The sequence below is a fragment of the Variovorax sp. Root473 genome, from assembly GCF_001426505.1.
GTDB lineage: Bacteria > Pseudomonadota > Gammaproteobacteria > Burkholderiales > Burkholderiaceae_C > Variovorax.
The window spans coordinates 563808-619651 of the sequence record NZ_LMEV01000017.1; the positions used below are offsets into that span (position 1 = coordinate 563808).

At 69.2% G+C, this 55844-nt stretch carries 48 protein-coding genes (1 of these 48 only partly in view); 27 read left to right on the forward strand and 21 right to left on the reverse strand.

Annotation, left to right across the window (positions count from 1 at the left end):
- Positions 1 to 25 precede the first annotated feature (25 nt).
- Both ASD34_RS15985 and ASD34_RS15990 read left to right on the forward strand, forming a co-directional pair.
- Entirely contained in the window at positions 26 to 3295 is a 3270-nt protein-coding gene (locus ASD34_RS15985; protein ID WP_056579391.1) for an efflux RND transporter permease subunit, read from the forward strand.
- A gap of 11 nt (positions 3296 to 3306) precedes the next feature.
- The gene (locus tag ASD34_RS15990; protein WP_056579393.1) at positions 3307 to 4806 is read left to right on the forward strand and encodes an efflux transporter outer membrane subunit; all 1500 of its coding nucleotides are present in this window, start codon (positions 3307 to 3309) and stop codon (positions 4804 to 4806) included.
- Positions 4807 to 4950: 144 nt separating this feature from the next.
- Here the strand turns inward: ASD34_RS15990 and ASD34_RS15995 are convergent, their stop codons facing one another.
- Entirely contained in the window at positions 4951 to 5316 is a 366-nt protein-coding gene (locus ASD34_RS15995) for an SPW repeat protein (RefSeq protein WP_056582408.1), read from the reverse strand.
- Positions 5317 to 5484: 168 nt separating this feature from the next.
- Here ASD34_RS15995 and ASD34_RS16000 point away from each other — a divergent pair, with 168 nt between their 5' ends.
- The 3 genes from ASD34_RS16000 to ASD34_RS16010 all read left to right on the forward strand — a co-directional run bounded on the left by ASD34_RS16000 (position 5485) and on the right by ASD34_RS16010 (position 9155).
- Positions 5485 to 7764 (forward strand): xanthine dehydrogenase family protein molybdopterin-binding subunit, encoded by a 2280-nt coding sequence (locus ASD34_RS16000; RefSeq protein WP_056579395.1) that lies wholly within the window; start codon positions 5485 to 5487, stop codon positions 7762 to 7764.
- Between the two features lie 24 nt (positions 7765 to 7788).
- The gene (locus ASD34_RS16005) at positions 7789 to 8259 is read left to right on the forward strand and encodes a (2Fe-2S)-binding protein (protein ID WP_056579398.1); all 471 of its coding nucleotides are present in this window, start codon (positions 7789 to 7791) and stop codon (positions 8257 to 8259) included.
- 164 nt (positions 8260 to 8423) lie between these two features.
- Positions 8424 to 9155, forward strand: coding sequence for a GntR family transcriptional regulator (locus ASD34_RS16010; RefSeq protein ID WP_082548736.1), 732 nt, complete (start codon positions 8424 to 8426; stop codon positions 9153 to 9155).
- Here ASD34_RS16010 and ASD34_RS16015 read toward each other — a convergent pair whose 3' ends face one another.
- Positions 9156 to 10022: a MurR/RpiR family transcriptional regulator gene (locus ASD34_RS16015; RefSeq protein ID WP_056579401.1), complete on the reverse strand. Its 867-nt coding sequence runs from the start codon at positions 10020 to 10022 to the stop codon at positions 9156 to 9158.
- 138 nt (positions 10023 to 10160) lie between these two features.
- Here ASD34_RS16015 and ASD34_RS16020 point away from each other — a divergent pair, with 138 nt between their 5' ends.
- The 3 genes from ASD34_RS16020 to ASD34_RS16030 are packed head-to-tail and all read left to right on the forward strand — an operon-like array spanning position 10161 to position 13136.
- On the forward strand, positions 10161 to 11495 hold the full coding sequence (locus tag ASD34_RS16020) for an aspartate aminotransferase family protein (protein WP_056579404.1): 1335 nt from the start codon (positions 10161 to 10163) through the stop codon (positions 11493 to 11495).
- Between the two features lie 54 nt (positions 11496 to 11549).
- Positions 11550 to 12464, forward strand: a complete 915-nt coding sequence (locus ASD34_RS16025; protein WP_056579406.1) for an amino acid ABC transporter substrate-binding protein — start codon at positions 11550 to 11552, stop codon at positions 12462 to 12464.
- 18 nt (positions 12465 to 12482) lie between these two features.
- Positions 12483 to 13136 (forward strand): aspartate/glutamate racemase family protein, encoded by a 654-nt coding sequence (locus tag ASD34_RS16030; RefSeq protein ID WP_056579408.1) that lies wholly within the window; start codon positions 12483 to 12485, stop codon positions 13134 to 13136.
- Here the strand turns inward: ASD34_RS16030 and ASD34_RS16035 are convergent.
- Entirely contained in the window at positions 13128 to 13985 is an 858-nt protein-coding gene (locus ASD34_RS16035) for a hypothetical protein (protein WP_056579410.1), read from the reverse strand. The genes ASD34_RS16030 and ASD34_RS16035 overlap by 9 nt on opposite strands.
- Before the next feature lie 182 nt (positions 13986 to 14167).
- Between ASD34_RS16035 and ASD34_RS16040 the strand changes: the two genes are divergently transcribed.
- On the forward strand, positions 14168 to 14992 hold the full coding sequence (locus tag ASD34_RS16040; protein WP_056579411.1) for an undecaprenyl-diphosphate phosphatase: 825 nt from the start codon (positions 14168 to 14170) through the stop codon (positions 14990 to 14992).
- Between the two features lie 10 nt (positions 14993 to 15002).
- Here ASD34_RS16040 and ASD34_RS16045 read toward each other — a convergent pair whose 3' ends face one another.
- Positions 15003 to 15812: an IclR family transcriptional regulator gene (locus ASD34_RS16045; protein ID WP_056579412.1), complete on the reverse strand. Its 810-nt coding sequence runs from the start codon at positions 15810 to 15812 to the stop codon at positions 15003 to 15005.
- Positions 15813 to 15925: 113 nt separating this feature from the next.
- Between ASD34_RS16045 and ASD34_RS16050 the strand changes: the two genes are divergently transcribed.
- Together ASD34_RS16050 and ASD34_RS16055 are read left to right on the forward strand one after the other, a co-directional pair.
- Entirely contained in the window at positions 15926 to 16900 is a 975-nt protein-coding gene (locus tag ASD34_RS16050; RefSeq protein ID WP_056579413.1) for a Bug family tripartite tricarboxylate transporter substrate binding protein, read from the forward strand.
- 10 nt (positions 16901 to 16910) lie between these two features.
- Positions 16911 to 19259: a cytochrome P450/oxidoreductase gene (locus tag ASD34_RS16055; RefSeq protein ID WP_056579414.1), complete on the forward strand. Its 2349-nt coding sequence runs from the start codon at positions 16911 to 16913 to the stop codon at positions 19257 to 19259.
- 6 nt (positions 19260 to 19265) lie between these two features.
- Here ASD34_RS16055 and ASD34_RS16060 read toward each other — a convergent pair whose 3' ends face one another.
- Both ASD34_RS16060 and ASD34_RS16065 read right to left on the reverse strand, forming a co-directional pair.
- Positions 19266 to 19952 (reverse strand): response regulator transcription factor, encoded by a 687-nt coding sequence (locus tag ASD34_RS16060; protein ID WP_056579415.1) that lies wholly within the window; start codon positions 19950 to 19952, stop codon positions 19266 to 19268.
- A gap of 151 nt (positions 19953 to 20103) precedes the next feature.
- A complete protein-coding gene (locus ASD34_RS16065) occupies positions 20104 to 21885 on the reverse strand; it encodes an ATP-binding protein (protein WP_235510090.1) in 1782 nt (593 codons plus the stop codon).
- An 865-nt stretch (positions 21886 to 22750) separates the two neighbouring features.
- Here ASD34_RS16065 and ASD34_RS16070 point away from each other — a divergent pair.
- Positions 22751 to 24274, forward strand: a complete 1524-nt coding sequence (locus ASD34_RS16070) for a YadA family autotransporter adhesin (protein WP_235510091.1) — start codon at positions 22751 to 22753, stop codon at positions 24272 to 24274.
- A gap of 31 nt (positions 24275 to 24305) precedes the next feature.
- Here ASD34_RS16070 and ASD34_RS16075 read toward each other — a convergent pair whose 3' ends face one another.
- The 4 genes from ASD34_RS16075 to mutS form a co-directional block, all read right to left on the reverse strand.
- Positions 24306 to 25013, reverse strand: a complete 708-nt coding sequence (locus ASD34_RS16075) for a response regulator transcription factor (protein WP_056579419.1) — start codon at positions 25011 to 25013, stop codon at positions 24306 to 24308.
- A gap of 82 nt (positions 25014 to 25095) precedes the next feature.
- Positions 25096 to 25899 (reverse strand): alpha/beta fold hydrolase, encoded by an 804-nt coding sequence (locus tag ASD34_RS16080; protein WP_056579421.1) that lies wholly within the window; start codon positions 25897 to 25899, stop codon positions 25096 to 25098.
- Between the two features lie 8 nt (positions 25900 to 25907).
- A complete protein-coding gene (locus ASD34_RS16085; protein WP_056579423.1) occupies positions 25908 to 26747 on the reverse strand; it encodes a proteasome-type protease in 840 nt (279 codons plus the stop codon).
- A 28-nt stretch (positions 26748 to 26775) separates the two neighbouring features.
- Entirely contained in the window at positions 26776 to 29373 is a 2598-nt protein-coding gene (mutS, locus tag ASD34_RS16090; protein WP_235510092.1) for a DNA mismatch repair protein MutS, read from the reverse strand.
- 217 nt (positions 29374 to 29590) lie between these two features.
- On the opposite strand from mutS, the gene ASD34_RS16095 reads away from it, so the two are divergent.
- Positions 29591 to 30142 (forward strand): hypothetical protein, encoded by a 552-nt coding sequence (locus ASD34_RS16095; RefSeq protein ID WP_235510093.1) that lies wholly within the window; start codon positions 29591 to 29593, stop codon positions 30140 to 30142.
- 33 nt (positions 30143 to 30175) lie between these two features.
- Positions 30176 to 31165 carry a magnesium and cobalt transport protein CorA gene (locus ASD34_RS16100; protein ID WP_056579431.1) on the forward strand — a complete coding sequence of 330 codons (990 nt, stop codon included), beginning with the start codon at positions 30176 to 30178 and terminating at the stop codon, positions 31163 to 31165.
- Between the two features lie 121 nt (positions 31166 to 31286).
- Here ASD34_RS16100 and ASD34_RS16105 read toward each other — a convergent pair whose 3' ends face one another.
- From ASD34_RS16105 to ASD34_RS16115, 3 genes are all read right to left on the reverse strand, one after another.
- On the reverse strand, positions 31287 to 32132 hold the full coding sequence (locus tag ASD34_RS16105) for a siderophore-interacting protein (protein ID WP_056579433.1): 846 nt from the start codon (positions 32130 to 32132) through the stop codon (positions 31287 to 31289).
- Positions 32133 to 32143: 11 nt separating this feature from the next.
- A complete protein-coding gene (locus ASD34_RS16110; RefSeq protein WP_056579436.1) occupies positions 32144 to 32731 on the reverse strand; it encodes a PadR family transcriptional regulator in 588 nt (195 codons plus the stop codon).
- Positions 32732 to 32858: 127 nt separating this feature from the next.
- On the reverse strand, positions 32859 to 33752 hold the full coding sequence (locus ASD34_RS16115; protein WP_056582410.1) for a LysR family transcriptional regulator: 894 nt from the start codon (positions 33750 to 33752) through the stop codon (positions 32859 to 32861).
- An 89-nt stretch (positions 33753 to 33841) separates the two neighbouring features.
- Here ASD34_RS16115 and ASD34_RS16120 point away from each other — a divergent pair, with 89 nt between their 5' ends.
- From ASD34_RS16120 to ASD34_RS16155, 8 genes are read left to right on the forward strand one after another with little or no spacing between them, the layout of a single operon-like run.
- Positions 33842 to 35020: a CaiB/BaiF CoA transferase family protein gene (locus ASD34_RS16120; RefSeq protein WP_056579438.1), complete on the forward strand. Its 1179-nt coding sequence runs from the start codon at positions 33842 to 33844 to the stop codon at positions 35018 to 35020.
- Positions 35017 to 35535, forward strand: a complete 519-nt coding sequence (locus ASD34_RS16125; protein WP_056579440.1) for a MaoC family dehydratase — start codon at positions 35017 to 35019, stop codon at positions 35533 to 35535. The genes ASD34_RS16120 and ASD34_RS16125 overlap by 4 nt, the downstream gene beginning before the upstream one ends.
- A 46-nt stretch (positions 35536 to 35581) precedes the next feature.
- Complete coding sequence (locus tag ASD34_RS16130) at positions 35582 to 36580, forward strand: tripartite tricarboxylate transporter substrate binding protein (protein WP_056579442.1); 999 nt, start codon at positions 35582 to 35584, stop codon at positions 36578 to 36580.
- A gap of 19 nt (positions 36581 to 36599) precedes the next feature.
- Positions 36600 to 37583, forward strand: a complete 984-nt coding sequence (locus tag ASD34_RS16135; protein ID WP_056579444.1) for a Bug family tripartite tricarboxylate transporter substrate binding protein — start codon at positions 36600 to 36602, stop codon at positions 37581 to 37583.
- A complete protein-coding gene (locus ASD34_RS16140) occupies positions 37567 to 38826 on the forward strand; it encodes a CaiB/BaiF CoA transferase family protein (protein ID WP_056579446.1) in 1260 nt (419 codons plus the stop codon). Before ASD34_RS16135 ends, ASD34_RS16140 begins: the two co-directional genes overlap by 17 nt.
- Positions 38823 to 39980: an acyl-CoA dehydrogenase family protein gene (locus ASD34_RS16145; RefSeq protein WP_056579448.1), complete on the forward strand. Its 1158-nt coding sequence runs from the start codon at positions 38823 to 38825 to the stop codon at positions 39978 to 39980. The genes ASD34_RS16140 and ASD34_RS16145 overlap by 4 nt, the downstream gene beginning before the upstream one ends.
- Positions 39981 to 40019: 39 nt before the next feature.
- On the forward strand, positions 40020 to 41024 hold the full coding sequence (locus tag ASD34_RS16150) for an acyl-CoA dehydrogenase (protein WP_056579450.1): 1005 nt from the start codon (positions 40020 to 40022) through the stop codon (positions 41022 to 41024).
- A gap of 41 nt (positions 41025 to 41065) precedes the next feature.
- The gene (locus tag ASD34_RS16155) at positions 41066 to 41869 is read left to right on the forward strand and encodes a crotonase/enoyl-CoA hydratase family protein (RefSeq protein WP_056579453.1); all 804 of its coding nucleotides are present in this window, start codon (positions 41066 to 41068) and stop codon (positions 41867 to 41869) included.
- A gap of 184 nt (positions 41870 to 42053) precedes the next feature.
- Here the strand turns inward: ASD34_RS16155 and ASD34_RS16160 are convergent, their stop codons facing one another.
- From ASD34_RS16160 to ASD34_RS16170, 3 genes are read right to left on the reverse strand one after another with little or no spacing between them, the layout of a single operon-like run.
- Positions 42054 to 43388, reverse strand: coding sequence for a sulfatase (locus ASD34_RS16160; RefSeq protein ID WP_056579455.1), 1335 nt, complete (start codon positions 43386 to 43388; stop codon positions 42054 to 42056).
- Between the two features lie 21 nt (positions 43389 to 43409).
- A complete protein-coding gene (locus ASD34_RS16165; protein WP_414929879.1) occupies positions 43410 to 44435 on the reverse strand; it encodes a Bug family tripartite tricarboxylate transporter substrate binding protein in 1026 nt (341 codons plus the stop codon).
- A gap of 37 nt (positions 44436 to 44472) precedes the next feature.
- On the reverse strand, positions 44473 to 45477 hold the full coding sequence (locus ASD34_RS16170) for a Bug family tripartite tricarboxylate transporter substrate binding protein (protein ID WP_056579457.1): 1005 nt from the start codon (positions 45475 to 45477) through the stop codon (positions 44473 to 44475).
- A gap of 141 nt (positions 45478 to 45618) precedes the next feature.
- On the opposite strand from ASD34_RS16170, the gene ASD34_RS16175 reads away from it, so the two are divergent.
- Positions 45619 to 46218: a MarR family winged helix-turn-helix transcriptional regulator gene (locus tag ASD34_RS16175; protein ID WP_082548739.1), complete on the forward strand. Its 600-nt coding sequence runs from the start codon at positions 45619 to 45621 to the stop codon at positions 46216 to 46218.
- On the opposite strand, the gene ASD34_RS16180 is transcribed toward ASD34_RS16175, so the two are convergent.
- The gene (locus tag ASD34_RS16180) at positions 46190 to 47203 is read right to left on the reverse strand and encodes a Bug family tripartite tricarboxylate transporter substrate binding protein (RefSeq protein WP_056579460.1); all 1014 of its coding nucleotides are present in this window, start codon (positions 47201 to 47203) and stop codon (positions 46190 to 46192) included. The two genes, ASD34_RS16175 and ASD34_RS16180, sit on opposite strands and share 29 nt — an antisense overlap.
- Before the next feature lie 136 nt (positions 47204 to 47339).
- On the opposite strand from ASD34_RS16180, the gene pcaQ reads away from it, so the two are divergent.
- Positions 47340 to 48269, forward strand: coding sequence for a pca operon transcription factor PcaQ (pcaQ, locus tag ASD34_RS16185; protein ID WP_056579462.1), 930 nt, complete (start codon positions 47340 to 47342; stop codon positions 48267 to 48269).
- A 176-nt stretch (positions 48270 to 48445) separates the two neighbouring features.
- On the opposite strand, the gene ASD34_RS16190 is transcribed toward pcaQ, so the two are convergent.
- The 3 genes from ASD34_RS16190 to ASD34_RS16200 are packed head-to-tail and all read right to left on the reverse strand — an operon-like array spanning position 48446 to position 52826.
- A complete protein-coding gene (locus tag ASD34_RS16190) occupies positions 48446 to 49534 on the reverse strand; it encodes a mechanosensitive ion channel family protein (RefSeq protein WP_056579465.1) in 1089 nt (362 codons plus the stop codon).
- The gene (locus tag ASD34_RS16195; RefSeq protein ID WP_056579468.1) at positions 49534 to 51774 is read right to left on the reverse strand and encodes an FUSC family protein; all 2241 of its coding nucleotides are present in this window, start codon (positions 51772 to 51774) and stop codon (positions 49534 to 49536) included. The genes ASD34_RS16190 and ASD34_RS16195 overlap by 1 nt, the downstream gene beginning before the upstream one ends.
- Positions 51774 to 52826 carry an inositol monophosphatase family protein gene (locus ASD34_RS16200; protein WP_056579472.1) on the reverse strand — a complete coding sequence of 351 codons (1053 nt, stop codon included), beginning with the start codon at positions 52824 to 52826 and terminating at the stop codon, positions 51774 to 51776. The genes ASD34_RS16195 and ASD34_RS16200 overlap by 1 nt, the downstream gene beginning before the upstream one ends.
- 122 nt (positions 52827 to 52948) lie before the next feature.
- Between ASD34_RS16200 and ASD34_RS16205 the strand changes: the two genes are divergently transcribed.
- From ASD34_RS16205 to ASD34_RS16215, 3 genes are all read left to right on the forward strand, one after another.
- Complete coding sequence (locus tag ASD34_RS16205; protein WP_056579474.1) at positions 52949 to 53680, forward strand: RNA methyltransferase; 732 nt, start codon at positions 52949 to 52951, stop codon at positions 53678 to 53680.
- A gap of 67 nt (positions 53681 to 53747) precedes the next feature.
- The gene (gene cysE / locus ASD34_RS16210) at positions 53748 to 54539 is read left to right on the forward strand and encodes a serine O-acetyltransferase (protein ID WP_268810583.1); all 792 of its coding nucleotides are present in this window, start codon (positions 53748 to 53750) and stop codon (positions 54537 to 54539) included.
- A gap of 86 nt (positions 54540 to 54625) precedes the next feature.
- Positions 54626 to 55750: a 3-deoxy-7-phosphoheptulonate synthase gene (locus ASD34_RS16215; RefSeq protein ID WP_056579478.1), complete on the forward strand. Its 1125-nt coding sequence runs from the start codon at positions 54626 to 54628 to the stop codon at positions 55748 to 55750.
- A 66-nt stretch (positions 55751 to 55816) separates the two neighbouring features.
- On the opposite strand, the gene map is transcribed toward ASD34_RS16215, so the two are convergent.
- Positions 55817 to 55844 carry the 3' portion of a type I methionyl aminopeptidase gene (gene map / locus ASD34_RS16220; RefSeq protein ID WP_056579480.1) on the reverse strand. It continues 764 nt past the right edge of the window, so 28 of the gene's 792 nt are visible here — the last part of the coding sequence; its start codon lies off the right edge, out of view; it ends in the stop codon at positions 55817 to 55819.

Consider the following 55844-nt stretch of genomic DNA (forward strand, 5'->3'; position numbering starts at 1 on the left):
TCGGGAAGCAAGACGAGGCACTGCGATGAACCTGTCGCGTCCTTTCGTCCGCCGCCCCATAGGCACAGTCCTTCTGACCATAGGCATCGCCCTGGCAGGAATTGCAGCGTTCTTCGTCCTCCCAGTCTCCCCCCTCCCTCAGGTCGACTACCCAGTCATCTCAGTAAGAGCCTCCATCCCAGGAGCCAGCCCAGAGACGATGGCAACCAGCGTCGCGACCCCGCTGGAAAGACACCTGGGAACAATCGCAGGCGTCAACGAAATGACGTCCACCAGCTCCGTAGGCTCCTCCCGAGTCACGCTGCAATTCGACCTCAGCCGCAACATCGACGGCGCAGCCAGAGAAGTCCAGGCAGCCATCAACGCCAGCCGCGTAGACCTGCCCGCCACGCTAAGAAGCAACCCCACCTACCGCAAGGCCAACCCAGCCGCCTCCCCCGTCATCATCCTGGCCCTCACGTCAAAAACAAAGACCCCAGGCCAGATCTACGACGCAGTCTCCAACATCGTCAGCCAACGCCTGTCCCAAGTCGACGGCGTAGGCGACGTGGAAATCGGCGGCGGTTCGCTCCCCGCGGTGCGCATCGAGCTGCTCCCCTTCGCGTTGAATCGCTACGGCATCAGCACCGACGACGTGCGTGCCGCGATTCAAGCGTCCAACGCCAACCGCCCCAAGGGCATGGTGCAAGGCGAGGGCCGCAAGCTGCAGATCTATACCCAGACCCCGGCGCTGCGCGCGAGCGACTACGCGTCGATGGTCGTGGCCTGGCGCAACGGCGCGGCGGTGCGGCTGCGCGAGGTGGCCGACGTGATCGACGGCGTGGAAGACACGCGCACGCTGGGCCTGTTCAATGGCGAGCCGGCAATCATCGTGCTGATCACGCGCCAGCCCTCGGCCAACATCATCGAGACCGTCGACAACGTGCGCGCGCTGCTGCCCGAGCTGCAGGCACAACTGCCGCCCGACGTGACGCTGCAGGTGGCCTCGGACAGCACGAACTCCATCCGCAGCTCGCTGCGCGAAGTGGAGATGACGCTGGTCATCGCCGTGCTGCTGGTGGTGCTGGTCGTCAGCCTGTTCCTGCGCAGCGTGCGCGCGACCGTGGTGCCGGCGGTGGCCACGGTGGTGGCGCTCTTGGGCACGTTCGGCGTGATGCACCTGCTGGGCTTCAGCCTCAACAACCTGAGCCTGATGGCGCTCACGGTGGCCACGGGCTTCGTGGTGGACGACGCCATCGTGGTGCTCGAGAACACCAGCCGCCACATCGAGGCGGGCATGTCGCGCATGAAGGCGGCGCTGCTCGGCGCGCAAGAGGTCGGCTTCACGGTGCTGTCGATCAGCGTGTCGCTGGTGGCGGTGTTCATTCCGCTGCTGTTCATGGGCGGGCAGGTGGGGCGGCTGTTCCGCGAGTTCGCGGTCACGCTGTCGGCGGCGGTGCTGATCTCGCTGGTCATCTCGCTCACCACCACGCCGATGATGTGCGCGTGGATGCTCAAGCCGGGCGGCAACAACGGCCACGGCAACGGCAAGCCGCCGGGCCGGTTTGGCCGGGCGGCGGCGCGCAGTTACGACTGGATGCTCAAGCGCTACGAGCACGCGCTCGACTGGGCGCTCGACAGCAAGGCGATCGTCATGTTCGTGCTGCTGGCGGTGGTGGGGCTCAATGTCTACCTGTTCAGCGCGGCGCCGAAGGGCTTCTTCCCGCAGCAGGACAGCGGCCAGCTCAACGGCGGCCTGCGTGCCGACCAGAGCATTTCGTCGCAGGCCATGGCGGCCAAGCTGCGCGAGGTGGTCGACATCATCCGCAAGGACGAAGCGGTCGACACCGTGGTGGGCTTCACCGGTGGCGGGCGCGCGGGGGGCGGCTTCATGTTCGTCAACCTGAAGCCGGCCAGCCAGCGCAAGGACAGCGGCCTGGCGGTGATCGCGCGGCTGCGTCCGCAGCTGGCGCAGGTGACGGGGCTGCGCGTGTTCCTCGGCCCGGTGCAGGACGTGCGCTCGGGCGGGCGCTCCAGCAACTCCACGTATCAATACACGCTCAAGAGCGACAGCCTGTCCGACCTGCGCACCTGGGCCGTGAAGCTGGCCGACGAGATGAAGCAGCAGCCCACGCTGACCGACATCGACACAGACCAGGACCAGAACGGCGTGGAGACGGTGGCCAAGGTCGACCCGGACAGCGCACGGCGCCTGGGGCTGACCTCCACCGCCATCGACAACGCGCTGTACAACGCCTTCGGCCAGCGGCAGGTGGCGACCATCTACACCGAGCTCAACCAGTACCACGTGGTGATGGAATGGGCGCCGGCCTACACGCGCAGCCCGAACGCGTTGCGCGACGTGTACGTGCCCGCCACCCGGACCTCGGTGGTCGGCGGGCAGGCCGTGACCACGCAGGTAGCCGCAACGACCACCACATCGACAGGCGGCACGGCCGCCTCCACCTCGGCCGCAGCGACGGTGCCGGTGTCGGCCAACGCCGGCCTGCGCAACGCCTCAACCGGCAACGTGCTGAGCAACACGGCGACCACGCTGGTGCCGCTGTCGGCGGTGGCGAAGTTCGAGGAGCAATCGGTTGCCACGTCGGTCAGCCATGAAGACGGCGAACTCGCCACCACCATCTCATTCAACCTCGCCGAAGGCGCGAACCTCGGCGATGCGCGCGAGGCCATCGCCAAGGCCGAGGCCAACATCGCCATGCCGACGAACGTGCGCGGCGCGTTTGCCGGCACCGCGCTGAGCGCGCAGCAGTCGCAGGGCCAGCAGGCGATGCTGATCCTGGCGGCGCTGGTGGTGATCTACATCGTGCTGGGCATCCTGTACGAGAGCCTGGTGCATCCGGTGACGGTGCTCTCGACCTTGCCTTCGGCCGGCGTGGGCGCGGTGCTGGCGCTCTTGATGTTCCGCATGGAGTTTTCCATCATCGCGTTGATTGGCGTGTTCCTGCTGATCGGCATCGTGAAGAAGAACGCCATCCTGATCATCGACTTCGCGCTGGAGGCCGAGCGCTCGCGCGGCCTGAGTCCGCTCGAGGCGGTGCGCGAGGCCTGCCTGCTGCGCTTCCGGCCCATCCTGATGACCACGCTGGCCGCCGCGCTCGGCGCGCTGCCGCTGGCCATCGGCTTCGGCGAAGGCGCCGAGCTGCGCCGGCCCCTGGGCGTGGCGATCATCGGCGGGCTCATCGCGAGCCAGTTGCTGACGCTGCTCACCACGCCGGTGGTCTACCTGCTGCTCGACAAGCTGCGTCGCCGCGGCAAGAACGAACATGCGTTGAGCCGCGCTCCGGCTGTCTGAGATCCACGACCATGAACGCCTCCATTTCTTCCCTTGGTTCTTCACGCCGCTTCTTCGCGCTGAGCACGCTCGCCCTGGCCGCCGTGCTCGCCGGCTGTGCCGTCGGCCCGACGTACCAGTTGCCCGCATCCGCCGCGCCCGCCGGCTGGAAAGAACAACCTGCCGCCGACGGCTGGCTGCCCGCCGCGCCCGCCGACGCGCTCGACCGCGGCGAGTGGTGGAAGCTCTTCGGCGACGCCACGCTCGACGAGCTCGCAGGGCGCGTGCAGGTGTCGAACCAGAACATCGCCGCCGCCGTGGCCAACTACACGCAGGCGCAGGCGCTGGTGCGCGAGCAGCGCGCGGGGCTGTTCCCGTCGGTGTCCCTCGACGGCAGCGGCAGGCGTTCGGGCACGGTGAACGGCAACGCCTCGGCCAGCCCCTCGAACGCCTTCGGTGCCACGCTGGGCGCGAGCTGGACGCCCGACGTGTGGGGCCGCCTGCGCGAAACCGTGAACAGCGCGCAGGCCAACGCACAGGCCAGCGAGGCCGACCTGGCTTCGGCACGGCTGTCGGCCATCGGCGACCTGGCGACCAACTACTTCTCGCTGCGCGAGGCCGACGCCGAGATCGTGCTGCTCGACGAAACCATCCTCGGCTATCAGCGCGCCTTCGAGATCACGAGCAACCGCTACGCCGCCGGCATTGCCGCGCAGACCGACGTGCTGCAGGCGCAGACCCAACTGGTGAATGCCAAGGCGGATCGCGTCGGCCTGCAGCGCACGCGCGCCACACTGGAGCACGCCATCGCGATGCTGGTGGGCGTGGCACCGGCCGACTTCAGTCTGCCGCCCGCACGCTGGACGCCCACGGTGCCCGGCGTGCCGACCGGCGTGCCCTCGACGCTGCTGCAGCGCCGGCCCGACATCGCGGCGGCGGAGCGTGCGGTGGCCGCGGCCAATGCGCAGATCGGCGTGGCGCGATCGGCCTACTACCCGAACATCTCGCTCACGGCCTCGGTCGGCAGCAACGCGAGCCGCGTGAAAGACCTCTTCGGCTCGGCCAACACGCTGTGGGGCCTGGGCCTGTCGGTGGCGCAGGTGGTGTTCGATGCGGGCGCCATCAGCGCCAGCGTCGATGCCGCCAAGGCCGGCCACGAGGCCAGCGTGGCGCGCTACCGGCAGACGGTGCTCGCCGCGTTCCAGACCGTGGAAGACCAGCTGACGACCGGCGCCACGCTGGCGCAGCAGGAAGGCCTGCGCCGCGAGGCCACGGCGGCGGCCGACAAGACCGAGCAGCAACTGCTCAACCGCTATCGCGCGGGGCAGGTGAGCTACACCGACGTGGTGCAGGCGCAGGCCGCCGCACTGAGCGCGCGGCGCGCGCTCGTGCAGCTTCAGGTCAATCGCCAGGCCGCGGCAATCGCACTGATCCAGGCCATGGGCGGCGGCTGGCAGGCCGACTGGATGGGCGGCGCCCGCCCGGTCGACAACAGCACTTCAAACAACAACGCCGCTTCCCGCACGCCGTAAGGCGCGGGTGTCGCGGGCGGGCATGGGAAGCTGCCTGCCCGTCGGCCCGATCCGGTGCCCGCTTGCATCGAACACCGGACCGGGCGTCGTTGCGTCGCAGCGGTGGTCGCTGCTTCGCGCATCACACTATCGCTCTCTCCCCAATCAGTGCGCTGGCCGGTCGATGGCGCCGCCCAGGTAGTCCTTGTCGGTCACCAGGACCCACAGGGCAAGCACCATGATCAGCGCGGCCACGAGCACCGCATTGACCAGCGCCGGCTCGACCATGCGGAAGTCGAGCAACCAGGGCGACACCGCCAGCCAGGCTGCCAGCGCCACTTCGGTCCACTCTTCCCACTGGTGCGGCACGAAGGTCGCGCCCAGTGCCACGGCACCCAGCACGATGCCGGTCGCCACCATGGTCCACATGGCGAGCGTGTTGCCCTGAAAGCCCAGTACCCATGGCGAGACGATCAGCCACACGCCGGCGACGGCGTTGACGGGGTCCTGCCAATGCTTCACATGCTTCATGGTCATTACCTCCTGTCGCGGCACAACGCCACGACAAGTGTTCGACCGGGTGTGGGGGGCAGGGTTCCCAGGGATCGCCGCCCGCCGTGCCGGTGCAGAATCGTCTGCAAGGCCGTTCTGCCCCGATCCCCACACGCCTTGCGACCCACAGAAGAAAGAACCCGCGCCATGCCGCAACTCAAACGCCGCCACTTCGTGCTCGGCACCCTTGGGGCCGCCGGCGCCCTGGTGGTCGGCTGGGCCGCCACGCCGGCGGCGTCGCGCCTCGTGCCGGGCAATCCGTTGCCGGCGGGCAACGGGCAGGTCGTGCTCAACGGCTGGGTCAAGGTGGGCAGCGACGACACGGTCACGCTGGTGATGACGCAGTCGGAAATGGGGCAGGGCACCCACACCGGCCTGGCGATGCTGCTGGCCGAAGAAATGGATGCCCCGGTGTCGCAGGTGCGGCTCGAGCAGGCCGGCTTCGACGCCATCTACAACAACCAGGCCATGATCCTCGACGCGTTGCCTTTCAAGCCGGGCGACGAGGGCTTCGGCAAGCGCGCGGCGCACCAGGTGGTGGGCAAGTTGTTGCGCACGATCCCGGGGCTCTCGGGCACGGGCGGTTCGTCGAGCGTCACCGACCAGTGGGGCCCGGTGCGCGAGGCCGGCGCGTCGGCGCGGCTCATGCTGGTGGGCGCCGCCGCTGCCCGGTGGCAGGTGCCGGCCGGCGAATGCCGCACCGAGGCCGGCCGCGTGCTGCACCCGGCCTCCAACCGCAGCGCGCGCTATGGCGAACTGGCCGAGAAGGCCGCGCAGCAGCCCTTGCCCACGGCGGTGAAGCTCAAGGCGCCCGCCGACTTCCGCGTCATCGGCCAGCCGCAGCGGCGCATCGACAACGCCGGCAAGCTCGACGGCACTGCCACCTACGGCATCGACGTGCTGCCGCCAGGCCTGTTGTACGCCAGCATCGCGATGTGCCCGACGCTGGCCGGACGCGTCGCGCGCTTCGATGCCAAGGTCGCCGAGGCGCTGCCTGGCGTGCGCAAGGTGGTGGCGCTGGAACCGGTGGCCGCGAGCCTTGTCGGCACGGGCAGCACGGCGGGCGGTGTGGCGGTGATCGCCGACACGCCGTACCACGCGATGCGCGCGTTGAAGAAGGTCGACATCGAATGGGACCACGGTCCGGCCGCCAGCCTGTCGAGCGCCGAGATGATCGAGCGCCTCGCGCGCACGCTCGACACGGATGCGGGCAACGCCCGCCTCGACACCGGCGGTGTGGCCGCTGCGTTGAAGTCGGCCGCGCGCACGATCGAGGTCGAGTACCGCGTGCCCTTCCTGGCGCACGCCACCATGGAGCCGATGAACTGCACCGTGCAGTTCAAGGACGGCGCCGCCACCGTCTGGGCGCCGACGCAGGCGCCGGGTTTCGCGCGCGCCGCAGTGGCCAAGGCGCTGGGCATCGATGCCGACAAGGTCACGCTGCACGTGACCTACCTGGGCGGCGGCTTCGGGCGGCGCTACTTCATCGACTTCCTGGTGCAGGCCGCGCAGCTCGCGCGCGAGGCCGGCGGCGCGCCGGTGCAGCTGATCTGGTCGCGCGAGGAAGACATGACGCACGACTTCTACCGCCCGGCCTATGTGGCGCGGTGCAAGGCCGGCTTCGACGCGGCGGGCGCGCTGGTCGCCTGGCAGACCACCAGCGCCGGCTCCAGCCTCGGGGCGCCGTCGTTCATGGACAACTCGACCGACGGCGCCTGGAACACCGCCTACGACTTCCCGCAGGCCCGCGTGGCGCACGTGCCGGTCGAGTCGGCCGTGACCACCGGCATCTGGCGCTCCGTGGCGCATTCGCAGAACGGCTTCTTCGTCGAGAGCTTCATCGACGAATGCGCCGTCGCCGCCGGCAAGGACCCGGTGGCTTTCCGCGTGGGCCTGCTCGCCAGGGACGCACGCCACCTGGCGGTGCTCCAGCGCGTGGCCGAGCTCTCGAAGTGGGGCGAGCCGCTGGCCGAGGGGCCCGACGGCACGAAGCGCGCGCGCGGAGTGGCCATCCACCGCGCCTTCGGCAGCATCGTGGCGCAGGTGGCCGAGGTGTCGGTGACGCCCGAGCGGCAGATCCGCGTGCACCGCGTGGTGTGCGTGATCGACTGCGGCCTGCCGGTGAACCCGAACCTGATCCGCCAGCAGATGGAAGGCAGCATCGTGTTCGGCCTGTTGGCCGCGCTGCGCGGCGAGATCACCGTGGCGCGAGGCCAGGTGCAGCAGAGCAATTTCCACGACTACACGCCGCTGCGCATCGACGAGTGCCCGGTCATCGAGGTCGACATCCTCGCCGGCACCGGTGCCGAGGCGCCGCCCGGCGGCGTCGGTGAGCCGGGCACGCCGCCCATCGCGCCCGCCGTGGCCAATGCCGTGTTCGCATTGACCGGCCAGCGCCTGCGCAGCCTGCCGCTGCGGCTGGCCTGATCCCCGCGAACAGGAAAGACACCCATGACCACGACCACCACCACGCTGAAGATCAACGGCCGGACCGCCACCGTGAGCGCCGAGCCCGACACCCCGCTGCTGTGGGTGCTGCGCGGCGAGATGAAGCTCGTCGGCACCAAGTTCGGCTGCGGCAAGGCGCTGTGCGGCGCCTGCACCGTGCACCTGGACGGCCAGGCCGTGCGCTCCTGCGTCACCCCGCTGGAGGCCGTGGCCGGGCGCGAAGTCACCACCATCGAGGGCCTGCAAGGCCGGGAGGCCGACGCCCTGCGCCAGGCCTGGACCGAGGTGGACGTGGTGCAGTGCGGCTACTGCCAGAGCGGCCAGCTCATGTCGGCCTGCGCACTGCTCAAGGCGACCCCCAAGCCCAGCGACGACCAGGTCTCGGACGCCATGCGCGGCAATATTTGCCGCTGCGGCACGTACCCCCGGATTCGCGCCGCGATCCACCTGGCGGCCAAAACGGTGGGGCGGTAACGCGGAAACCCGGGTGACTGTTTACAGAAGTTAATAATTTTTCCGTAATTCTCGAAAAAGTCGCCAGAACGGGATTTTTACGGAAATCGGGGATATGAAGCTTCGATACGCCGCCGTACCATCCGCGCGGCCGGCTTCCGGCCGTCCCCTGTTTCCGACTTTCGATGACCCCCCCAGATCCCTCGCGGACGCGCGTGCTGTCCGTGGCCGACACGCTGCGCACCCGCATCTTCGACGGTGCGATCGCCCCCGGCGCCCACCTGATGGAGATTTCGCTCGCCAACGAGCTTGGCGTGTCGCGCACCCCTGTGCGCGGCGCCATGGCGCGGCTGGCCGACGAGGGGTTGCTGGTCTACCACCCACAGCGGGGTTTCCAGGTGCGCCGCTTCGACGCCAAGGACGTGTTCGACGCCTTCAGCGTGCGCGCCACGCTCGAAGGCATGGGCTGCCGCCTGCTCAGCGAGCGCGGCCTGGACGACGAGGCGCTGGCCGGACTGACGGCCATGGTCGACGAGCAGCATGCGCTGCTGCACGACAGCGGCGAATGGACCGACGAGCGGGCCGACCTGTGGCAAGACCTGAACCAGGCCTTCCACCACAAGCTGCTGTCGCTGGCCGACAACCGCTGGCTCAGCGAGGCCGTGCAGCGCGCCTGCCAGCTACCGGTGATCTTCGACAGCCGCTCGCGCCCCCACAAGCACGACGCCGCCATGCTGATGTACCGGCACGGCCAGGCCCTGCAGGCGCTGGAAGAGCACCGCGGCATCGTCGAGGCGCTCGGCCGGCAGGAAGCGGCGGGCGCCGAAGCCGCCATGCGCGAGCACATCAACGCCAATCGCGACCTGCTGGTGCTCTACCTGCGCCAGAGCGCCGGCCGCACCCGCGCGCTCGCCTGATCAGCCGCCCCGCGCCACGGGCGCCATGAGGTAGGCCCCCGACTCGAACAGCTGCGCCTCGGCCTGGTCGATGCGCCGGATCACCGGCTTGCCCGCGCGGCTCGCCAGCAGCTCGACCAGCGCTTCCGTCACGGCCACGCCGGCCGCCACCGAGGGGAAGAACGAGGGGCTGTGGATGGTGAAGAGCAGCGTTTCGTCCGCCAGCAGCGACAGCGGCGAGGTCACGCTGTCTGTGATCGCCACGATGCGGCAGCCGGCCGCCTTCGCCGCCTCGGCCACCTGTAGCGCCTCGCGCGAATAGGGCGCAAAGCTCGCCACCACCAGCGCGTCGCCCTTGGCGAAGGCGCGCTGCTGCATCTCGAGCGAGCCGCCCTGGCCGTCCACCAGGTGCACACTGGTGCGAAAGAGCCGGTAGACGTAGACGAATGAGAACGCGATCGGAAAGCACGCGCGAAAGCCCGCCGCGTGCACGGCCGGCGCCTTCTCCAGCAGCACGCAGGCCTTGAGCAGCGCCGGCCCGCTCTGCTGGTGCGTGAGCTCCAGGTTGCGCCGCTGCACCTCGAACATCTCGCCCGCCAGACCCTGGTCGGCGGCACGGCCCACCAGCTGCTTGGCGCGAACGCCGTAGGTCTCGGTGCCCAGGCCCATGTCGGCGGCGAAGGCCTCCTTGAGCTGCGGCCAGCCTTCAAAGCCCAGGTGCTGCGCGAAACGCACGAGCGTGGCGGGCGTGCTCTGCGCGCGCGTGCCGACGTTGCGCATGGAGCCCGTGACCACTTCGTTGGGGTGGTCGAGCACGTAGCGCGCCACCTGCTGCAGGGCAGGGCTCAGTTCGTTGAAACGCTGGCGGATCAGTTCTTTGGCGCCCATGGCGGTGTCTCTTTTCTCTCGGTGTCTGGAACGAATGTACCGGAGCAGGGAAATCACTGAAGTTGACGGAGCAAATGTTCCAATTAATAATTCATCCGAAACGTTAGTTCCAAACAAGGCCCCCGCTTTCTTTCCGCCATGACGCACGTCTTCCACCGCCACCTTCGCCACACCCCGCCCGTTGCCGCCAGCGCGCAAGGCATGTTCATCCGCGACGCCGACGGGCGCGAGTACCTCGACGCGTCGGGCGGCGCGGCCGTGTCCTCGCTCGGCCATGGCCACCCCGAAGTGATGGCCGCCATGCACGCGCAGATCGACACACTGGCCTACGCCCACACCAGCTTCTTCACGAGCGAGGTGGCCGAGCAGCTGGCCGACGAACTCATCGGTTCCGCACCCGAAGGCATGAGCCACGTGTACCTCGTGAGCGGCGGCTCGGAGGCGGTGGAGTCGGCGCTGAAGATGGCGCGCCAGTACTTCGTGGAAATCGGCCAGCCCCAGCGCACGCACTTCATCGCGCGGCGCCAGAGCTACCACGGCAACACGCTGGGCGCGCTTGCGGTGGGCGGCAACGCCTGGCGGCGCGAGCCCTTTGCGCCGATCCTCGTGCCGGCCACGCATGTGTCGCCGTGCTACCCGTACCGCGAGCAGCGCGAAGGTGAAAGCGCCGAGCAATACGGGCTGCGCCTGGCCGATGAGCTGGAGGCCGCCATCCTCGCGCAGGGCGCCGACCGCGTGATCGCGTTCGTGGCCGAGACCGTGGGCGGCGCCACCGCTGGCGTGCTCACGCCCGTGCCGGGCTACTTCAAGGCCGTGCGCGCCGTGTGCGACAAATACGGCGTGCTGCTGATCCTCGACGAGGTGATGTGCGGCATGGGCCGCACCGGTTCGCTGCACGCCTGCGAGCAGGAGGGGGTGGCGCCCGACCTGATGACCATCGCCAAGGGCCTGGGCGGCGGCTACCAGCCGATCGGCGCGGTGCTGGCGCAGCGCCGCATCGTCGAGGCCATGTCCAGGGGCAGCGGCTTCTTCCAGCACGGCCACACCTACCTGGGCCATCCGATGGCCTGCGCAGCGGCGCTCGCGGTGCAGCAGGTGATCCGCCGCGACGGCCTCGTCGCGAAGGTGCGCGAGGACGGCATCGCCTTCGGCGCGATGCTGGCCGAGGCGCTGGGCGACCACCCGCACGTGGGCGACATCCGCGGGCGCGGCTTCTTCTGGGGCGTCGAGCTGGTGGCCGACCGCGCGAGCAGGCAGCCCTTCGATCCGGCCCTGGCCGTCAACGCGCGCCTCAAGAAGGACGCGATGGCGCGCGGCCTGCTGTGCTACCCCTTCGGCGGCACGGTCGACGGGCGCCAGGGCGACCACGTGCTGCTGGCGCCGCCCTACATCGCGACGCGCGACCACCTGCAGGAGATCGTCGCGCGGCTCGCCGCTTCGGTCGATGCGGTCACGCGCACCGCCGCGCGCTGAACGGTCGACCCCGTTCCCTTTTTTTTCTTCAACCGCCGTTCCGAGGAGCGTTCCATGTCCCAGCTTCGCCCGTCGCTTTCCATCGCCGCCGCCTTCGCGCTGGCCCTTGCCGCCCTGGCGCCGACCGCTTCTGCGCAGGCGCAGCCCGCCAACGACACGCTCGCCAAGATCAAGGCCAGCGGCGCCATCACCTTCGGCTACCGCGAGGCCTCGTTCGGCTTCTCGTACCTGGACGCCAACCTCAAGCCCGTGGGCTACAGCATCGAGATCTGCAACCGCATCGTCGACGCGGTGAAGACCGAGCTGAAGCTGCCGGCCCTCGACATCAAGTACCAGGCCGTGACCTCGGCCAACCGCATCGCGCTGGTGCAGAACGGCACGGTGGACATCGAGTGCGGCTCCACCACCAACCTGGTCGAGCGCCAGTCGCAGGTGGCCTTCTCGCCGGACATCTTCCGCTACAACGTGCGCGCCTTGGTGAAGGCCGATTCGGGCATCAGGAGCATCGCCGACCTGCAGGGCAAGACCGTGGTCACCACCGCCGGCACGACGTCGTTCCGCCTGCTGCGCGCCGCTGACAAGGGCCGCAGCCTGGAGGTGAACCAGCTCTCGGGCAAGGACCACACCGATTCGTTCCTGCTGGTCGAGAGTGGCCGCGCGCAGGCCTTCGTGCTCGACGACATCCTGCTCGCGGGCCAGATCGCCAACGCGCGCAACCCGAAGGACTTCACCATCACCGGCGAGAGCCTGCGCACCGAGAACCAGTCGCTGATGTTCCGCAAGGACGACCCGGCCTTCAAGGCGCTGGTCGACCGCGTGGTCTCGGGCATGATGAAGTCCGGCGAGATGGAGAAGCTCTACAGCAAGTGGTTCATGTCGCCGATCCCGCCCAAGGGCATCAACATCAACTACCCGCTCAACGCCGAGACGAAGGACGCGTTCGCCAACCCGTCGTCCAAGGGCATCTGAGATTCCGACTTCCGACCCATGACCCGCATCGCCCTGATTCACGCGCTCTCGCACTCCGTCGCCCCCATCAACGAAGCGTTCGCACGCGACTGGCCCGAGGCTGTGCGCATGAACCTGCTGGACGACAGCCTGTCGGCCGACCTGGCGCGCGACGGCAAGGGGCTCGACGCCGCCATGCACGAGCGCTTCCAGCGCCTGGCGCAGTACGCGGTGGACACGGGTGCGCGCGGCATCCTGTTCACCTGCTCGGCCTTCGGACCGTGCATCGAGGCGGTGGCGCGGCGGCATGCGGGCATTGCGGTGCTCAAGCCCAACGAGGCCATGATCGAAGAGGCCGTGCTGGGCGAAGGCCGCCTGGGCCTGATCGCGACCTTCGCGCGCACGCTCGAGTCGATGCCGCCGGAGTTTCCCTCGGGCATGGCGCTGGAGCTCGCGCTGGCCGAGGGCGCACTGGCCGCGCTCGATGCGGGCGACGCGCAGCGCCACGATGCGCTCATCGCCGAGCAGGCCGCTGCGCTGCGCGCGCGCGGCTGCACGCGCATCGCCCTGGCTCAGTTCAGCATGGCGCGGGCGCGTGGCGCCTGCGAGGCGGCCAGCGGCTTGCCGGTGCTGACGACGGTCGACAGCGCGGTGCGCGCGCTGCGCCGTCGCGCGTCGACAGGCTCAGCGTGAGCCGCCGTTGCCGACAGCCATGAACAGCGTGGTCATCGCCACCTGGGCCGCTTCGCCGCGGCCCAGCGGACGGCCGGGGCCGGCGTTGTCGCTGTCGATTTCCAGGCCTTGCGCCAGGCGCCGGTAGATGTCTGACGACGGCATGGTCGCCGCGGCGCCGAGCGCATCGCAGTAGGTGTCGGTGAGCATGGCGGCCAGCTGTTCGCGCCGGGCGTCGGACAGCTGGGGCGTGTCGGCAGCGAACACGGCCGCCACGCAATGCATCAGGTAGGCCTGGGTTTCGAGCGAGAAGGCCTGCTGGCGCACGTAGTCTTCGACCGCGTGCCAGAACAATGTGTCGCAGGTGCGGCGCCAGCTTTCGAGCACCTTGCGCGACCGGGCGACCAGGTCGGCGTGCGCGTCGCGCGGCGCGCTCGGACGCAGCGCCAGTCCCTGCAGCGTGAGCGCGGCGACGGGGCCGGCCGCGCCGAGCAGGAAGCTCCAGAACTTCCAGCGCGCAAACCATTTCTTGTCGTGCGCCGGGCCGAGCGGCTCCAGCAGCCGCAAGTCGATGCACAGGGCCGCATCCGCGTGCAGGCCGGAAGCCATGCGATCGGCCTCGACGTGGCCCTGCGCCACGATGCAGGTGCCGGCGCCGCAGCGGTCGATGTCGGACAGGCGCTGCGTCAGCTGGCGCAGCTCGAAGGCCGAGGTGCCGGTGGCTTCGGCCACGCGCCGCATGCCGTGGCACTGCTCCCGCTCCAGCTGGCAGGCGCTCTTGAGGCGGTCTTCGACGTGGTCGTCGAGCGTCGAGGGGCGTTCTTCAGCGACGCACGCCTCGGGTTCACTCGTGGTGGTGAACGTTGACATGGATGCTCCTTCGGGCGCAGATGAATAACTGTTATCAATATGTATTAACGCGTCGAGGTCGAACATCACCTGAACTGGGTATTTCCGTGGGAGGGCTGCCTTGCGTTCCACCGGCGGAACGGCGCCTGATCAGGACCTGACCGGAGGCCTCGCGATAATTGCCGCTCTTTCAAGGAGTACGCGTGGATATCGTTTTGCTGGTCAAGGCCGCTGTCATGGGCATCGTGGAGGGGCTGACCGAATTCCTGCCGATCTCGTCGACCGGCCACCTCATTCTTGCGGGCTCGCTGCTGGGCTTCGACGACGCCAAGGCCAAGGTGTTCGACATCGCCATCCAGACCGGCGCGATCTTCGCGGTGATCCTGGTCTATTGGCAGAAGATCCATTCGACCGTGGTGGCGCTGCCGCGCCAGCCCAAGGCGCGCCGGCTGGCGCTGAACGTCGTCATTGGCTTTTTGCCCGCGGTGGTGCTGGGCCTCTTGTTCGGCAAGATGATCAAGGCGCACCTGTTCATCCCGACCGTGGTGGCGAGCACCTTCATCATCGGCGGCTTCATCATCCTGTGGGCCGAGAAGCGCCCGCCGGGCTCGGTGCGCATCGAGCACGTGGACGACATGACGCCCTGGGACGCGCTCAAGGTCGGCCTCGTGCAGTGCTTCGCGATGATCCCCGGCACCAGCCGCAGCGGCTCGACCATCATCGGCGGCATGCTGCTGGGCCTGTCGCGCCAGGCCGCGACCGATTTCTCGTTCTTCCTGGCGATTCCGACGCTGATCGGCGCGGGTGCCTACAGCCTCTACAAGGAGCGTGCGCTGCTGTCGGTGGCCGACATTCCGATGTTCACGGTGGGGCTGGCCTTCTCGTTCATCAGTGCATGGCTGTGCGTGCGATGGCTGCTGAAGTACATCAGCACGCACAACTTCATTCCGTTCGCCTGGTATCGCATCGCCTTCGGCATCGTGGTGCTGGCCACGGCGTGGACCGGCGCAGTGGTCTGGGCCGAATAAGGCAGCGGCCTCAGGCCGCCGCGCCCAGCAGCGCGCCGGCGGCCTTCGCCTCCCGCCGCACGGCGATGGCGATCGGCCCGTCGATCGACGGGTCGAACCCGCCCGTGGCGCCCAGCGCGGTGATCACGGCGCACACCCTTCCTGCATAGTCGTACACCGGCGCCGCCACGGCGCTGATGCCGCGCAGGTAGGTGTCCCGCACGATGGCGCAGTGCGCCTGCTGCACCTCGCGGCGCAGCGCGCCGATGGGGTCGGCCGCGTCGAGCAGCGCACGCATGTCCTCGCTGGCGTCGGCCAGTTCCTGCTCGGCCAGCGCGACCACGCGCGACTCGTCGAGCAGGCCCAGGAAGGCGCGGCCGGTGGCCGACCACAGCATCGACATCACCGAACCAGCGCGCACGTTCACCGTCACCGGCAGGCCCGGCTCCTCGAAACGCACGATGGTCGGTCCCTTGTTGCCCATCACCGCGACGAAGCAGGTCACCTCCAGCGATTCGCGCAGGCGGATCAGGCAGGGCTCGGCCGCGCGGATCGGGTCGGCCTGGCGCATCGCAGCCAGGCCGATCTGGATCGCCTCGGGCCCCAGGTAGTAGTGCTGCGAGGCGGCGTCCTGGCGCACCAGGCTTTCTTCCATGAGGCTCGCGAGGTAGCGGTGCACCTTGGCCGGGCTCTCGCCCACATGGGTGGCCAGCGCCGTGAGGCTGCTGCGCCCGCCCAGGTGCGCGAGGCCCTTGAGCACGGCCATGCCGGTCTCGGCGGACTGCACGCGCTGGCGGCGCTCGCGGGGAGGGGAAGAGGGTGCTTCGGCGAGGGAGGTCATGTCGTCGGCATCTTAGGTGGGGGTCCAGGCGCGCGGGTAAACTCGCGGATCAGAGATTACGCAATGCGTATGATAATTACGCAATACACAATTTCCACCTCGGAGACACCCCGATGAAGAAGCACTTCGCCCGCGGCCTTGCGGTCCTGTCCCTCGCTGCCCTGGCCACTGCCGCCAGCGCCCAGACTGCCTTTCCGAACAAGCCGATCCGCTGGCTCGTGCCGTATGCGGCCGGCGGCGGCTCCGACTTCCTTGCGCGCACCGTTGCCCAGACGCTGTCGACCCAGGTCGGCCAGCCGGTGCTGGTGGACAACAAGCCGGGCGGCAACACCGCGCTGGCCGCCGCCGAAACCGCGCGCGCGCCGGCCGACGGCTACACCGTGCTCTCGGCCGACAACGGCACGCTGGTGTTCAACCCGGCGCTGTACAAGTCGCTGAGCTACAGCCCCACGAAGGACCTGACGCCCGTCACGCTGATGGGCAAATTCCCCATGATCCTGGTGGTCGGCGCCAACTCGGGCTTTGCCACCGCCAAGGACTTCATCGCGCAGGCCAAGGCCAAGCCCGGCGGCATCAACTACGCCTCGGCCGGCGCGGGCAGCCCGCACCACTTGGCGATGGAGCTGCTGAAGGTCGAGGCCAAGCTCTTCATGGTCCACGTGCCGTACCGCGGCGCCGCGCCTGCGCTGGCCGACGTGGTCGGCGGGCAACTGCCCGCCATGATGGTCGACATGGCCGCCGGCGCCGGCTTCATCAAGGGCGGCAAGGTGCGCGCGCTGGCCGTGGCCAACCCCACGCGCCTGCCGCAGCTGCCCGACGTGCCCACCTTCGCCGAGCTCGGCTACAAGAACGTCGAAGCCGCCGCGCTGGTCGGCGTGGTGGTGCCCGCGGCCACGCCGGCCGACGTGGTGAACACGCTCAACCGCCAGCTGGTGGCCGCCATCCACGAGCCCTCGGTGAACAAGCGCATGGTCGACTTCGGCGTCGAGCCCGTGGGCAACACGCCCGCGCAGTACACCGAGCTGCTCAAGGCCGAGACCGCGCGCTGGCACAAGCTGATCCGCGACCTGAAGATCACGCTCGACTGAGTCTGCAGCCATGTCCGACACCGCCATGCCTTCTCGCACCTCTGGCTGCCCCGTCGCGCACGGGGCGCTCTCTGCGCAGCGCACGCCCACCGGCTGCCCCGTGAGCCAGCGCGCCGCCGAGTTCGATCCCTTCGAAGACGGCTACCAGCAGGACCCGCCCGAGTACGTGCGCTGGGCCCGCGAGCAGGAGCCGATCTTCTACAGCCCCAAGCTGGGCTACTGGGTGATCACGCGCTACGACGACATCAAGGCGGTGTTCCGCGACAACCTCACCTTCAGCCCGTCGAACGCGCTGGAGAAGATCACGCCCACCGGCGAAGAAGCCAACGCCGTGCTCGCAAGCTACGGCTTCGCGCTCAACCGCACGCTGGTGAACGAGGACGAGCCGGCCCACATGCCGCGCCGCCGCGCGCTCATGGACCCGTTCACGCCCGAGGCGCTGAAGCACCACGAGCCGCTGGTGCGCGAACTCGCGCGCAGCTATGTCGACCGCTTCATCGACGACGGCAAGGCGGACCTGGTCGACCAGATGCTGTGGGAGATTCCGCTCACCGTGGCGCTGCACTTCCTCGGTGTGCCCGAGGAGGACATGGACACGCTGCGCAAATACTCCATCGCGCACACCGTCAACACCTGGGGCCGCCCCAAGCCCGAGGAGCAGGTGGCCGTGGCGCATGCCGTCGGCAACTTCTGGCAGTACGCCGGCAAGGTGCTCGACAAGATGCGCCAGGACCCCGACGCACCGGGCTGGATGCAGTACGGCATCCGCAAGCAGATGCAGCACCCCGAGGTCGTCACCGACTCGTACCTGCACTCGATGATGATGGCCGGCATCGTGGCCGCGCACGAGACCACCGCCAACGCCACCGCCAACGCGGTGAAGCTGCTGCTGCAGCATCCGCAGGTGTGGCAGGAGCTGTGCGACGACCCGGGCCTGATCCCCAACGCGGTGGAGGAGTGCCTGCGCCACAACGGCTCGGTGGCCGCGTGGCGCCGGCTCGTCACCAAGGACACGCAGGTCGGCGGCGTCGACCTGCCGGCGGGCTCGCGCCTGCTGATCGTCACTTCGTCGGCCAACCACGACGAAGGCCACTTCGCCGATGCCGACCTGTTCGATATCCGCCGCGACAACGCCAGCGACCACCTGACCTTCGGCTACGGCTCGCACCAGTGCATGGGCAAGAACCTGGCGCGCATGGAGATGCAGATCTTCCTGGAGGAGTTCACGCGCCGGCTGCCGCACATGCGCCTGTCGGCGCAACGCTTCAGCTACGTGCCGAACACCTCGTTCCGCGGCCCCGAGCACCTGTGGGTCGAGTGGGACCCGCGCGCCAACCCGGAGCGCGCCAACGCCGGCCTGCGCGACGTGCAGGTGCCGGTGCGCATCGGCGAGCCGTCGGCGCACGCCATCGCGCGGCCCGTGGTGGTCGAACGCGTGACGCCGGTGGCCGACGGCATCGTGCGCCTGCGCCTGGTGTCGCCCGACGGCAAGCCGCTGCCGCGCTGGACGCCGGGCTCGCACATTGACGTCGAATGCGGCACGCCCGAGCTGTCGCGGCAGTACTCGCTGTGCGGCGACCCCGACGAAGTTCACGCGCTGGAGATCGCCGTGCTGCACGAGCCCGAGGGCCGCGGCGGTTCGGCCTGGGTGCATGCGAACGTGAAGGTCGGCGAGCGCCTGCGCATCCGCGGCCCGCGCAACCACTTCCGGCTCGACGAGTCGCTCGCGAAGGCGATCTTCATTGCCGGCGGCATCGGCATCACGCCCGTGAGCGCGATGGCGCGGCGCGCGAAGGCGCTGGGCATGGACTACGAACTGCACTACAGCGGCCGCAGCCGCGCGAGCATGGCCTTCGTCGACGAGCTTGCCGCGCTGCACGGCGAACGCCTGCACGTGCATGCGGCCGACGAAGGCCGTCGCAACGACCTGCGCGCGCTGTTGGCCACACCCGTGCCCGGCGCGCAGGTGTACGCCTGCGGCCCGCTGCGCATGCTCGAAGCGCTCGAAGACTGCTGCGCCGCGTGGCCCGAAGGCGCGCTGCGCGTCGAGCACTTCGAATCGACGCTCGCCACGCTCGACCCGTCGAAGGAACACGCCTTCGAGGTGGAGCTGAAAGACTCCGGCCTCGTGATCACCGTGCCGCCCGACCAGACCTTGCTGACGGCCCTGCGCGCGGCCAACGTCGATGTGCAAAGCGACTGCGAGGAAGGCCTGTGCGGTTCGTGCGAAGTGCGCGTGCTGGCCGGCAAGGTCGATCATCGCGACGTGGTGCTCACGCGCAGCGAGCGCGATGCGAACACGAAGATGATGGCTTGCTGTTCTCGCGCGTGCGAAGGGCGGTTGGTGCTCGAACTCTAGCGGCGGTCAGCGCAGCAGCGCATGCCCGCCGGCCATGTGCGACGCCTCGACACGCGAGCCGAGCGCGAGCTTTCTGTAGATGCCCTTGATGCGCCATTCCACCGCCAACCGGGGCATGACCAGCGCTTCGGCGATGTCGCGATGGCCGAAGCCCTGCACCACGAGTTCGAGCGTCTTGCGTTCCTGCGGCGTCAGCGCCGCGTCGGAACTCGAGCCCGGATCGCCCACGTGCCCAGCGCGCCCGGCATGCCAGGCAAGGATGCGCCGCGCGATCGCCGGATCGATCATGGCGCCGCCCTGCTCGATGCTGCGCAGCCCGATGCTCAGTTCGAGGTCGTCGCGCTCCTTCAGGAGGTAGGCCACCGCGCCGGCACGAAGCGCCAAAAAAATGGCCTCTTCGCTGCGGGAGGCGGAAATGGCCACGGCCGGCATTTGCGGGTGGTGCGCCTGCAGCCACTCGATGAGTTCGATGCCGCTGTCGCTGGGCAGGCCGATGTCCACCAGCACGACGCCGAAGCTCGGCCTGTCGAGCAATTGCATGACCGCCTCGCCATTGCCGGTCCAGGTGATTTGCGGCTCGTCGCATCCGAGGGTCGACAGGATGTAGCGCAAACGTTCCTGCATTGCCGTGTCGTTTTCGACCACGAGCGTCGGGCTCAGGGAGACGGCTTCGAGGGCTTCCGAAGAGAACATTTGGGCGGCATTCTGGGACGGTGGCCGGAGTATTGGGACGTTTCGGCTTATTTTGTACGAATGCCGCCGTAAATCACATTTGTGTCCCGCGGGTTGTCCATGCCTCAGGCAGGGCCTTGCGCAGTTGGCTCGACCGAGGTGGCGCAGGCGCTCAGGCAACGGGCGCGAGCGGCATGCGCAGCGCCAGTTGCGTCTGGCCGGGCCGCGACTGCAGCTGCAGGTCGGCCCCCAGGCGACGCGCGCGTGCGCGCAGGCTGCGAAGGCCGGCGCCGGTCCCTTTGTCGGCTCCTTCCACCACGAAGCCGCGGCCGTCGTCGCGCACGCTGAGCTGCAGTTCGGCCCCGGCGCGCGTCACCGCCACGTCCACGCGGCGGCTCGCGCTGTGCTTGAGCACGTTGGTCAGTGCCTCTTGCAGGAAGCGAAGCAGGTCCAGGCTCTGCGAGGGAGGGAGTTCGAGCGCCTCGATGTTCGACACCTGCCAGCGGCAGTCGATGCCGTTGGCGTCGAGCAGCTGCGAGGTGCGGTGCCGCAGGGGCACGAGCAGTTCGCCGAAGGCCTGCGTGCCGTCATGGTGGCCGGTGGCCTCGATGATCAGCCGCAGGTCGTCGCGCAGGCGCTTGAGCATGGCAAGCAATTCGGGCGCGGAGAGTTTCTCGGGTTTGCGTTCGAGCGTTGCGATGCTGCCGACCAGCATGCCGCCAAGCCCGTCGTGCAGGTCGCTGGCAAGGTTGACGCGCTCGCCGATGCGCGCGTGCGCCAGTTCGAGTGCATGCCGCTGCGCAAGCGTGACGGCCAGTTCGGCCTTGGCCGCATTCACTTCCTCGATCAGCTCGGTGTTGAAGTTCTCGATGCGCTTCAGGCTCTGCACGAAGCGCCCGGCCTGGGTCAGCGCCATGCCCAGCAGCAGCCCATAGGAGGACATCGTCGTGTAGTAGATGTTGCTGTCGATCACTTGCGTGAACACCAGCAGGTCGTGCGCGCCCGTTGCCGCCGACAGTGCCATGAAGGGCGCGAGCGAGCGCATCGGGCTGTGGCGATAGCGCAAGGCATGGGTCAGCGCGGCGCTGTTCACCGCAATGATCGTGAGGCCGCCCACCAGCGTCCAGGCGGCGCGATGGGTGAGCAGGTTGGCGGGCCCGGCGAGCCACAGGTCGAGCACGCCGGTCACCGCGACCAGCAGCGCAAGGCCCTCCAGCCGCGGCATGCGCCGCTCGCAGAAGCGCAGCGCGAAGACCGCGTAGGAGACGCTGAAGAGCAGCAGCAGCGAGGTGTTCAACGCCTGCCAGCGGTGGTTGCTCGCAAACGGCCAGGGGCTGGTGGCGATCTGGTTGTAGCCGAACAGGAGCCACAGCACCGACATCAGCGCGAACCAACCGTAGGCCGTCTCGCGCCGGCGCAATATCCACAGCGCGGCGAAGAAGGCCGAGACCGCGGCGCTCACCGCGAGGCCAAGCATCTGTAGATCGCGGCGCAAGAGCTGCTCCTGCTCGTAGTCCGCCTGCATGGCCGCGGGTGTGCCAAGGCTGACCGGGCCGAGGCCGGCCTGGTAGGCGGACAGGCCCGAGACGCGTATCAGCAGCGTGTTGCGGCCCGCCTGCAGCAACGGCGGCGACAGCAGCCAGTAGCGCGGGCTGTTCCAGGCACGGGTCAGCGGTTCGACCAGGCTTGGGTCGCGCCAGATCGGGGTGCCGTTGAGCGACACCGCGCCGGCCATGTTGAGGTAGTGCAGCAGCAGGCCGGCCTCGCCGACCTGCGCGGGCTGGTCCCAGGTCAACCGGTACCAGACCACGCCGTCGAAGCCCGGCCAGCGCGCGGCCCAGCTGTCGGGCAGGGCGACGGGCGTCCAGCCATCGGCCGGCGGGGTGGTGTCGTCCCAGCCCGTGCCGCGCACGGCTTCGACATGGAATTCAGGGATGGACTGCGCCCGTGCCATGCCGGCCGCGGCGAGAAGGAGGAGGAGGAGGAGGCAGGCGCCGATCCGTACAGCAAGCCATGCCGCAAGGCCAGGGCGCGCGAGTCGGCGGTCAGCCGGCGGCGGAGATTCTTCGTGGGGCATTTACCAGCTTTCGGGGATGGTTTGGCCGAGACGGGAAAGACACACTTCGTCTTACTTGTTTTATTTGCTTTCAAGAAAGAAGTCCATGCCCACACGAACCCATGCACACGGCGTCCGCGAAAGTGCGCACAAGGCATCCACCAGAAAAGAGCGGATGGCGCGCGCCTTTCGGCATCTGCCGGTGGTTGCGCTGCTGGTCGGGGGAAGCGCCTGCGCGGCGGGGCTGGTCGATGGCGTCGCAGGCGGAGGCGGCCCGGCGAATTCCGGTGGGACCGGAGGGGCCGGCGGCACCGCGGCCGTTGTCTCGGGAGACGGGGCCGCCGCACTTGGTGCGGGCGGTGATGGCGGCATGGGCGTTGCTGGCGGCACCGGCGGTGCGGGCGGGGCGGGGGCCCGCGCAACTGCAGGCGGTGCGACGGGGATTGGCGGCGGCGGCAGCGGCGGTGCAGGTCTTGCAAGTGGCATAGGCGGCGCGGGCGGTACCGGGGCAGGCGCCACCGCAGCAGGCGCGACAGCCATTGGCAGCGGAGGTGGCGGTGGCGAGGGTAGTGCGGGCGGCACGGGCGGTGCCGGCGGGCGCGGCGCCCAGGCTTCGGCTGGAGGCGCCATCGCCGTCGGTGCAGGCGGCACGGGCGGTGAGGGCTGCTGTGGGAGCGTCCAGCAGCCAGGCGGCAACGGCGCGCAGGCCACGGGGGAGGCCGCGATCGCCATCGGAAGCGCCTCTGGCACCCGGGCCGGCGCCGTGGCATCCGGGAATGGCAGCACCGCGATCGGCGGTGCAGGCAACGGGGTTTCGGGCGCGGCCGCATTGGCCACGGGCAGCGTGGCGCTCGGCGCCGGCAGCCAGGTGGTGAGCGGAGCGAACGGCAGCGTGGCCATTGGCTCGAACTCCGTGGCCACGGCAGCCAACACCGTCTCCTTCGGGTCCACCGGCCAAACGCGCGGCCTGGTCAACGTCAGTGCGGGATCGGTGACCGCCACGAGCACCGACGCCGTCAACGGCGGCCAGCTGTACTCGGTGCGAGAGACCGCCGACACCGCTCTGGCAACCGCCAGCGGCGCAACGGCCATGGCGGGTCTTGCCCAGGCCGCTGCGGCGGCAGCCGAGGGCACGGCGAACACTGCGCTTGCCAATGCAGGCACGGCACACGCCATGGCGAACGGAGCCCAGACAGCGGCTGTTGCCGCCCAAGGCACGGCGAACACCGCGCTCGCCAACGCGGGCACGGCCCAGACCACGGCCAATGGCGCCCAGGCTGCCGCGGCGACTGCCCAGGGCACGGCCAATGGCGCCCAGGCTGCCGCGGCGACTGCCCAGGGCACGGCGAACACCGCCCTGGGTGTGGCGAACAACTCGGTCCAGTATGGCCCGGGTGGCGCGACCGTCAGCCTGAATGCCAACGGCGGCGCTGGAACCACGCTCAGCAACGTGCGCGCCGGCACGGCCGCAACGGATGCCGCCAACGTCGGACAGGTCCAGCAGGCGGAACAAGGCGCTGTCACGGCCTCCAACAGCTTCACGATGCAGCAGGTGACCGCGCTGCAGAGCGTCATGAACCAGGCCCTTGCCAATGGCCTGTGCAGCTTCAGCGGGGGCAGCGTGACCTGCGGCACGGGCAGCAAGGCCACCGGTGCGGGTGCCACGGCGCTGGGTACCCATGCCATTGCCGACGGCGAGGGCACCACCGCGGTGGGCAGCGGCGCCGAAGCCCACCATGCCGGCTCGGTGGCCATCGGCGCCGGCGCCAGGGCGCTGGCCGATCCCACCACGGCCGTGGGCAACAACGCGGTGGCCACCGGCAACAACGCCGTGGCGCTGGGCGCCAACACGCTGGCCTCGGGCAGCAACGCCGTCGCATTGGGCCAGGGGTCGGTGGCGGACCGCGACAACACCGTGTCGGTGGGCAACGCGGCCACCGGGCAGTTGCGCGGCATTGCGAATGTCGCTCCGGGCCTGCTGGGCACCGATGCAGTCAACGTCAACCAGCTGCAGCAGGCGGTGAGCAATGCGACCAGCCAGGCGAATGCCTTTGCCGCAAAGGGCGTGGCATCGGCACTGGCCATGCCGTCGATGCCGGCCTTGCCGGCGGGCAGGAAATGGATGGGTGCCGCCGTGGGCAACTACGCCGGCGCATCGGCCATCGGCTTTGCTTTCGGCTACCAGGTCAATGACCACCTGAACCTGGGGTTGGGCGTCTCTACTGCAACCAGCGGCGGCAGCAGCAACCGCATTGCCGCTCGCATGCAGGCGGGCTATTCATGGTGAGGCGCGCAGGCAGCAAGGACACAAGCACCGTTCAGTTCAGCAAGCCGTGCCTTCGGGCCTGATAGACGGCTTCTGTGCGCGAGCCGACGGCCAGCTTGCGGTAGATGTTCTTGGTGTGGCATTCCACGGTCAGCCGGGAGATCGAGAGCGATTCGGCCATGTTGCGGTTGCTCAGCCCCTGCGCCACGAGTTCGAGGATCTTTCGCTCTCGCGGGGTCAGCGCGACGGGCAGCGCAGCGGGCGCATTGGCCGCCGGCACGGCGGGTGGTGAAACTCGCTGTGCCGCAAGCCAGCCGAGGATATGGCGCGCGATGGCCGGATCGATTGGCGAGCCGCCCTGCTCGATACTGCGCAGCGCAACGCCCAATTCGAGGTCGTCGCGCTCCTTCAGCAGGTAGCCGATGGCGCCGGCACGCAGCGCCGCGAAGATGACTTCCTCGGTCCGAAAGGCCGAGATCACCACCGCAGGCACCTTGGGGTGCCGCGCCTGCATCCAGCCGATCAGCTCGACCCCGCTGCCGTCCGGCAGGCCGATGTCGACCAGGGCGATGCCGAAGCTCTGCGCGTCGAGCAGTTCCTTGGCCGTGGCAATGCTGTCGGCCCAGGCAATTTGCGGCCCGTCGTTGCCGAGCGTGTTCAGCACGTGGCCCAGGCGTTCGCACATCGCCGGGTCGTCTTCGACCACCAGCGACCGGCTCAAGGAAACGGTTTCAACGGTTTCCGATTGAGAAATGGTCATGGGGCGCGGGGTTCCGTTCGACGGCAAGGCCAGCAGGTCGTTCTGCAGATCGTGGAGATTGTTCCAGAATATTTCTGTTCGATCAGCCCATCAGGTTGCGCAGCGAAGCTTCGATGGCTGCCGCCGTGGCCAGCGGCTTTTCCATCGGAAACAGGTGGGTGCCGTCGAGCATCGTGATGCGGCCCTTGGTGACCTGCTCGGTCATCGCCATGCCCACCTGCTTCATCTCGACCGACTGGCGCCCGCCAATGAAGGCCGCCTTGCACTTGAGCGGATGGCGGCGCAGCAGCGCGCCCAGGGTGTGGGGCAGGGTGTTGTAGATCGCGGTTTCCACGTCGCGGTCGAAGCTCAGGGCGCGCGTGTCCTCGCTGTCGAAGGTGCCGTGGTCGATGTAGTCGTGCAGCACCTGCTCGTCCCACTTCGCGAACGCCTTCTTGCTGCGAAAGTGCGCGAACACCGCCTCGCGATGCTCCCAGCTGTTGCGGCGCTTGCGGCTCGTGGCGCCGGGCGACAAGCTCTTCATGAGCGGCGTGCGCTTGACCACGTGGAGCGTGTTCGCGCGCCAGCCGCCGAGGATCGGCGAGTCGATCAGCAGCACGCCGCGCGCCAGCTCGGGGTGGCGCGCCGCGCACATCAGGCTCAGGAAGCCGCCCAGCGAATGGCCGATGAGGAACACCGGGCCGCCCGCGCGGTCGGCGCGCACCCTGGCGAAATCGGCCAGCTGCTGCACCAGGTGCGGCCAGTTGTCGGTGACGGGGTATTTCGGGTCGTGCCCGAATTTCTCGATGGCATCGACCTCGAAGCCCCGGTTGCGAAGGCTGTCGAGAACGACGCGGTAGGTGCTCGCCGGAAAGCTGTTGCCGTGCGAAAAGATGACAGGAGGCACGGACGGGTTCAGATGAGCTTTTCGTCGGGCGTGGAAATCTTGCGCAGCGGGCTGTGGCGCGTGGCGGGCATCTTCAGCGGGTGCTCGGTATGGCTGTCGTCCCACACGGGGTCTTCGATGCTGTCGAACACCTCGCGCAGCTTCTGGCCCCAGCTGTTGTGCATCATGCGGTAGTAGGGGTTGTCGGCGTCGATGCAGATCACGCGATCGGTCTCGAGCTTGTTGGCCTCGTACACCACCAGGTCCAGCGGCAGGCCGACCGAGAGGTTCGACTTCATGGTCGAGTCCATCGACACCAGCGCGCACTTGGCGGCTTCGTCCAGCGGTGTCTCGGGCGTGAGCACGCGGTCGAGCACGGGCTTGCCGTACTTCGATTCGCCCACCTGGAAGTAGGGCGTCTCGGTGGTCGCTTCGATGAAGTTGCCGGCCGCGTAGACCAGGAACAGGCGCATGCCCTCGCCCTTGACCTGCCCGCCGAAGATGAACGACACGTTGAAATCCAAGCCCGCGTGCTTGAGCGCCTCGGCATCGCGGTCGTACACATGGCGCACGGCCGAGCCCAGCACGCGCGCGGCGTCGAACATGCTCCTGGCGTTCCAGATGGTGATGGGGTCGCCCTGCGTGCCGTCTTCGCGCGTTTCGCGCAGCTCTTCGATCTGCAGGATTTCGCGCACCGACTGCGAGATGCTCAGGTTGCCCGACGACAGCAGCACCATGACGCGGTCGCCAGGCTGTTCGTAGACGATCATCTTGCGGAAGGTGCTGATGTGGTCCACGCCCGCGTTCGTGCGCGAGTCGGAGAGAAACACCAGGCCGGCGTTGAGTTTGATGCCTACGCAATAAGTCATGGGTTCGCCTTGCAGGAACTGGGCCCGCTCATGCGGTACTGCGTTCACGTGCGTTCAGTTTCTGGAGGGCATAGAGCGCGTCGAGGGCTTCGCGCGGGCTCATGGCGTCCGGGTCGAGGGCAGCCAGCGCGGATTCTACGGCGCTGACCATGGCGGTTTCGGTGGCCGGCGGCGGCGCGAACAGGTCGACCTGCGCACGCGTTTGCGCATGCTGCGATTCGAGCGCATCGAGCGCCTGCCGCGCATGGTTGACCACCGCCGCGGGCATGCCGGCCAGGCGCGCCACCTGGATGCCGTAGCTCTTGCTGGCCGGACCCGGCTGCATCTCGTGCAGGAACACGATGTCGCGGCCCGACTCGGTCGCGCTCACGTGCATGTTCACGGCGCCGTGGTGCGTGGCCGGGAATTCGGTGAGCTCGAAGTAGTGGGTCGCGAACAGCGTGAACGCCTTGCTGCGGTCGTGCAGTTGCGCCGCAATGCCGGCCGCCAGCGCCAGGCCGTCGAAAGTGCTGGTGCCGCGGCCGATTTCGTCCATGAGCACCAGCGACTGCGCCGTGGCGCTGTGCAGGATCTGCGCGGCCTCGGTCATCTCGAGCATGAAGGTCGACTGCGCGTTGGCCAGGTCGTCGGCCGCGCCGATGCGTGTGTGGATCGCGTCGATCGGTCCGAGCCGGCAGGCCGTGGCCGGCACGTGCGAGCCGATGGATGCCAGCAGCACGACGATGGCCACTTGCCGCATGTAGGTCGACTTGCCGCCCATGTTCGGGCCGGTGATGATCTGCATGCGCTGCTGCGGTCCCATCTGCGTGTCGTTGGCGATGAAGCCGCCCGACGACTTCTCGGCCAGCCGCGCCTCCACCACCGGGTGGCGGCCCTGCTGGATCTCGATGCACGGGTGCGACACGAAGGTCGGCGCGCGCCAGTTCAGCGTGTGCGAGCGCTCGGCCAGCGCGCACAGCGCGTCGAGCGCGGCGATGCCGCCGGCCAACTGCGTGAGCGCGGGCACCGAGGGCTGCAGCGCGTCGAGCAGTTGCTCGTACAGCCACTTCTCGCGCGCCAGTGCGCGGTCTTGCGCGCTCAGGGCCTTGTCTTCGAAGGCCTTCAGCTCGGGCGTGATGAAGCGCTCGGCGTTCTTCAGCGTCTGGCGGCGGCGGTAGTTGTCGGGCACCTTCGAAAGCGCGCTTTGCGTCACCTCGATGTAGAAACCGTGCACGCGGTTGAACTGCACGCGCAGGTTGCTGATGCCGGTGCGCTCGCGCTCGCTGATCTCGAGCTTGAGCAAAAAGTCGTCGCAGTTCTCGCTGATCTCGCGCAGTTCGTCGAGTTCGGCGTCGTGGCCCGTGGCGATCACGCCGCCGTCGCGCACCAGCGCCGACGGATCGGGCTTGATCGCGCGCACCAGAAGGTCGGCGCAGCCCGGCGGCGGTGCCAGGCGTTCTGTGATCTGCGCCAGCAGCGCGGCCGCGCCCGGCAGCAGCGGCGCCAGTTGCTCGGCCTTCGACAGCGCAAGCTGCAAGGCCACGAGTTCGCGCGGGCGCACCTGGCGCAGCGCAATGCGTGCCGCGATGCGTTCCACGTCGCTCGTATTCTTGAGCTGCTCGCGCAGCGTGCGCCACGGTGCGGCGGTGGCGCCGGGCGCGGGGGACTGCAGCGCACCGATGGCGTCGAGCCGGCCTTGCGCTTCGCTGCGGTCGCGGCGCGGCGAGAGCAGCCAGCGCTTGAGCAGGCGGCTGCCCATGCCCGTCATGCAGGTGTCGAGCAGCGAGAACATCGTGGGCGAATCTTCGCCGCGCAGCGTCTGCACCAGCTCGAGATTGCGGCGCGTGGTGGGCGGCAGCTCGATCAGGTCGCCATCGCGCTCCACCGACAGCCGCTGCACGTGCGACAGCGCGCGGCCCTGCGTGTGCTCGGCATAGCCCAGCAGCGCGGCGGCGGCGGCGTGCGCGTTGCCCAGGCCCTCGGCGTTCCATGCGGCGAGGCTGTGGCTGCCCATCTGCTCGCTGAGCTTGCGCTCGCCCAGGCCGGGGTCGAACTGCCAGGCCGGGCGAAGCGACAGCGTGAACGGCACGGCCGCGCGCGCGGCCTTCAGGCGCTGCTCGAAGGCGGGCGTGACCTCGGCGCTGTACAGCAGCTCGCTCGGCGCGATGCGTGCGATCCAGGCTTCGAGCGCATCGGCGGGGCACTCGGCCAGCCGCAACTCGGCACCCGTCACGCTGAGCCAGGCCAGGCCGCAGAAATTGCGCGTGCCCGCATGCACGGCGAGCAGCAGCGAATCGCTCTTGTCGTTGAGCAGTTCCGAGTCGGTCAGCGTGCCGGGCGTGACCACCCGCACCACCTTGCGCTCGACCGGCCCCTTGCTGGCGCCGACCTCGCCCACCTGCTCGCAGATGGCCACGGATTCGCCCAGCTTGATGAGCCGTGCCAGGTAGGTGTCGACCGAGTGGAAGGGCACGCCGCACATCAGCACCGGCTGCCCGGCCGACTGGCCGCGCTGGGTGAGCGTGATGTCGAGCAGGCGTGCGGCCTTTTCGGCATCGGCCCAGAACAGTTCGTAGAAATCGCCCATCCGGTAGAACAGCAGCGTGTCCGGATGGTCGGCTTTGAGGCCCAGATATTGCGCCATCATGGGCGTGTGCCCTGCGAAGTCGCTGGAGGAGGGGGCGGGGTGGGCAGTCGTCGTTTTCACTCGGGCGATTATCGGGGACGGGCCGAGCGCGGGCGGCGGCCCGCAGGCCCCTCCTAAAATCCTTTGGCGCAACCCCGCGTGAAGAACAAAGGCGCCCATGGCCCCGTCGGAAGAAATCAAAGGCCCTGCAGCGGACGCGCTCCCGGACACCGCCACCTTGCCCGCAGAACTCGCGGCGCTGTATCTGTGCATGTCGCCGGCCCAACTCGCGGACCTGCGCAAGCCGAAGCGGCCCGAAGGGCGCGCGGGCGCGGGCCCCAGCGGCCCGTCCGTGATCCGGCCCGTGGAAGGCACGGGCGGCGGCAAGGAGCCTGCGCTCTACCAGCTCGGCACGCTGCGCGAATTTGCCAAGGCGCACGCCGGCCCGTCCACTTTCGACGCCGCGCTGAACACCGGCCTGCCGGGCTGGGTCAGCGCCAAGCTGCCCTTCTTCGCCGAGCGCGAGCCCCGCATCAAGCGCGGCAAGCGCGTGCTCATTGGCGGCGCCTGGGACCGCACCGATCCGCTGCGCGAACAGCGCTTCGTCGCGCTGGCCAAGGGCCGCATCCGCTTCACATCGCTGACGTGCGCCGAAGCCGCGGCGAGCCTGTGGGCCGACGTGGCCAGCCACCGCGCCTTCGCCGACACGGGATTGGCCCTGCTCGCGCGCGAGACACAGGCCATCGAGGCCTCGCTGGCCGAGACGGCCGCCCTGGCCGCGGCCGCCTGAGTCCGTTCCAAGTTCGAAGAGGGAAACGTCCCGATGCTGATCAACTGCGTGGCGTATGAAAACGGTGCCAAGCTCGCCGACATTCCCGTCGAGGACATCAGCGAGTACATCTCCCGGCGCGGCTGTTTCGTGTGGGTGGCATTGAGCGACGCCACGCCCGAAGAGCTGGCCCAGATGCAGGACGAATTCGACCTGCACCCCCTGGCCGTCGAGGACGCCCAGCACGGCCACCAGCGGCCCAAGGTCGAGGAGTACGGCGATTCGCTGTTCGTCGTGATGCACCTGGTCGAGCCCTCGACCGACACCGAGGGGGAGGGCGGGCACAGCGTGAACGTGGGCGAGGTCAACGTGTTCGTCGGTCGCAACTACGTGCTGTCGGTGCGCAACCGCAGCCAGCAGGGTTTCCTGGGGGTGCGCGAGCGCTGCGAGCGCGAGCCCGACCTGCTGCGCAACGGCGCGGGCTTCGTGCTCTACGCGCTGATGGACGCGGTGGTCGACCGCTACTTTCCGGTGATCGACGCGCTCGAGGTGGAACTCGAATCCATCGAGCAGCAGATCTTTGCCCAGGGCGGCGCGGCGCGCGACAAGATCAAACAGCTGTACGACCTGAAGCGCCGCAGCCTCACTCTCAAGCGCGCGGTGGCGCCATTGGTGGAAGCGGCGGGCAAGCTGCACGGCGGGCGCGTGCCGCAGGTCTGCGTGGGCACGCAGGAGTACTTCCGCGACGTGGGCGACCACCTGGTGCGCATCAACGGCTCGATCGACGCGGTGCGCGACACCATCGCCACGGCGGTGCAGGTGAACCTGTCGATGGTCACCATCGAAGAGAGCGAAGTGACCAAGCGGCTGGCCGCCTGGGCCAGCATCTTCGCGGTGTGCACCGCGTTCGCGGGCATCTGGGGGATGAACTTCGAGCACATGCCGGAGCTGAAATTCCGCTATGGCTACGCGATGGCGCTGGGGTTGATCGTCAGCACCTGCGGGTATCTGTATTACCGGTTCCGCCGCGTCGGCTGGCTTTAGCACGAAGCTCGCCCCCAGGCTTCGCGCACTTCGTGTCGCTTCTCCAACCCCCTACCGGGGGCGACACCTGCAGCCCGGCAAAGCCGGTTCTGCGGTGTCTCGCGACTCAATAGCGCCTTCTTTATTCGTCGTGGGTGTCGTGCGTCGCTGCCGCACCGCGGCGCCAGTAACCCGACGCCCGAACCCACTTCGGGTTCGCACCGCGCTCGCCCACGAGGTGCGCACGCAGCGCCTTCGCAATCGCTGATTCGCAACCGACCCACGCATGGAAGTCGCCAGCCGGCAGTTCGATCGTCTTCAGCGTGTCGACAAGCACGGGGCTCAGCCCCGGCGCCGCGCCATGGCGGTGTACCCAGCGCAGCGTGAGATCGGCCTGCGTCTCGAACGGAATCTCGTCGGCTGCGCTGTCGACTTCGGCCAGCACCACCACGCGCGCGCCGGCCGGCAACTCGGCCAGGCGGCGCGAGATCGCGGGCAGGGCGGTGTCGTCGCCGATCAGCAGGTGCCAGTCGAATTCGGTCGGCACGATGAACGAACCGCGCGGGCCGCCCACGCCGACGATGTCGCCGGGCCTGGCCTGCTCGGCCCATTGCGTGGCGGGGCCGGCATCGTGCAGCGCGAAATCGATCTCGAGCGTGTTGGCTTGCGCGTCGTGGCGGCGCGGCGTGTAGTCGCGCATGGCGGGGCGGCCGCCCTCGGGCCACACGGGGCCGTCGGGGCCGGCGGTCGGCAGCGTGAGCTGGCCGGTGGCGGCATCGGGAAAGAACAGCTTCGCGTGGTCGTCGAAGCCGGGGCTCGTGAAGCCTTGGAGCGCTTCGCCGGTCAGCGTGATGCGGATCAGGTGCGGCGTCACGCGCTGCGCGGTCTTCACCGTGAGCTGGCGAAAGCGCAGTTCGTGGCGCACGCGGCGGGGCGTGCGGTCGGGCGTGTGGGAAGAAGACGAAGTGGTGGTGGTGAAGTCGGTCATGTCAGGTGGATTCAAATGCGTTCGAGCTGTTGTGCGGCGCTGTCGAGCACCGCGGCGAATTCGTGGGCCTGTTGTTCGGTGAGGGGTGCGCCGCCGAGGCGCAGGCGCATCGCGAGCTTGAGGTTCTCGATGGCGCGGGTGACTTGCGGCGGCCGTCCGGCGCGCGGGCCGGCGCCGTCCACGCCGCCCGCCATGCGGGCCATCATGGCGTCGGCCGTCTCGCGGTTGGCGGCCAGGAACGCCTGGCCGTCCGGTGTGATGCTGTAGCGCTTGCGACCGCCGACGTCGGCGGTTTCCACGCTCAGCTGGCCCAGCTCTTCCAGCAGCGTGAGCGTCGGGTAGACCACGCCGGGGCTCGGCGCGTAGGTGCCGCCCAGGCGCTCTTCGATGGCCTTGATGAGTTCGTAGCCGTGCGAGGGCTTGTCGGCAATGAGCTGCAGCAGCACGAAGCGCAACCCCCCATGGCCGAACACCCGGCCCGCGCCGCCGCCGCGTCCGCCGCGCATTCCGCGGCCGCCGCCCCAGAGGCCGTCGTCGTGTTCGCCGCGCGGGGCGTGGCAGTGGTGAGGGTGGTGCGGGGCGTGGTGGGGGTGGCGCATCGGGTTGTCTTTCTTGAAGCTATCTGGATTATTCTAGATATATCGAAATAGAAGACGAGCCCATTCCAAGGCAGACCCTGACGCTCGCGCGGGCTCTAGGTTTTTTGAGGGGAGGGGCCGGGCCGGCTCAGTCGGCCGGCTGCTCGAGCACGCTGTCGGCGAAGCGCTGCGCCGCCGAGGTCTGCGCGCCCGGCGGCAGGGCGAGCGCGATGCCGATGGCGGTCTGCGCGCCCGGCCCCGCGAGCGGCTTGAACACCACGTTGCGCGCTACGTGCCGAGCCGCCACCGACGGCACCAGTGCCACGCCCAGGCCGCTTTCGACCAGGCTGATCAGCGTCTGCACCTGCACCGCCTCCTGCTGCACGTCGGGAATGAAGCCCGCCTGCTGGCAGGCCAGCAGCGCCGCCGCGTGCAGGCCCGGCACTTCCATGGCGCCGTACATCACGAAGGGCTCGGCGGCCAGGTCCGACAACGCCAGCCGGCGCCGCCGCGCCAGCGCATGGCCGGCCGGCAACGCGGCCACGAACACGTCGCGCTCGGCCGGGAACACGCGCGCCTTGCAGGCCCGCCCGATCGGAAAGCGCACCAGCCCCACGTCGACGTCGCCGTTTTCCACCATGGCGACGATGCGCGCGGTGGTCGATTCGCCCAGCACCAGCTGCACGCCCGGGTAGCGCGCACGAAAACGCGGCAGCACGCGCGGCATCAGCGCGTAGGTTGCCGAGCCCACGAAGCCCACGCGCAGCAGGCCCGCCTCGCCGCGCGAGGCCGCCTGCGCCACCTTGGTGAACTGCTCGGCATGGAACACCGTGCGGCGCGCCTCGTCGAGTGCCGCCGTGCCCGCGGGCGTCAGCTCGGTGCCGCGCCGGTTGCGCAGGAACAGCGGCACGCCCACCTGTTCCTCGAGCCGCCGGATCGAGGCCGACAGCGGCGGCTGCGCCATGTGCAGCCGCTCGGCCGCGCGATGGAAGTTGAGCGTCTCGGCAAGAGCGATGAAGTGGCGCAGCTGGCGGATGTCCATGATCTTCAAACGGTATCACAGAGCGCTTATTTGATATTGGACGGCATGGCCAGCGCTTCGCAGAATCGGCGCCAGGAGACTGACCAACGATGCTTCCCCTTCAGGGCGTGAAAGTGCTCGACCTTTCGAGCGTGGTGTTCGGGCCGCTGGCCAGCCAGACCTTGGCCGACTACGGCGCCGACGTGATCAAGATCGAGCCGCCCGAGGGCGACTCCACCCGCCGCACCGGCCCCGCCGCCGAGCCCGGCATGTCGGCCGTGTTCCTGGGCAGCAACCACAGCAAGAAGAGCGTCGTGCTCGACCTCAAGCGCCCCGAGGCGCGCGAGGCACTCATGGCGCTGCTGGCCGATGCCGACGTCTTCATGCACAGCATGCGCCCGCAAAAACTCGCGCCGCTGGGCATCGACCCCGACACGCTCACCGCGCGCTTTCCGCGCCTCGTGTATGCCGGGCTGCACGGCTTTGCGCAGGGCGGTCCGTATGCCGGGCGGCCCGCGTACGACGACGTCATCCAGGGCATGTCGGGTCTGTCGGCGCTCATGGAGCAGCAAAGCGGCCAGGCGCGCTACCTGCCCACCATCGCGGCCGACAAGACCTGTGCGCTGGTCGGTGCGCAGGCGATTCTTGCGGCGCTGTTCCGGCGCGAGCGCACCGGGCGCGGCTGCTTCGTCGAGATCCCGATGTTCGAGACCATGGTGGCCTTCAATCTCGTCGAGCACCTGTACGGCCGGCACTTCGAGCCTCCGCTGGCCGACGCCGGCTACCCGCGCGTGCTCACGCCGTGGCGCCGCCCGTGGCGCACGGCCGACGGGCACATCTGCATGATGCCGTACACCTCCGCGCACTGGCGCCGCTTCTTCGCCGAGGTGGGGGAGCCCGCGCTGGCCGACGACCCGCGCTTTGCCGACATGGCCGCGCGTACCCGGCACATCGGCGAGCTGCTCGAACTGGCCGGCGGCTTCGTGGCCACGGGCAGCACCGCGCACTGGCTCGCCACCTGCGAGCGGCTCGAAATTCCGGCCGCGCCCGTGAGCCGCCTGGACGACCTGCCGCGTGACCCGCACCTGGTCGCCACCGGCTTCTTCACCGAACTGAACGACCCGCACATGGGCGCCATGCGCTTCCCCGGCGTGAGCGTGAAGTTCGACGGCGTGCGCCCGCCCGTGCGCATGCCGCCGCGCCTGGGCGAACACACGCGCGAAAGCCTCGCCGCGGCGGGCTGGCCCGCCGAACGCATCGACCGATTCCTGGAGACCTCACCGCAATGACCGACACACCCCGTTCGCTTCCATCCCTGTCGCCGCAAGACCGCGCGCTGCCTCGCCTGGGCCAGGGCTTCGTCTGGCAAGACCTGGCCGTCGGCCAGCGCATGCGCACCTTTCGCCGCACCATCACCGAGACCGACCTCGTCAACTTCATCGGCGTGACCGGCATGCTCGAGGCGATCTTCATCGACGCGGCGTACGAGGCCGGCGCCATCGCGGGCCGCCCCGTGCCGGCCGCGCTCACCTACACGCTCATCGAGGGCTTCATCCTGCAGACCATGATCCAGGGCACCGGCCTGGCCATGCTCGAGCTGGTGCAGAAGATCCATGCGCCCGTGCTTGTCGGCGATGCCATCGAGGCCGTGGTCGAGGTCACCGGCATCCGCCCGACGTCGAAGGGCAACCGCGCCATCGTCGATTCGCGCATCGACGTGTTCAACCAGCACGGGCGCTGCGTCATGCACTACGACGCGCGCCGCCTGCTCGCGGGCCGGCCTGAAGGCGCTGCCGCGGCCTGACCCGCTTTTGAACCGCGCCATCCATAAACACCAACGGAGACAAGACATGCCCGCTTCCTATTCCTTCACGCGTTTCACGCGACGCGCCCTCGCGGGCGCCGCATTGGGCCTGGCCTTCGCCGCCCCGGCCGCCTTCGCCCAGGGCGCCGCCTATCCGGCCAAGCCCATCACCATGGTCGTGCCGTTCCCGCCCGGCGGGCCCACCGACCTCGTGGCGCGCGTGCTCGCGCAAAAGCTCGCCGAGCAGCTCGGCCAGCCCGTGCTGGTGGACAACCGCGGCGGCGCCAACGGCAACATCGGCGCGCAGCTGGTCGCCAAGGCGCCGGCCGACGGCTACACCGTGCTCTACAACACCTCGTCGATCGCGCTGAGCCCTGCGCTCTACAAGAGCGTGTCGTACGACGTGCAGAAAGACTTCGCCCCGGTGGCGCTCGTGGCCGTGGTGCCGCTCGCACTGGTCACGCACCCCACGGTGCCGGCCAGCACCGTGAAGGAGTTCGTCGCCTACGCCAAGGCCCACCCCGGCAAGCTGTCGTACGGCTCGGCGGGCAACGGCAACGTCACGCACCTGGGCGCGTTCCAGTTCGTGCAGGCCAACGGCATCGACGCCACCCACGTGCCCTACAAGGGCAGCGCACCGGCCGACGTCGACCTCGTCGGCAACCAGATCCAGTTCATGACCGACACCGTCAATTCGGTCATGGGCTTCGTGCGCGACAAGCGCCTGAAGATGCTCGCCGTGACCACCGCCAAGCGCATGTCGATGTTCCCCGACGTGCCCACGCTCGCCGAGTCGGGCATGCCCGGTTTCGAGGTGGGCGCGTGGCAGGGCGTGATGGTGCCGGCCGGCACGCCGCAGGCCGTGGTCGATCGCCTCAATGCCGAGATCGTCAAGGCGCTCAAGTCACCCGACGTGCGCGAGCGCCTCGCACTGCAGGGCGCCGAGCCGCTGGGCTCCACGCCCAAGGAGTACGGCGCCTACGTGAAAAAGGAGCTGGCGCGCTGGGCCGGCGTGGTCAAGGCCACGGGCGTGACGCTCGACTGAACGCAAAGGAGCCATCGCCATGCGCACCCACTTTCATCGCCTCGCGTTCGCCGCGCCGCTGTTCGCCCTGGGCATCGCCGCGTTCGGCGCCGCGCCCGTCGCCGCGCAGGAGTTTCCGTCCAAGCCCATCAAGTTCGTCGTGCCGTTCCCGCCGGGCAGCGGCACCGACACCTCGGCGCGCTACTTCGGGCGCAAGCTCACCGAACTCACCGGCCAGCCCGTGGTCGTCGAGAACAAGCCCGGCGCCAACGGTTTCATTGCCGTGAAGGCCGTGCTCGCCGCGCCGGCCGACGGCTACACCGTGTTCGTGGGCAGCAACTCCACGCTGGCCGTGAACGTGGCGCTGTTCAAGTCGCTGCCCTACGACCCCGTCACCGAGTTGGCACCGCTCACGATGATGATGCGTTCGCCCGCACTCATCGTCGTGCCCGGCCCGTCGCCCTACAAGACCCTGCCCGAGCTGATGGCCGGCGCCAAGGCCAGGCCCGGCGCGCTCAACTACGGCGCGGGCTCGGCCGGCTACCAGCTCATGGCCGAGCTGTTCAACGACGCCGCCAAGGTGCAGACCCGCCACGTGCCCTTCAAGGGCGCGAGCGAAGCGCTCGTGGCCGTGGTGTCGAGCACCGTCGACCTGGCCTTTGCCGAGATCACCAGTGCGCAGGAGCTGGCCAAGTCGGGCAAGGTGCACGCGCTCGCGGTGGCGGCCGACAAGCGCCTGCCCGCGCTGCCCCACGTGCCCACCGCCGCCGAGGCTGGCCTGCCGGGCTTTGCGGCCTACACCTGGGTCGGCGCCATGGTGTCGGCCAAGACGCCCAAGGCCGAGACCGACAAGCTCGCCGCGCTGCTCACCAAGATCGAGACGCTGCCCGAAACGCGCGAGTTCTACGAGCGCATTGGCGCCGAAGTCATGCGCGGCGGGCCCGAGGAAATGCGCGCCTTTCAGGCCGCGGAAATCCAGCTGTGGAAACGCATCGCGGTGAAGGCCAATGTCGAACAGCAATAAGAAGGCGGCCGGAGCGCCCGCCGCGGGTGCGCTCTCGCACATCCGCGTGCTCGACCTCTCGCGCGTGCTGGCCGGCCCCTGGGCCAGCCAGACCCTGGGCGACTTGGGCGCCGAGGTCATCAAGCTCGAGCGCCCCGGGCGCGGCGACGACACCCGCTTGTGGGGGCCGCCGTTCTTGAAAGACCGCGAAGGCGCCGATACCCGCGACTCCGCCTACTACCTCTGTGCCAACCGCAACAAGCGCTCGGTGGCCGTCGACTTCACCACGCCCGCCGGCCAGGCGCTGGTGCGCGATCTGGCCGCACGCTGCGACGTGGTGGTCGAGAACTTCAAGGTCGGCAGCCTCGCGCAGTACGGGCTCGACCACGCCTCGCTGCTGGCCCTGAACCCGCGCCTCGTGTATTGCTCCATCACCGGCTTCGGCCAGACCGGCCCGTATGCCGAGCGCGCCGGCTACGACTTCCTCATGCAGGGCATGGGCGGCCTCATGAGCATCACCGGCCGCGCCGATGGCGAAGAGGGCGCCGGCCCGGTGAAGGTGGGCGTGGCGCTCACCGACATCCTCACCGGCCTGTACGCCAGCACCGCCATCCTGGCCGCGCTGCAGTCGCGCGACATCACCGGCGTGGGCCAGCACATCGATCTGGCGCTGCTCGACGTGCAGGTCGCCTGCCTCGCCAACCAGGGCATGAACCACCTGTACGGCGGCGAGCCGCGGCGCATGGGCAACGCCCACCCCAACACCGTGCCCTACCAGGACTTTCCCACGCAAGACGGCTTCATGATCCTGGCCATCGGCAACGACGGCCAGTTCGGCAACTTCTGCCGCGCGGCCGGCCATGCCGAATGGGCCGACGACACGCGCTTCAAGACCAACGCCGACCGTATCGCACACCGCACCGAACTCATCGCGCTGATGCGCGCGCTCACCGTCACCCGGCCCACTGCCGAGTGGATTGCGCTGTTCGAGCGTGTCGGCGTGCCCTGCGGTCCCATCAACACCATCGCCGACGTGTTCGCCGACCCGCAGGTGCGCGCACGCGGCACGCAGATCCACATGACGCACCCCGTGGCCGGCGACATCCCGCTCGTGGCCAGCCCGCTCAAGCTGTCGCAGACCCCCGTGGCCTACCGCCGTGCGCCGCCGCTGCTCGGGCAGGACACGCGGGACGTGCTCGCCGAAGTGATGGGCCTCGGGCCCGAGGCGATTGAAGAACTGATCAAACAAGGAGTCGTGGCATGAGCGCTTTGACGTCGCTGTCGATGACGGCGATCCCACCCGAAGACGAGGCGCTGCGCGCGCCCGTGCGGGCCTTTCTTTCCGAGGCGCTCGCCAAGGTGCCCGCGCACATTCGCGCCAAGTCGTGGTCGGGCTACGACAGCGCCTTCAGCCGCGAACTCGGCCGGCGCGGCTGGCTCGGCATCACCTTGCCCGCCGAGTACGGCGGGGGCGGCCGCAGCGCCTTCGCGCGCTACGTGCTCGTCGAGGAGTTTCTCAACTTCGGCGCACCCGTCGGCTCGCACTGGATCGCCGACCGCCAGAGCGGCCCGCTCATCCTCAAGTACGGCACCGAGGCGCAAAAGCGCTTCTACCTGCCGCCCATCTGCCGCGGCGAGTCGTTCTTCTGCATCGGCATGAGCGAGCCCAATGCCGGCTCCGACCTGGCCAGCGTGCGCACCCGCGCCACCCGCACGGCCAGCGGCTGGACGCTCAACGGCCAGAAGATCTGGACCACCAACGCCCACCACTGCCAGTACATGATCGCGCTCGTGCGCACCTCGGGAGAGCCGCAGGACCGCCACAAGGGCCTGTCGCAACTCATCGTCGACCTGAGCCTGCCGGGCGTCACCGTGCGGCCCATTGCCGACCTCTCGGGCGACTCGCACTTCTGCGAGGTCTTCTTCGACAACGTACAGCTCGCCCCCGACGCCCTCATCGGCGAAGAAGGCAAGGGCTGGGAGCAGGTGACCGCCGAGCTCGCCTTTGAACGCAGCGGCCCCGAGCGCTTGTTCTCGAGCATCGTGCTGTTCGACGAATGGCTCGCCTTCGTGCGCACCGACGCCGGCCGCACGCCCGCGTCGGTGCGGCTGGCCGGCAAGATCCTGAGCCAGCTCGCACCGCTGCGCGCCATGTCGCTCGCCGTGACCGAGAAGGTCGCGCAGGGCGGCAGCCCCATCGTCGAAGCCGCCCTGGTGAAAGACCTCGGCACCGGCGTCGAGCAGCTCATTCCGGCGGCCATTGCCGACGACCTCAGCGCGCGCGAAGGGCAGGACATTCCGCTCGAACTGCTGCGCACCCTCGACTACGTCACCCAGGTTGCGCCCTCGTTTTCGCTGCGCGGCGGCACGCGCGACATCCTGCGCGGAATGATCGCGCGCGGCCTTGGACTGCGCTGAAGCGGCCCCACCGCAAGAAGAAAGAAAAGAGACGAAGAGATGGATGACATCTACATCGACGCCCTGCGCGGCGTGCTGACCGACCGCTGCACCCTGCAGACCGTGCGCGACATTGAAGCTGGCGAAGGCCACGCCCCGGCCGCGCCGCTGTGGGAGGCCATCGAAGCCTCCGGCTTTGCGGACGCGCTGCTGCCCGAGTCCGAAGGCGGTGCCGGCCTGTCGCTCGGCGACGCCTTTGCACTCATCGAACTGTGCGGCCACTTCGTCGTGCCCGTGCCGCTGCCCGAAACCATGCTCGCACGTGCGCTGCTCGCCCAGGCCGGCCTGCGCCGCCCCGAAGGCAGCATCGCGCTTGCCACTGCGCGGCGCGCGGGCGACGGCACCTTCGTGTGCGACCGCGTCAGCGGTGGCCGCGTGGCCGACTGGGTGTTTGCCGGCATCGACGCCACGCACGCCGTGCTGTTGCCTGTCGATGCGGCCACCGCCAGCGCCGCCGTGGGCAGCCTCGACGCCACCCTGTCGTGGCCCCCGGCCGCACAAGCTGCCGCGCAGCCCGTGCCGATCGACGTCGAGGTGCGCGTGCTGCAGGCCGTCTTGCTCGCCGCGCAGCTTGCGGGCGCGCTCATGGCCGTGTTCACGCGCACGCTGCAGTACGCCAACGACCGCCAGCAGTTCGGCCGGCCCATCGGCAAGTTCCAGGCGATCCAGCACCAGCTCAGCGTCATCTCGGAACATGCCTTCGCGGCCCGCATGGCCGCGCAGATCGGCTGCTCGGGCGCGCGACCCGACCGCCTGCGCGCCGCCATCGCCAAGGCCCGCGCCAGCGAGGCCGCGCTCGAAGTGGCCGGACTGAGCCACTCCATTCACGGCGCCATCGGCTTCACCGAAGAGTTCGACCTGCAGATGTACACCCGCCGCCTGCACGCCTGGCGCCAGGCCGGCGGCTCCGAGTCGTACTGGCACGACGTGGTGGGCACCGAGCTGGTCGACCGCCGCGACGGCCTTGCGCTCGACCTCATCCGCGCCACCACCGATCCCGCGTGAGCGCCCGAACGACGACCATCAGACACCCAAGGAGATTCCGCATGACCACCGCCCCGTTCCTGAAGACCACGCGCGACGGCGCCATCCTCACGCTCACCATGAGCCAGCCCGCGACGCGCAACGCGCTCACCGGCAACACCGCCGTCGACGAGATCGTGCAGGCCTGCGCCGACATCACGCGCGACCGCAGCATCCGCGTCGTCGTGCTCACCGGCGAAGGCCCCGTGTTCAGCTCGGGTGGCAACGTGAAAGACATGCAGCGCTACGAGAAAGAGGGCCTGTCGCCCGAAGTGATCCGCGAGGAATACCGCAACGGCATCCAGCGCCTGCCCAAGGCGCTCTACAACCTCGACGTGCCCGTGATCGCCGCCGTCAACGGCCCCGCCGTCGGCGCGGGGCTCGACCTCACCTGCATGTGCGACATCCGCATCGCGTCGGAGAAGGCGACCTTTGCCGAGAGCTTCGTCAAGGTCGGCATCGTGCCCGGCGACGGCGGCGCCTGGCTGCTGCCGCGCGTGGTCGGCATGTCGAAGGCGTCAGAGATGGCCTTCACCGGTGACGCGCTGAGCGCGCAGGAGGCGCTGGCCTGCGGCCTCGTCTCGCGCGTCGTGCCCCACGAGCAACTGCTCGAAGAAAGCCTGCGACTTGCCGCCCGCATCGCCGCCAACCCCGGCGGCGTGCTGCGCATGACCAAGCGGCTGCTGCGCGAGGGCGAGCGCAGCACCCTCGAGTCGCTGCTCGAAATGTCGGCCGGCTACCAGGCCATTGCCCACATGACCGGCGACCACCGCGAGGCCGTGCGCGCGTTCGTGGAAAAGCGCAAGCCCGTGTTCGGCAACGACTGAAGGCCGCGTCCCGGCCAGCTTTTTTTTTCTTCTTTGCTTCTTCTTCGCCGGGCCCCCAATGCCCGCGACAAGACGGCCCGCTGTAGCGGTCGACAAACCCCGTGAAAGGATTTCGTTTGTTCCGACCTGTCGCAGCCCAGCTACGACAAGTCGAATAAATCAAAACGCGTGACCGCTGAGAAGCTCACCTCTGCGGCATGTCCTTCACCGAATAGCCAAGGCTCACCGTCGCGTCCTCGGGAATCGCCGGCATCGTCGCATTCCACGCCTGCCACTGCGTGCGCATCGCCTCCAGCCGCTGCGGCTCCTTCTTCCCCAGGTTCGCGCGTTCGCGCTCATCGGCCGGGATGTTGAACAGGTACTCGTTGCCGTCGACCTTCAGGTACTTCCAGTCGCCGTCGCGCATGGCTTCCTGGCCGCGGTGGTTCATGCGCCAGTGCAGGGGGCGGCGGAAGGTTTGGGCGGCGTCTTTGAGCACGGGCATCAGCGACACGCCATCGAGTGGGTAGGCTGCGTCGCCCTTCACGCCGGCGGCGTCGAGCATGGTGGCCGACCAGTCCATGGTCATGCACAGCTGGGTGCTCTCGCTGCCCTTGGCGATCACCTTCGGCCAGTGCGCGATCCATGGCACGCGGATGCCGCCTTCGGTCAAGTCCATCTTGCCGCCGACCAGCGGCCAGTTGTCCGAGAAGCGTTCGCCGCCGTTGTCGCTCGTGAACACGACGAGCGTGTTGTCGGCCATGCCGTGCTTTTCGAGCGCGGCCATGATCCAGCCGATGCCCTCGTCCATGTGATGGATCATGCGGCGGTACACGTGGATGTTGCCGCCCGACAGGTCGAACAGGTTGTCCTTCACGAGCGGCGCCTTGTCGGCGTCGTCGCGGGTTTCCCACGGCCAGTGGGGGGCGGTGTAGTGCAGGCTCAGGAAGAAGGGCGCCTCTTGCGCTGCCATGCGCTCGACGTAGTCGACGGCGCGCCTGGACAGCACGTCAGTCAGGTAGCCCTCGTCGTCCTTGTGCTCTTCTTCGCCGTACCAGAGGTCGTGGCGGCCGGCCGAGTCGCAATGCGTGAAGTAGTCGACACCGCCCGACATGGGGCCGAAGAATTCTTCATACCCCGAGCGCAGCGGGCCGAAGGTGGGCGGATAGCCCAGGTGCCACTTGCCGATGAGCGCGGTCTTGTAGCCGCTGTCTTTGAGCAGCGAGGGCAGGGTGGGGTGCTCGGTGGGCAGGCCCAGCGTGGTGCTGCCGCGGCTTCGGCTGTTGATGGGCTCTTCGGCCGCGCCGCGCAGGCGGTACTGGTAGCGCGCGGTGATCATCGCGAAGCGCGTGGGCGAGCACACGGGGGAGTTCGAGTAGCCCTGCGTGAGCTTCAGGCCGTTGGCAGCCAGGCCATCGAGCACGGGCGACACGCGGCCGAACGGCGCATCGCGCCCGCCGTAGCAGCCGAGGTCGGCATAGCCGAGGTCGTCGGCCACGATGAAGATGATGTTGGGGCGGGTGCTGCTGTGTGTCGTCATAGGTCGCGGGAGAGTTGTCGATCAGGGCTGATAACCGGACTTCTGCACGACCGGTGCCCACTGCGCCTTGTAGGCCTTGAGCATCGCGGCGGTCTGCGCCTGGGTGCTCACCACCGGCGTCATGCCGGCGTCCTTGAACTTGCGTTGGGTGTCGGGGTCCTGCATCACGGCGTGGATGGTGGTGGCCAGGCGTTCGACCTTCTCCTTGGGCATGCTGGCCGGCGCGAAGAAGGTGTTCCAGCCGGTGGCGGCGAGGTCGAGGCCGGCTTCCTTGAAGGTCGGAATGGTGGGCGCGAAGGGCGAGCGTTTTTCGCCCGACAGCGCCAGGATGCGCAGCTTGCCGGCAGTGTGCTGCGGCAGCACGACGTCTTCGGTGTCGACGGCAATGGGCACCTGGCCGCCGATCAGGTCGTTGAGCAACGGCGCAGAGCCACGGTAGCCCACCACTTGCGTTTGCACCTTGGCCTTGTCGCCGACCATGAGGCCGAAGAAGTGCGGCAGGCTGCCGGTGGCGGGCACGCCCACGTTGGCCTGCTGCGGGTTGGCGCGCATCCATGCGAGCAAGTGGTTCAGCTCGCGCACGGGCAGGGTGGGCGACACGGCCAGCGCAAAGTCGTAGGCGTTGACGTGCGACACAGGCACGAAGTCGCGCTCGGCGTCGTAGCCGTTGTCCTTGAAGACGAGCGGCGCCACGACCATCACGGCGGGGTTGGCGAGCATCAGCACGTTCTGGCCGGCGGGCGTGGCCCTGGCCTGCTGCGCGGCCAGGCGGCCGCCTGCGCCGGGCTTGTTCTCGACGATGACGGGCACGCCGAGTTTGGCGGTGAGCTTGTCGCCGACGATGCGCGCCACGCGGTCGGTGGCGCCGCCGGGCGCGTAGCCGACGACGATGCGCAGCGGGCTGTCGAGTGTGGCTTGGGCCTGTGCGCGTGCGAGGTGGGGAGCGGCAAGGGCCGCCGCGATGCCGGCCATGGCCAGCAAGGCGGCGAGGCGGCGACGCGTGGGGGTGAAGGAAGCGGAAGAAGCGAAGAGGGTGCGCGAGATCATGAAGGGTGTCCTTGGGGTCGATCGGTGGATCGGTCGGTCAGTCGTTGGCCTGGAAGTTCACGGCTTTCATGATGCCGGCCCAGCGGGCGGTGTCTTCGCGCATGGTCTTCACGAGCGCCTCGGGGCCGTCGCCCACGGGGTACATGCCGTTCTGCAGCAGTTGCTGGCGCACGTCGCGCGAGTTCACGGCACGGATGATTTCGGCGCGCAGTTTCTCGGCGGTGGCGGGCGGCGTCTTCAGCGGCGCGTAGTAGGCGAACCAGGCGGTGGCCACCACGTCCTTGTAGCCGCTCTCGACGAAGCTGGGCAACTGCGGCATGAGCGGCGAGCGCTTGTCGCCGCTGGTGGCCAGCACTTTCACGCGGCCGGTGGGCAGCATCTGCTGCGCGCCGCCGATGGTGTCGAAGTACACGGGCACGGTGCCGCCCATGAGGTCCTGCCGCGCGGGCGTGGAGCCGCGGTAGGGCACGTGCGTCATCTTCAGCCCGGCCGCGCGGTTGAGCATTTCGCCCAGGAAGTGCGAGGGCGTGCCGGCGCCGTAGGAACCGAAGCTGACCTTGTCGCCCTGCGCCCTGGCCCAGGTGATGAACTCGGCCAGCGTGTTGGCGGGCACGTCCTTGTGCACGGTGAGCGCCAGCTCGAAGCGCGCGGCGTTCACCAGCGGCACGAAGTCCCTGATCGGGTCGTACGACAGGTTGCGGTAGGCGCTGGGAAACATGGTCATCATGCTCGCGGTGCCCAGCAGCAGGGTGTGGCCGTCGGGCGCCGCGGTCTTCACGGCCTCCACGGCAATGCGGCCGGCCGCGCCCGAGCGGTTGTCGATGATGAGCGGGCCGAGCGACTCGCGCACCTGGTGGGCAATGGCGCGGGTCAGCACGTCCTGCGTGCCGCCGGCGGGCACGCCGATGAGCACCTTGATCGGCTGGCCGGGGGTGAAGGCTGCCGGCTGTTGTGCCATGGCAAAAGGCGCAAGCGGCGCAAGGGCCAGCCCGCCAAGGGTGGCCAGGGTGCGGCGGCGGGTCGGGTCGGGAAGCTGGGGCATCGTCAATGTCTCCGTGTCTCGTTCGGCGTACTGCAAGGGCCGGGCGGCTGGCCGCGGCTGCGGACGATTCTGGAGACGCTACATTCGATTGATCAAATCAACCATCGCCCGGATTTACCCGGCCTTTCGAAACCCCGCCCCATGACCGAAGACGCCGCCAATCCGCCGCGCCGCCCGCTGGACGACCTGCTGCTGTACCGGCTGTCGCGCCTGCTCGCGGTGGCGGGCAGCATGGTGATCCGGCTGTGCGAGGGCCGCTTCGGCATCACGCGGCGCGAGTGGCGCCTGATCGCGGTGCTGGCCAGCCGGGGCGAACTGGGCTCGTCGCAACTGGCCGAGCATGCACAGCTCGACCGCGCGCGCACCTCGAAGGCGGTGGGCTCGCTGGTGGCCAAGCGGCTGGTGACGCGCACGGCGCTGGCGGGCGACCGGCGGCAGGTGCGGCTGGGCCTCACGCCGACGGGGCAGGCGCTGTACGACGAGCTGTTCCCGCTGGTGGCGCGCATCAACGCCGAATTGATGGGCACGCTCGACGCGGGCGACGCCGCGCGTTTCGACGACGCGCTGCTCCGGCTGCAGGCGCACGCCGAAACCATGGTGGCGCAGGCGGTGCTGCCCAAGGCGGACCGGGGGCGCCACGCAGCGGCTGCGGCAGCTGCAGCAGCGAGCAACGGCAAGAAGGACACGGGCACGGCGCGCAGCGGCAAGGCCGTCAGTCCACCTTCATCCCGGTCGCCTTGACGATACGGCCGTAGCGCGCCTGCGCCGTGGCCAGGCGCGTGGCGGCCGCCGCATCGGTTTCGCCGAGCGCCACCATGTCGAGCGAGGCCAGGCGGCTCTTGAGTTCGGGCAGGCCCAGCGCCTTGTGCAGCGACTGGCGCAGCGTCTGCATCACGGGCTCGGGCGTGGCGGCCGGCACCATGGCGAGGTAGAGCACTTCGAACTCGAGGTCCTTCAGGCCCAGCTCGCCCACGGTGGGCACTTCGGGCAGCAGCGGCGCGCGCTGGCGGCCCGTCACGGCCAGTGCGCGCAGCTTGCCGGCCTGGATGTGCGGCAGCACGCCGGGCGTGGCGACGATGCCGGCCTGCACCTCGTTGCCCAGCATGGCCATCACGGCCGGAGCGTTGCCCTTGTAGGGCACGTGCACGATCTTCGCGCCCGTTGCACCCGAGAAAATCTCGGCGGCAATGTGGCCCGGGCTGCCGTTGCCGGCCGAGCTGAAGGTGGCGGGTTCGGCCTTGGCCTGCGTGATGAACTCGGGCAGCGTCCTTGCCTTCACCGACGCGGCGGTGGTGAAGCTCAGGCCCGACGAGCTGAAGATCATCAGCGGCTTGAGGTCTTTGGCCGCAAAGGGCATGGACGCGTACAGGTGCGGGTTGATGGTGAAGGTGCTGTCGATGCTTATCAGCACGGTGTAGCCGTCGGCGGGGCTCTTGGCCGCGGCGTCGGCGCCGATGTTGCCGCCCGCGCCGGGGCGGTTGTCGACCACGAAGGGCTGCTTCAGGTCTTTCTGCAGTGCATCGGCCAGCGCGCGCCCGAGGATGTCCAGCGGGCCGCCGGCCGGGAAGTTGACGAGGAACTTCACGGGCTTGGCGGGGTACGTCGCCTGGGCTTGCGCGGCGGGCGCGGCGAGGCCGAGGGCCAGCGCGGCGCAGGCGGCTGCGAGCGTGAGGCGGCGGCGCGCGCCGAAGGAAGAGGAAATCGTCGAGGAATAAATCGTGGTCATGGCTGCCTTGTCTGTCTCCGTATCCACGGCACTCTAGAAGGCTGCGCGGCGCGGCACAACTGAACTCTCTTCTGCCAGCTATTCCTTCTGGTTATATTTGAAAGCACACCGCCCCAATGGTTTCGAGGAGAACCACATGTCAGCCATGAACTTTGAGCGCCTGAAGATGCGCCACCTGCAATGTCTCGTCATGGTGGCGCAAGAGCGAAACCTCGTGCGCGCGGCCGGGGCGCTGTCGCTCACGCAACCGGCGGTGTCGAAGACGGTGGCCGAACTCGAAGAGATCGTCGGGCGCCAGCTGCTGGTGCGCCGCCGCCGCGGCGTGGAGCTCACGCCCGCGGCCGAGGTGCTGGTGCGGCATGCGGTGTCGGCGCTGCGTGGCCTGCGCGAAGGCCTGGGCCTGGCGATGGACCAGCCCGAGGCCGACCAGCTGCGCGTGGTGGTCGGCGCCTTGCCGAACATGGCCGCGCACCTGCTGCCCGAGGCGGTCTCGCGGCTGCATGCGGCGCACCCGGCGATGCGCGTGCGCGTGGTGAGCGGCACCAACGCGCAGCTGATGACGCAGCTGCGCCAGGGCGAAATCGATCTCGTGCTCGGCCGGCTCGCGCAAGCCTCGGCCATGGCCGACCTGGCCTTCGAGCAGCTGTACAGCGAGGTGCTGCTGCTGGTGGTGCGACCCGGCCATCCGCTGGCGTCGCGGCGCAAGCCCACGCTCGACGCGCTGGCGGCCTATCCGCTGGTGCTGCCGGTGTCGGGCACGCTGATCCGGCACACGGCCGACGCTTTCCTCATCGCGCAAGGCCTCGCCCTGCCGGCGCGGCTGGTTGAAGCAACCGACACCAGCTTTGCAGTCGGCCTGCTGCAGCGCTCCGACGCGGTGTGGTTCGCGCCCCAGGGCGCGGTGGAAGGTTTCGTGGCGCGCGGCGAGCTGAAGCGCGTGGCCATCGACACGGCGAGCACCGAAGGCCCCGTGGGCATCACCATGCGGCGCGGCAGCGAGACGGGCGAGGGCGCGCGGCTGCTGCTGGACACCATCCGGGGCATTGCGGCCACGCGTGCCGGCTGAAGGATTTTTTCGCGGATTCTTCAGGATTGCGGCGAACCGCAGTTGCTCGCGGCTGGCGCTCGAAACGACTTCCTCGGCGTGGTCGGCATCCGCGATTGCGAACGCGGCTGGGTGCACCCCTGGTGTTGCGGACGCGCGAGGAGCGAAAGAGGAGCGAAAGAAAAAGCGGCGGGGCCTCAGCCCGCCGCCGCGCCCTGCAGCGCCCCCGCGGGCTGACCCATCGCCGGATCAATGCCCTCGAAGCGCATCTTCGGCAGGAACTGCGGGTACTCGCGCTGCATGAAGTCGATGACGCCTTCGCGCACGTTGCAGCGCAGGTCGAACGCCAGGCCGGAGGTCGCTGCGGTGCAGAGCACGCGGACCTGCATGGTGCGTTCGGTGGCGTCGGTCACGCGCAGATTGAAGAAGCGGCCGTCCCACTCGGGCGCGGCCTTCACGATGCGCTCGACCTCGGCGCGCAGCGGCGCCAGCGGCATGCCGTAGTCCAGGTAGAAGAAGACCGAGCCGAGCAGTTCGGCCGAGTGGCGGGTCCAGTTCTGGAAGGGCTTTTCGATGAAGTAGGTGAGCGGCAGGATGAGGCGCCGGTCGTCCCAGATGCGCACGACCACGAAGGTGCCGGTGATTTCCTCGACGCGGCCCCATTCGCCCTCGACCACGAGCACGTCGTCGATGCGAATGGGCTGCGACAGCGCGATCTGCAGGCCCGCGATGAGGTTGCTGAAGACCGGCTTGGCCGCCAGGCCGGCCACGATGCCGATCACGCCGGCCGAGGCCAGCAGGCTGGCACCGACCTGGCGCGCGCCCGGAAAGGTCATGAGCATCATGGCGCCGCCGGCCACCACGACGACCGACATGGCGGTGCGCGCGAGCACGCGGGTCTGCGTGAGCACGCGGCGCGCCTGCAGGTTGTCGGAGATGTCGGAGGGATGCTGCGCGAGCACGCCGTCGGCAAACCCGCTGATGGCCTTGAGCACGAACCAGGTGCTGGCCGCGATGAGCAGCAGCCCCGTGAGATGCCGCACGCTGCCGAGATAGCGCAGGTCTTCGGGCGCCGCCTGCCACACCATCATGAGTGCCGCCAGCGGCAGCACCAGCCGCGCGGGGGCGGTGCAGTTGACCACCATCGCGTGCACGGCGGGGGCCGGGCGGGTGATCCGCCGCAGGACCATGCCACCGATGCGGTGGGCGAGAAGGGCGAGAGGAACGGCGATGAGGGCGGCAATCCAGGTGCCGAACCAGGGGTGTGCAAGGAGCTCTTGGGTCATCAGGCGGGGGTGGTCTTTGCTTCTGCGTGGTGGTCGTTCAGTGGTTGAAGAATGCGCGCTGCGTCGTCGCGCAGCTGCGTGGCGAGCGCCGTGGCCAGGTCGAGCCGGCGCACCAGCCAGGGGCTGATGTCGTTGTCGAACGGGTCGGGCAATGGAATGGGGCCGCCGACGGTGGTGGCACCCGTGCTCTCGGGGTGAGAGGGCCCTGCGATCGGAATGGTTCCCAGCGCAGCCTCGATGCGTTGCGCGGTGCGCACGAGCGGGCCTTCGATGTCGCCGGGCGTGAGGCGGTCGCGGCGCAGAACGAGCATCGACTTCACGGCGCTGAGCTGCGCGAGCAACTGGTAGCTGTGGGCCTGCAGATGCTCCAGCGGCTCCAGCGGCGGCTGCACGGCGCGCGGTTCGGAGAGCGAACGTTGCGTGGCCTGCACCAGCGCCGAGAGGCTGTCGTAGGCCTCGCGGCGCGCGAGGCGCCATTCGAGTTCGGGGCTGCTCTGGATGGCCTGCAGCTGGCCCAGGCCGAGCGCGAGCCGCGCGTGGCGCGCCTGCGCAGTGAGCACGCGCGCCACCAGCGCCGGAATCTGCGTGCGCTCCCACGAGGGCAGCACGTAGCAGAAGCCCCAGGCCAGCGCGGCGCCGATCAGCGTGTCGGCGATGCGCTCGAACAGCGCGAAGATGGGCGCGGTGCCGGAGTTCAGCATGTGGGCCTGCAGCAGGCCCAGCACGGTGGCGGCCACGGCGGTGACGAGGTAGCGCCGCACCGCGAAGCTGTGGGCAATGGCCTGCGCGATGGTCACGGTCACCAGCAGCATCAGCGCCGAGGGGTGTGCCGACAGCAGGCCGACCGCGAGCACGCAGCCCAGCAGCGTGCCGGCGACGCGGTGATTACGTCGCTCCAGCGTCTGCGAGAGGCTGCCGCGCAGCACCACCACGATGGTCAGCAAGATCCAGTAGTCGTGCGACCCCCAGGGCATCGACACGGCGATGCCGTAGCCGGCCGCAATGGCCAGCGCGGCGCGGATGGCGTGGCGCAGCGGCGGCGCGTCCCAGCGCCACAGCGCGAGGAAGGGGCGCAGCGACCAGTCGGTCGGGCTCACGAAAAGCTGCCAGTTGGCGCGCACGACGGCCAGGTTGGGCTCGGCATCGCCGCGCGCCATGGCCGCGAGGCGCAGCACCTCGTCGTTGATGTGGCCGATGCGGCTGGCCAGCCCGCGCGCGAGCATCGCGGCCGACGGGCCCATCTGGCCGGGCGTGTCTTCGTCGTCCGCCGTCACGTGGATCGCGGCCAGACGCGGCCGCCGGTCGGCCACGGCGGCGGGGTGGCGGCGCATGAGCAGCGCATCGGCCAGGCCGCTCGTTTCGTCGGCCAGCTCTTCGAGGATGCGGCGCATCTTGACGAGCGCCTGGGCGTGTGAGGGATGGGCGCGCAGGGCGTCGAGGTCGAGCTCGCTGGCGAGCAGCTGGTCGCGCATCTCGAGCACGATCACGAGCATGCCGGCCAGGCGCTGGCGGCGCGGCGTGCGGGGCGACTCGAGCACGATGTCGCGCGTGGCCTGCAGCTGGTCGGCCAGCGCGGCCTGCTCACGCAGCAGCTGGCCCAGCAGCGAGGCGGGCGTGTCGCGGATGTCGCGGGTTTCGTCCTGCGGCGTGAACTGGCTGGCCTCGGTGCGCATGAGCGCGGCCAGCGAAAACAGCACGTCGGCGATCGACTGGGTGCGAAAGCGACCGTTGAGCAGCAGGTTGGCCAGCGTGGCCCACACCACGTACAGGCCGGCGCCCAGACCGAACTCCTGTGTGCGCGCAATGGCATCGGCCAGCCCGGCGGGGGCTGGCGTGGCCATGGAGAAGATCATCGAGAACATCACCGCGATGGCGATGGGAATGCCGCGCTTGCCCCAGGCCATGGCCACGAAGGCCATGAAGGTGGCGGGCACCAGCAGCAGCCCGAGTCGGATCGGTGCGCCGTGCAGCATCTGTACCGCGAAGAACAGCGGCAGGCCGATGAGCGGCGCCGGCAGCATCTGCAGGAACTTGCCGCGGCGCGGGCCGGGCAGGTCGGGCGGCGCGGTGACGATCACGCCCGTGGCGGCAGCCGAGGCGGCCAGGGTGCCCAGCCACAGGTGCACGCCGCCCGAGATCACGAGCAGGCCGAGTGCGACGGTGAGCCCGCTCGCAACGTAGTGGCTCAGCGCAATGCGCAACGCCGCACGAACCCGTGCGGCGGCGCCCGGCCCCGTCATCACTTGGCGGAGGCGTCGCCCTCGGCGGGCGCCTCGCGCTTGATGCGGGTGAGCTTGCGCGGGGCGGCCGGCGCGGCGGGGGCTGCCGCGGGGGCTTGCACGCTGCCGTCGAGCGAGGCCGCCGTCTGGTCGGTCACGGTGCTGCGGGCGTACAGGTCGACCGAGGCGTCGTCGGGCGTCGAGCGGGTCGAAGCCGACACGGCGCGCACGCGGTCGCTGGCGCGCAGCTTGTCGTCCACGTTGGCGAACTTGGAATACTTGGCGAGCAGCGGCACCAGCTGGCCGTACACGCGCGGGGCGCCGGCCAGGCACTCGCGCTGGTCGAGGAACTCGGGCTCGCCCGTGAAGTTGCCGATGAGGCCACCGGCCTCGGTCACCAGCAGCGAGCCGGCCGCCACGTCCCAGGGGTTCAGGCCGGTTTCGAAGAAGCCGTCGGTGAAGCCGGCGGCCACGTAGGCCAGGTCGAGCGCGGCCGCGCCGGGTCGGCGCAGGCCGGCCATGCGGGGCATCATGTCCGCCATGATGGCCAGGTACTGCTTGAAGTTGTCGCCCGTGCGGAACGGGAAGCCGGTGGAAATGAGGCACTCGCTGAGCTTCACGCGCTTGGACACGCGGATGCGGCGCTCGTTCATGTAGGCGCCGCGGCCCTTGGTGGCCGTGAACAGGTCGTTGCGCGACGGGTCGAAAACGACCGCCTGCTCGATCTTGCCGCGCACCGACAGCGCGATCGACACGCAGTAGACCGGGAAGCCGTGGATGAAGTTGGTGGTGCCGTCGAGCGGATCGATGATCCAGACGAATTCGGAGTCTTTGGCACCGTATTCGGTGCCCGATTCTTCGGCCAGGATGCCGTGCCCCGGGTAGGCGCCCAGCAAGGTCTCGATGATGACCTTCTCGCTGGCGTGATCGACTTCGGTGACGAAGTCGTTGACCTGCTTCTGGGAGATACGCACGGCCTCGACGTCGAGGGCGGCGCGATTGATGATGGCGCCGGCGGCGCGTGCGGCCTTGACGGCCACATTGAGCATGGGATGCAGGTTGGGGGACGACATTCTGGATTGTGAGAAGAACGGTGAGGTAGGCCCCTCTGGAGGTGACCCTGCGGTCCGGCGATGCGGGCGGCGAGAATCGGGCATTTTACCGGCTCAGCCCGTTTGTGTCTTCCCCACCCGTCATGCGTACCCGTTTCATCCTCATCCAGACCAGCCACGCCGGCAATGTGGGCGCCGCCGCCCGCGCCATGAAAACCATGGGTTTCGACGACCTGGTGCTGGTGACGCCCCGCTGGGCCAACGTGCTGCGGCGCGAGGAAACCATCCAGCGCGCCAGCGGCGCCCTGGACGTGCTGAACAACGCCCGCATCGTCGAGACGCTCGATGAAGCCCTCGACGGCGTGACCCACCTGTGCGCCACGGCCATGATCCCGCGCGACTTCGGCCCACCCACGCGCACGCCGCGCGAGCACCTGGAGCCGCTGGCCACGCAGGGCGACCAGCACGTGGCCTTCCTGTTCGGCTCGGAGCGTTTCGGCATGCGCAACGAGGACGTCTACCGCTGCAACGTGGCCCTGAGCATCCCGACCGACCCGAAGTTCGGCTCGCTCAACCTGGGCGCGGCCATCCAGGTGGTGGCCTACGAATGGCGCCTGGCGCTGGGCGGCTACGGCGTGCGCGAGGCCATCGCGCCGGTGGAGGCGGCCGACGCGCGGGCCGTGGCCGGCATGCTCGACCACTGGGAACGCTCGCTGGTCGACATCGGCTTTCTCGACCCGGCGGCGCCCAAGAAACTCATGCCGCGACTGCAGCAGCTGTTCAACCGCGCACAGCCCACGCCCGAGGAAATCCATATCCTGCGCGGCATCGCCAAGGCCATGAGTGACGCCACCCGGCCGCCGCGCGGCAGCTGAACTGCAACAAAACCCCATCGCGCGTAAGCGAAGACGCCCGGCTTTAGACTGCCCGGCCCCTATCGATATAACGACAACAAAGGCAGCGATGTTCTCTCGCCTGCGCGCCGACATCCGGTGCATCCTCGAACGCGACCCGGCCGCCCGCAGCGCCTGGGAAGTGGTCACGGTCTACCCTGGCTTCCATGCGGTCGTGCTGCACCGCTGGGCGCATGCCTGTTGGACCCACGGTTTCAAGTGGCCGGCCCGCTTCATCGCGCACTGCGCGCGTGGGCTCACGGGCATCGAGATCCATCCGGCCGCCAAGATCGGCGAGCGCGTGTTCTTCGACCACGCCATGGGCGTGGTGGTCGGCGAAACCGCCGAGATCGGCGACGGCTGCACCATCTACCAGGGCGTGACCTTGGGCGGCACCTCGCTCTACAAGGGCACCAAGCGCCATCCGACGCTGGGCAAGAACGTGGTGGTGAGCGCGGGCGCCAAGGTGCTGGGCGGCTTCGTCGTGGGTGACGGCGCCAAGATCGGCTCCAACGCGGTGGTCATCAAGCCGGTACCGGCCGGCGCCACGGCGGTGGGCATTCCCGCGCGCATCATCCCCTCGAAAGAGGGCGAGAGCGCCGACGTGTCCGCGCCGCAGAAGTTCACGGCCTACGGCATCACGCAGGACGACGACCCGCTGAGCCAGGCCATGCGCGGGCTGATCGACAACGCATCGAGCCAGGAGCACCAGATCGCGCTCTTGTGGCAGGCCATCGAGAAGCTGTCGGCGCAGCCGGGCACGAAGGATTGCGTGCCGGGCGACGCGGCGCGCGGCGAGAGCTTCGAGGCCGAGAAGCTCTCGCAGCTCATCGGCAAGTAAGCAGGCCGGCAGAAGAGGGCGCCGCCGGCCGTGGTCGGCCTGGAGGGGACAATCGAGGAAATCTTCTTCGAAACAGACCCACGACCATGCCCCGCCTCGACGACCCCCTGCACGACGCCGAAGTCGGCTCCCGCGACAGCACGCTCGACACCACGCGCATCGACGACGTGCGCATCGGCGCCGTTCGCCCGCTCATGACCCCCGCGCTGCTGCAGGAGCGCGTGCCCGTGCGCGACAACACGCTCGCACTCGTCGAAGGCAGCCGCGCCGCCATTGCCGACGTGCTGCATGGCCGCGACGACCGGCTGATCGTCGTGGTCGGCCCGTGCTCCATCCATGACCACGACCAGGCCATCGACTACGCACAGCGCCTGAAGAAGGTCGCCGATTCGCTGCAGGACGACCTCGTCATCGTGATGCGCGCCTACTTCGAGAAGCCGCGTACCACCGTCGGCTGGAAGGGCTACATCAACGACCCGCACCTGGACGGCAGCTTTGCCATCAACGAAGGCCTGGAGCGCGCGCGGCGCTTGCTGCTGGAGCTGACCACGCTGGGCCTGCCGACCGGCACCGAGTTTCTCGACCTGCTGAGCCCGCAGTTCATTGCGGACCTGATCGCCTGGGGCGCCATCGGCGCGCGCACCACCGAGAGCCAGAGCCACCGGCAACTTGCCTCGGGCCTGAGCTGCCCGGTCGGTTTCAAGAACGGCACCGATGGCAGCGTGAAGGTGGCGGCCGACGCCATCCTCGCGGCCCGCGCACCGCATGCCTTCATGGGCATGACCAAGATGGGCATGGCGGCGATCTTCGAGACGCGCGGCAATGACGACTGCCACGTCATCCTGCGCGGCGGCAAGGCGCCCAACTATTCGGCCGCGGATGTCGCCTCCAGCTGCGAGGCGCTGCTGGCCAACGGTCTGCGCCCGCAAGTGATGATCGATGTCTCGCACGGCAACAGCAGCAAGCAGCACCAGCGGCAGATCGTGGTCGCCGAAGACGTGGCCACGCAGATTGCGGCCGGCGAGCGGCGCATCACGGGGATCATGATCGAGAGCCACCTCGAAGAAGGCCGGCAGGATTTGAAGCCCGGCGTGCCGCTGAAGCACGGCGTGTCGATCACCGATGCGTGCATCGGCTTTGCGCAGACCGTGCCGGTGCTCCAGGGGCTGGCCTCGGCGGTCAAGGCGCGGCGGCGGCTCACAAAGGCCTGACCCGCAGAGGACCGGGATGCACGCCTTCGCCATCGAGGCGCAGCTGGAAGGCGGCTGATTGCCGTGTCAGATCGGCGCGTAAGCGCCCGTGCCG

What these genes read in the sequence shown, in the direction of transcription:
- ASD34_RS15985 (WP_056579391.1), top strand. Translation starts at nt 26, where the DNA reads ATGAACCTGTCGCGTCCTTTCGTCCGCCGCCCCATAGGCACAGTCCTT.
- ASD34_RS15990 (WP_056579393.1), top strand. Translation starts at nt 3,307, where the DNA reads ATGAACGCCTCCATTTCTTCCCTTGGTTCTTCACGCCGCTTCTTCGCG.
- ASD34_RS15995 (WP_056582408.1), bottom strand. Translation starts at nt 5,316, where the DNA reads ATGAAGCATGTGAAGCATTGGCAGGACCCCGTCAACGCCGTCGCCGGC.
- ASD34_RS16000 (WP_056579395.1), top strand. Translation starts at nt 5,485, where the DNA reads ATGCCGCAACTCAAACGCCGCCACTTCGTGCTCGGCACCCTTGGGGCC.
- ASD34_RS16005 (WP_056579398.1), top strand. Translation starts at nt 7,789, where the DNA reads ATGACCACGACCACCACCACGCTGAAGATCAACGGCCGGACCGCCACC.
- ASD34_RS16010 (WP_082548736.1), top strand. Translation starts at nt 8,424, where the DNA reads ATGACCCCCCCAGATCCCTCGCGGACGCGCGTGCTGTCCGTGGCCGAC.
- ASD34_RS16015 (WP_056579401.1), bottom strand. Translation starts at nt 10,022, where the DNA reads ATGGGCGCCAAAGAACTGATCCGCCAGCGTTTCAACGAACTGAGCCCT.
- ASD34_RS16020 (WP_056579404.1), top strand. Translation starts at nt 10,161, where the DNA reads ATGACGCACGTCTTCCACCGCCACCTTCGCCACACCCCGCCCGTTGCC.
- ASD34_RS16025 (WP_056579406.1), top strand. Translation starts at nt 11,550, where the DNA reads ATGTCCCAGCTTCGCCCGTCGCTTTCCATCGCCGCCGCCTTCGCGCTG.
- ASD34_RS16030 (WP_056579408.1), top strand. Translation starts at nt 12,483, where the DNA reads ATGACCCGCATCGCCCTGATTCACGCGCTCTCGCACTCCGTCGCCCCC.
- ASD34_RS16035 (WP_056579410.1), bottom strand. Translation starts at nt 13,985, where the DNA reads ATGTCAACGTTCACCACCACGAGTGAACCCGAGGCGTGCGTCGCTGAA.
- ASD34_RS16045 (WP_056579412.1), bottom strand. Translation starts at nt 15,812, where the DNA reads ATGACCTCCCTCGCCGAAGCACCCTCTTCCCCTCCCCGCGAGCGCCGC.
- ASD34_RS16050 (WP_056579413.1), top strand. Translation starts at nt 15,926, where the DNA reads ATGAAGAAGCACTTCGCCCGCGGCCTTGCGGTCCTGTCCCTCGCTGCC.
- ASD34_RS16055 (WP_056579414.1), top strand. Translation starts at nt 16,911, where the DNA reads ATGTCCGACACCGCCATGCCTTCTCGCACCTCTGGCTGCCCCGTCGCG.
- ASD34_RS16060 (WP_056579415.1), bottom strand. Translation starts at nt 19,952, where the DNA reads ATGTTCTCTTCGGAAGCCCTCGAAGCCGTCTCCCTGAGCCCGACGCTC.
- ASD34_RS16065 (WP_235510090.1), bottom strand. Translation starts at nt 21,885, where the DNA reads ATGGCACGGGCGCAGTCCATCCCTGAATTCCATGTCGAAGCCGTGCGC.
- ASD34_RS16075 (WP_056579419.1), bottom strand. Translation starts at nt 25,013, where the DNA reads ATGACCATTTCTCAATCGGAAACCGTTGAAACCGTTTCCTTGAGCCGG.
- ASD34_RS16085 (WP_056579423.1), bottom strand. Translation starts at nt 26,747, where the DNA reads ATGACTTATTGCGTAGGCATCAAACTCAACGCCGGCCTGGTGTTTCTC.
- mutS (WP_235510092.1), bottom strand. Translation starts at nt 29,373, where the DNA reads ATGATGGCGCAATATCTGGGCCTCAAAGCCGACCATCCGGACACGCTG.
- ASD34_RS16100 (WP_056579431.1), top strand. Translation starts at nt 30,176, where the DNA reads ATGCTGATCAACTGCGTGGCGTATGAAAACGGTGCCAAGCTCGCCGAC.
- ASD34_RS16105 (WP_056579433.1), bottom strand. Translation starts at nt 32,132, where the DNA reads ATGACCGACTTCACCACCACCACTTCGTCTTCTTCCCACACGCCCGAC.
- ASD34_RS16110 (WP_056579436.1), bottom strand. Translation starts at nt 32,731, where the DNA reads ATGCGCCACCCCCACCACGCCCCGCACCACCCTCACCACTGCCACGCC.
- ASD34_RS16115 (WP_056582410.1), bottom strand. Translation starts at nt 33,752, where the DNA reads ATGGACATCCGCCAGCTGCGCCACTTCATCGCTCTTGCCGAGACGCTC.
- ASD34_RS16120 (WP_056579438.1), top strand. Translation starts at nt 33,842, where the DNA reads ATGCTTCCCCTTCAGGGCGTGAAAGTGCTCGACCTTTCGAGCGTGGTG.
- ASD34_RS16125 (WP_056579440.1), top strand. Translation starts at nt 35,017, where the DNA reads ATGACCGACACACCCCGTTCGCTTCCATCCCTGTCGCCGCAAGACCGC.
- ASD34_RS16130 (WP_056579442.1), top strand. Translation starts at nt 35,582, where the DNA reads ATGCCCGCTTCCTATTCCTTCACGCGTTTCACGCGACGCGCCCTCGCG.
- ASD34_RS16135 (WP_056579444.1), top strand. Translation starts at nt 36,600, where the DNA reads ATGCGCACCCACTTTCATCGCCTCGCGTTCGCCGCGCCGCTGTTCGCC.
- ASD34_RS16140 (WP_056579446.1), top strand. Translation starts at nt 37,567, where the DNA reads ATGTCGAACAGCAATAAGAAGGCGGCCGGAGCGCCCGCCGCGGGTGCG.
- ASD34_RS16145 (WP_056579448.1), top strand. Translation starts at nt 38,823, where the DNA reads ATGAGCGCTTTGACGTCGCTGTCGATGACGGCGATCCCACCCGAAGAC.
- ASD34_RS16150 (WP_056579450.1), top strand. Translation starts at nt 40,020, where the DNA reads ATGGATGACATCTACATCGACGCCCTGCGCGGCGTGCTGACCGACCGC.
- ASD34_RS16155 (WP_056579453.1), top strand. Translation starts at nt 41,066, where the DNA reads ATGACCACCGCCCCGTTCCTGAAGACCACGCGCGACGGCGCCATCCTC.
- ASD34_RS16160 (WP_056579455.1), bottom strand. Translation starts at nt 43,388, where the DNA reads ATGACGACACACAGCAGCACCCGCCCCAACATCATCTTCATCGTGGCC.
- ASD34_RS16165 (WP_414929879.1), bottom strand. Translation starts at nt 44,435, where the DNA reads ATGATCTCGCGCACCCTCTTCGCTTCTTCCGCTTCCTTCACCCCCACG.
- ASD34_RS16170 (WP_056579457.1), bottom strand. Translation starts at nt 45,477, where the DNA reads ATGCCCCAGCTTCCCGACCCGACCCGCCGCCGCACCCTGGCCACCCTT.
- ASD34_RS16175 (WP_082548739.1), top strand. Translation starts at nt 45,619, where the DNA reads ATGACCGAAGACGCCGCCAATCCGCCGCGCCGCCCGCTGGACGACCTG.
- ASD34_RS16180 (WP_056579460.1), bottom strand. Translation starts at nt 47,203, where the DNA reads ATGACCACGATTTATTCCTCGACGATTTCCTCTTCCTTCGGCGCGCGC.
- pcaQ (WP_056579462.1), top strand. Translation starts at nt 47,340, where the DNA reads ATGTCAGCCATGAACTTTGAGCGCCTGAAGATGCGCCACCTGCAATGT.
- ASD34_RS16190 (WP_056579465.1), bottom strand. Translation starts at nt 49,534, where the DNA reads ATGACCCAAGAGCTCCTTGCACACCCCTGGTTCGGCACCTGGATTGCC.
- ASD34_RS16195 (WP_056579468.1), bottom strand. Translation starts at nt 51,774, where the DNA reads ATGACGGGGCCGGGCGCCGCCGCACGGGTTCGTGCGGCGTTGCGCATT.
- ASD34_RS16200 (WP_056579472.1), bottom strand. Translation starts at nt 52,826, where the DNA reads ATGTCGTCCCCCAACCTGCATCCCATGCTCAATGTGGCCGTCAAGGCC.
- ASD34_RS16205 (WP_056579474.1), top strand. Translation starts at nt 52,949, where the DNA reads ATGCGTACCCGTTTCATCCTCATCCAGACCAGCCACGCCGGCAATGTG.
- ASD34_RS16215 (WP_056579478.1), top strand. Translation starts at nt 54,626, where the DNA reads ATGCCCCGCCTCGACGACCCCCTGCACGACGCCGAAGTCGGCTCCCGC.